This window comes from Pseudomonas sp. ATCC 13867 (genome assembly GCF_000349845.1).
In the GTDB taxonomy this organism is placed as follows: Bacteria; Pseudomonadota; Gammaproteobacteria; order Pseudomonadales; family Pseudomonadaceae; genus Pseudomonas.
Genome location: NC_020829.1, coordinates 4,169,488 through 4,225,610, shown reverse-complemented (window position 1 = coordinate 4,225,610; position 56,123 = coordinate 4,169,488). Strand labels below are relative to the sequence as shown.

Below are 56,123 nucleotides of genomic sequence, written 5' to 3'. Positions count from 1 at the left end.
ACGTCGCGGCGGTCAACCGCGTTGGCGAGGATGGCAAGGGCCACGCGTATTCCGGCGACAGCCAGGTACTGGACTTCCAGGGCGACAGCCTGCTGGCGGCGGGGCATGCCGACGGGGTGTTCCAGGTGGCCCTGCGTGCGGCGGAGCTGGCGGCGTACCGCGAGCGTTTCCCGGCCTATCTGGATGCGGATCGGTTCGATATCCAGCTCTGATATCAGTTCGTCCGCGATGCTCTTAAGAGTCCGATATTCCAGCGACCCAGGATCGATGCGGCTCTTGTAGGAGCGAGCTTGCTCGCGAACCACCCCGCTCAAGAGCCAGAGCGTTCGCGAGCAAGCTCGCTCCTACAGGTCTATTCGGCCTTCAATACGCGCTGGCGGTATCCAGCCGCTGGATCGCCTCGTCGCTCAGCTTCAACTCGACCGCCGCGATCAGGTCCGGCAACTGCTCCAGCTTCGACGCACTGGCGATCGGCGCGGTGATGCTCGGCCGGGCCATCAGCCAGGCCAGCGCGACCTGCGTCGGCGTGGCATTCAGCTCGCCGGCCACTTCTTCCAGCGCGTCGATGATGGCGAAGCCGCGCGCGTTCATGAAGTTCTTCACCTTGTAGCCGCGCACGCTGCTCTTGTTAAGGTCCGCCTCGCTACGGTACTTGCCAGTGAGGAAGCCCGCCGCCAGCGAATAGAAGCTGATGACTCCCAGCCCCAGTTGCTTCACCGTGGGTTCCAGGCTGGTCTCGTAGTTGGCGCGGTCATAGAGGTTGTAGTTGGGCTGCAGGCTCTGGTAGTTCGGCAGCTTCAGGCGGTCGCAGAGCTCGCGGGCCTCGCGCAGGCGCCGGGCGTCGAGGTTGGAGGCGCCGATGACCCGGACCTTGCCGTTCTCCACGGCTTCGGCGAAGGCGCCCATGGTTTCCTCCAGGGAGGTGTGCGGGTCGTCGCAGTGGGCCTGGTAGAGATCGATGTAATCGGTCTGCAGGCGCTTGAGCGAGCGTTCCAGGGCCTGTTCGATGTACACCGCCGACAGACCCTTGTGGCCGTTGCCCATGTCCATGCCGACCTTGGTGGCAATCTGCACCTGGCTGCGCTTGCCAGTCTTTTTCAGCCACCTGCCGATCAGGGTCTCCGACTCGCCGCCGACGTGTCCGGGCACCCAGCGCGAATACACGTCGGCGGTGTCGATGCAGTTGATGCCGGCGTCGACCACCGCATCCAGCAGACGAAACGAGGTGGTTTCGTCCGATGCCCAGCCGAATACGTTGCCACCGAACACCAGGGGCGGGATAGCCAGTCCGGACTGACCCAGTTCGCGACGTTTCATCTGTCAGATCTCCCGGTGCAATGTCGTTGAACCAGCATAGACCCTAGGGCGTGGTTGACAGGCACACGGGAGCTTGCGCACTATCGGGGACCTGATTTCGCACACCGAATCGCCCATGCTTGCCAACCTCGACTCCTCGCTGCCGTTCTTGGGCTTCTACGCCCAGGCTGGCGCATGCGTCGTGGTTGCCAAGAAATCGAAGAAACAGTCGCTCATTTGACCGGGGCGTGCTGTCCCGTCAGATGGGCTGACAGGACACAAGGCGCCAGGTCTTCATTTCTCCCCGCTTGATTCCCGCATCCCCCCTGACGGCGACCAGACGGTCAGCCACAAGGAGTTTTGCATGTCTACGTTTCGAGGAATCTGGGTGGCGCTGGCTACTCCTTTCCGGGCCGGGGAAGTCGATTTCGCCGCGCTGCACACGCTGGTCGCCCGCTTGCTGGAGGATGGCGTCACCGGCTTCGTGGTCTGCGGCACCACCGGGGAAGCGGCTGCGCTGAGCCACGAGGAGCAGCTCGCCGTTCTCGATGCCGTGCTGCAGTGGGTGCCGCCGCAGCAGGTGATCATGGGGCTGGCGGGCAACAATCTGCGCGAGCTGCTGGCCTTCCAGCAACAGATCCAGCGCCGCCCGCTGGCCGGCCTGCTGGTGCCGGCGCCGTACTACATCCGGCCGTCGCAGGCGGGGCTGGAATCGTTTTTCCAGACCGTGGCCGATGCCGCCACTGTGCCGGTCGTGCTTTACGACATTCCCTACCGCACCGGCGTGCGCATCGAGCGCGAGACCCTGCGGCGCATCGTACGCCACCCGCGCATCGCTGCGATCAAGGATTGCGGCGGCGATCTGGAGACCACCCTGGCATTGATCGCCGATGGCGAGGTGGAGGTGCTGACGGGCGAGGACCTGCAGATTTTCAACAACCTGTGCCAGGGCGGCGCCGGAGCGATTTCCGCTTCCGCCCATGTGCGTGCCGATCTCTATGTGCGGATGTTGCATCAGGTTGAGTCGGGCGATCTGGCTGGCGCTCGGGCGACCTTCTACCGCTTGCTGCCCTGGATCCAGGCCGCCTTCGCCGAGCCCAACCCCGCCGCGGTCAAGGCGGCGCTGGCGCTGCAGGGGTTGATCGCCGACGAGTTGCGTGAGCCGATGCAGCCCTGTGCCCCGGCTACCATCGAGCGGCTGCGTGGTGTACTGGCGGCGCTGGCCGATTAGGAGGGGAGGGCTGGCAATGGGTTTTGCTCTATCATGATGGCCTGCCCATTGCCGAGTGCCCGCCATGACCACGACTCCCTATCTGCTGGACCAGCTGGAAACCGCCGACATGCTGTTGATCGACGGCCTGCACGCCTGGCAGTTCGAGTTGAACGAGGCGCTGCTGGACCAGGCCGATGCGGCAGCCCACGCGGACCAGCCCTTCGCCAGCGAGGAGGTGGTGCTGCAGATCGAGTCCATTGATGGCCGCGACCGCCGCCAGTGGCGCTTCAGCTACAACGAGGTGATGGAGGCCCGCTATCAGGCCGCGGATGGAAGCTGGCTGCTCCACGCCGGCGACCAGGAGCATCGCCTGTGCTGCCTGGGCGCGGTGACCGCCAGCGGCGACGACGAGTAAGACGAGAGGGCCCCGGTTGGGGCCTTCGGCGTTTCAGGCCTTGCCCGCGAGAGCTCAGGCGTTCACGCCCAGCAGGTAGGCGACGACCAGGCTCAGGCCGAACAGCGCGGCCAGGACGGCGAGCAGGATGAGCAGGCTGACGCCGAACGCACGCCAGTTCGAGTGGAAGGCGCCGCCCGCTGCGGCGTGGCGGTCTAGTTCCTCCCCGATGTTCTGCTTGGCGTACTGCTGCATGGCGAGGAGCGTGACGATGTTGATCGGCGCAGCGGGGAAGCTGCCCGGCAAAAACCAGGCGATGACGAAGGCCAGTAGCAGGACGCCGATGCCGGTCAGCCAGGTCTTGCGTATCTGCTCGGGGCGGCCGAGACGCTTGAGGTTCTGCGCGATGACCCAGGCGCCGGCCACGGGGGTGCCGAAGAAGGTGGCGATGCCGACGGCGGCGAGACGGTAGAGCGGTTCGCCGGTGGCGACGCCGGGGGCATCCTGGAGGATGGCGGCGGGTGTCTGGAAGGGATTGTCCTGCGGGGCGGTCGACATGTTTTCACTCCGTGAAAACAGCCCCGGACGCGCAAGGCGTCCGGGGCAAAGGGGACAGCGGTACTAGCGGGCTTATGCGGCTTTCGCGTGGCCCAGCGTCACGGCGCGGTTCAGGGCGCTGAACAGCGCACGGAAGCTCGCGGTGGTGATGTTTTCATCGATGCCGATGCCGTGCAGCGAACGACCACCCTCGACGCGCAGTTCGATGTAGGCAGCCGCGCGGGCGTTGGTGCCGGAGCCGATGGCGTGCTCGTTGTAGTCCATGATCTCGACTTCCACCGGCAACGAGGCGACCAGGGCTTCCAGGGTGCCCTTGCCCTTGCCGTGCCAGCGGTGCTGTTCGCCCTTGTGGGTGACGTCGATGTCGATGGCGCAGATGCCGTTCTCTTCCTGCAGGCGGTAGTTCTTCAGGCCGAACGGGGAGACGGCCTGCAGGTACTCGTTCTGCAGCAGGGTGTAGATCTGCTCGGCGGTCATTTCCAGGCCCAGGCGATCGGTCTCGTTCTGCACCACCTGGCTGAACTCGATCTGCATGCGGCGCGGCAGGCTGATGCCGTATTCCTGCTCCAGCAGGAAGGTGATGCCGCCCTTGCCGGACTGGCTGTTCACACGGATCACCGCCTCGTAGCTGCGGCCGATGTCCGCCGGGTCGATCGGCAAGTACGGCACTTCCCACACGGCGTCCGCCTGCTGCTGGGCGAAGCCCTTGCGGATGGCGTCCTGGTGGGAGCCGGAGAAGGCGGTGTGGACCAGGTCGCCGACGTACGGGTGACGCGGGTGCACCGGAATCTGGTTGCACTCTTCCACCACCTTGCGCACGGCGTCGATGTCGGAGAAGTCCAGCTCGGGGTCGATGCCCTGGGTGTACATGTTCAGCGCCATCGTCACCAGGCACAGGTTGCCGGTACGCTCGCCGTTGCCGAACAGGCAGCCTTCGACGCGGTCGGCGCCGGCCATCAGGGCCAGTTCCGAAGCGGCCACGCCAGTGCCACGGTCATTGTGGGTGTGCAGGCTGATGATCACGCTGTCGCGCTTGTCGATGTGACGGCAGAACCACTCGATCTGGTCGGCGTAGTTGTTCGGCGTGGCGCACTCGACGGTGGCGGGCAGGTTCAGGATCAGACGGTTGGCCGGGGTCGGCTGGAACACGTCGATCACCGCGTTGCACACCTCGACGGCGAAGTCGGTCTCGGTGGAAGTGAACACTTCCGGCGAATATTCGAAGCCCCACTGGGTTTCCGGCGCGGCGGCGGCCAGGCGCTTGACGGTGTTGCCGGCGGCAATGGCAATGGCTTTCACACCCGCCTTGTCCTGGTTGAAGACGATCTTGCGGAAGGCCGGTGCGCAGGCGTTGTAGTAGTGGACGATGGCCTTCTTCGCACCCTTCAGGGACTCGAAGGTGCGCTCGATGAGGTCGTCGCGGGCCTGGGTCAGCACCTGGATGGTGACATCATCGGGAATGTGGCCGCCCTCGATCAGCTCGCGAACGAAGTCGAAGTCGGTCTGCGAGGCGGACGGGAAGCCCACTTCGATTTCCTTCAGGCCCACCTGAACCAGGCACTTGAAGAAGCGCATCTTCTTCTCGGCGTCCATCGGCTCGATCAGCGACTGGTTGCCGTCGCGCAGGTCGGTGGACAGCCAGATCGGCGCCTTGTCGATGATCTTGTCCGGCCAGGTGCGGTCGGGCAGGGTGATCTGGGTGAAGGGACGGTATTTCTTCGACGGATCTTTCAACATGCTCATGAGCGGAATCCTTGTTCTTTCTGGCCAGCGGCCTGCGCGAAAAATGAAGACGAGAAGAGGCGAAACCGGGGAAGGGGGCTCAGCCACGCAGTCGCGGGCTGACCAGGCGCAGGCAGGCGTGTTGGCGAAGCAGGATGAGGGTGTGTGCGGTATTCATGAGTGCCAACCTAATGGCCTGAGAAGGCGATGGCAAGCATTCATGGAAAATTGGTAGAAAAACTCTTTTTGTCATTTAAATCGATAATTAATTGCTGGAAATAAATTGTTTTAGCAATTTTTATAGGTAGCCTGCGCTGTGCTTAACTGATTCTGCGTCCACGTGCCGCAGTGGGGGCGGGGAACTCCGTGCGATCATGGCGCACCCGCTTCAGGCGGGGACTTTCCATCCGCAAGGACATTTCGTGACCCGTCGTACCCGACAAGGCATAGGAACCTGGCTGGCGCTGTTCGCCATGCTGATGATCTATGTCGGCCCACTGGTATCCCAGTCGCTGCCGATGGATCACCCTATGCCGATGGGCCATTCCATGCCGATGGAGCATGGAGCCTCCGCGCAGCACGGGGGCATGCAGCACGGCCCGGCCATGACGCACGACATGGCCGGCATGGACGGGATGGCCAGCGCCGACGGCCACCAGGCTTCGGGCCAGCATACCGCTCCGGCATCCCACGGTGAAAAGCCGCTCACCGCCGATGCCTTCATGGAGAAGTGCGGCTACTGCAGCCTGCTGATCCACAGCCCGCCGCTGACACCGCCACCGGTCCTGCTGGATCACGGCTTGCCCACCACCGGCACGCCCGCCGTCCAGTTCTCGATCTCCACCATTCCCGCTTCGCCGGTCTTCCCCGGCGCCCGCTCGCGTGCTCCACCGGCCCTGATCGGCTGATCCCCTGCACAATCCCGACTTCATCGACCGCGGGCGCGAATGAGTGCTTTTGCCTGCGCGCCGTGCGTGTCTGCATGGAACGGGCGTATTCACCGATCATGGAATAAATGCAATGTCCCGCATGCCAATGCTCCGTCGGCCGCGTGCCGGCGGCTTGCGCGCCCTCTGCGCGCTGACCGCCCTGGGCGGTTTCACTGCCGTGCCTGTCCTGGCCGAGGAAGAAGACCACGCCGCCCACGCGGTGGAGCTGGAGCCCAGTGTCATCACCGCCGTGGCACAGAGTTCGCCGCTCACCATCGTTACCGACCCCAAGCAGCCGCGCCAGCCGATCCCGGCCAGCGACGGCGCCGATTACCTCAAGACCATCCCCGGCTTCTCCGCCATCCGCAACGGTGGCACCAACGGCGACCCGGTACTGCGCGGCATGTTCGGCTCGCGCCTGAACATCCTCACCAACGGCACCACCATGCTCGGCGCGTGCCCGGCGCGGATGGATGCGCCCACCTCCTATATCTCCCCGGAAACCTACGACAAACTCACGGTGGTGAAAGGTCCGGAAACCGTGATCTGGGGCCCCGGCGCCTCGGCCGGCACCATTCGCTTCGACCGTGAGCCGGAGCGCTTCGGCGAGCTGGGTTCGCGGATCAACGGCAGCCTGGTGGGCGGCTCCAACGGCCGCTTCGACCGGGTGCTGGACGCCGCCGCCGGCGGGCCCGAAGGTTACCTGCGCTTCACCGGCAACAAATCGCAGTCCGACGATTACGACGACGGCGCCGGCGATACGGTGCCCTCGCGCTGGAACAAGTGGAACGGCGATGTCGCCGTGGGCTGGACCCCGGATGCCGATACCGTTCTCGAGCTCACCGCCGGCAAGGGCGATGGCGAGGCACGCTACGCCGGGCGCGGCATGGACGGCTCGCAGTTCAAGCGCGAGAGCCTCGGCCTGCGCTTCGAGAAGTCCAACATCGGTGGAGTGCTCGATACACTGGAGGCGCAGGTCTACTACAACTACGCCGACCACGTGATGGACAACTACAGCCTGCGCACGCCGTCCGGCACCGGCATGATGGCCGGCCCGATGGCCTCCAACGTCGACCGCCGCACGCTGGGCGGGCGCCTGGCCGCCACCTGGCGCTGGGACGACTTCAAGCTGATCTCCGGCGTCGATGCGCAGACCAACGAACACCGCCAGCGCAAAGGCATGGGCATCAACACCTACGATGACCAGCCGTGGAACAAGGATGCGGTGTTCCACAATTACGGCGCGTTCGGCGAATTGACCTGGTACGCCGCCGAGCGCGACCGCGTCATCGGCGGCGCGCGGCTGGACCGCGCCTCGGCCAAGGATTACCGGCAGACCACCGGCTCGGGCATGATGGTGCGTCCCAACCCGACGGCGGACGACACCCGCGCCGACACCCTGCCCAGTGGCTTCGTGCGCTACGAGCACGACCTGGACGGCACGCCGGCCACCCTGTACGCCGGCCTTGGCCACGTGCAGCGTTTCCCGGACTACTGGGAGCTGTTCTCGCCGAACAAGGGGCCGAGCGGCTCGCTCAACGCCTTCGACAGCATCAAGCCGGAGAAGACCACCCAGTTCGACTTTGGCGTGCAGTACGAGGACGAGAAGCTCAAGGCCTGGGCCTCGGGCTACGTCGGCGTGATCCGTGACTACATCCTGTTCGACTACATGCCCAGCGGCATGATGGGACGCACCTCCCAGGCGCGAAACATCGACGCGCGGATCATGGGTGGCGAGCTGGGGGCGGCTTACGCGCTGACCAGCAACTGGACCGCCGACGGCACCCTGGCCTATGCCTGGGGCAAGAACACCACAGACGACACCGCGCTGCCGCAGATGCCGCCGCTGGAGGCGCGCTTCGGCCTCAGTTACGAGGAAGGCGACTGGAGCGCCGGCGGTCTCTGGCGCGTGGTCGCGCATCAGGGCCGGATCGCCGAGAACCAGGGCAACGTGGTCGGCTATGACTTCGACGAAAGCCCTGGCTTCGCGGTGTTCTCGCTCAACGGCGCGTACAAGCTGAGCAAGAACCTCAAGGTCAGCACCGGCGTCGACAACCTGTTCGACAAGGACTACTCCGAGCACCTGAACCTGGCGGGCAACGCCGGCTTCGGCTACCCGGCCAACGACCCCGAATCGATCCACGAGCCGGGACGTACGTTCTGGACCAAAGTGGACTTCTCGTTCTGAAGCCCGACCGGCCCCCGCCGGTCGGGGGCCTCCTTGCGTGAGGAGACCAACGAATGCAGAAGAAGACATTCGATTTCTACAATCTGGCCTGGCGCTGGCATTTCTATGCCGGGCTGTTCGTCGCGCCGTTCATGATCCTGCTGTCGATCACCGGGATCATCTACCTGTTCAAGCCGCAGCTCGACCCGTTGATGTACGGCGACCTGCTGCAGGTGAAGCCGGGCGAGGTGCGGCTGTCCGCCGACGAGCAACTGATGCACCTGCGTCACCAGAATCCGCAACTACAGGTCAGCCAGTACCTGCCGGCACCGGCCGCTGACCGCAGCGCGCAGTTCGTCGCTCAACTGGACGGGCGCGAGGTGAATGCCTTCGTCGATCCGTACAGCGGCAAGCTGCTCGGTGTGCAGGACGCCAAGTCCAACCTGCAGGCGGCGGCCCGCGCGCTGCACGGCGAGCTGATGATCGGTACCCTGGGTGACCGGTTGATCGAACTGGCCGCCGGCTGGGGCATCGTGCTGGTGGTGTCCGGGCTGTACCTGTGGTGGCCGCGCAAGCGCTCGCTGCGCGTGCTGCTCTGGCCGGACCTGTCGCGCCGTGGCCGTGCGCTGTGGCGCGAGGTGCACGTGGTGGTCGGCTTCTGGGGCTCGCTGCTGATGCTGTTCATGCTGCTCACCGGCATGACCTGGACCGGCTTCTGGGGCAAGACCTTCGCCGACGTGTGGAACCGTTTCCCGGTGGCCATGTGGAACGCGGTGCCCAAGTCCGACCTGGAAGCGCGCACGCTCAACGACGCGCATCGACAGACCATCCCCTGGGCAATGGAGAACACCCCGATGCCGATGTCAGGTGGTGCCCACGCCGAGCACATGGCCCACGGCTCCGGCGGCATGGCGATGCCGCAGATCAGCCTGCAGCAGGTGGTCGATACCGCAGACCAGGCGGGCGTGACACCGGGCTACGCCATTGCACTGCCCAAGGGCGAGGAGGGCGTGTTCACCGTCTCGGTGTTCGCCGACGACTCGCGCAACGACGCCACCCTGCACATCGACCAGTACACCGGCAAGGTCCTCGCCGATGTGCGCTGGAAGGACTATGGACTGGTGGCGAAAAGCGTCGAATCCGGCGTGATGCTGCACGAAGGCAAGATGTTCGGGCTGTTCAACCAACTGCTCATGCTCGCCGTCTGCCTGATGATCCTGCTCAGCGCGGTCAGTGGCCTGTGGATCTGGTGGAAGCGCCGCCCGCAGGGGCGCCTCGGCGTGCCGCCGATGCCCCACGCGCTGCCGGTGTGGAAGGGTGGGGTGGCAATCATGCTCATCCTCGCTATCGCCTTCCCGCTGGTGGGGGCGTCGCTGCTGCTGGTGTGGGTGCTGGACTGGGTCGTGCTGTCGCGCTTCAAACCGCACAGCCCGGCAATGAGTTGAGGGCAGAGCGGTTGGCTGCCCTGACGTCTGCCGCAAGGCAGGCTATGCTGCGGCGCGATCGTTTCGCCTGCGGCCCGAAGTTTCCCCGCCGTATTGGCGGATCTGATCACAAGCACAACTGGAGTCTCGAACATGCGTAAAACCCTGCTCGCTTTCGCTGCCCTGCTGAGCTTCTCCGGCGCGGCCCTGGCCCATGAGTACGAGGCCGGCAACCTGCACATCGACCATCCCTGGTCGCTGCTGCTGCCGGCCAACTCGGTGAACGGCGCGGCCTATTTCATCGTGCAGAACCACGGCAAGGAGGCGGACCGTCTGCTCGGCGCCGCAACCGACCGCGCCGCCAGCGCCGAGGTCCACCAGCACGTGGAGAAGGACGGCATGATGAAGATGCAGAAGGTCGAAGGCGTGGACATCCCCGCCGGCGGCAAGGTGGTCTTCGCCCCCGGCCAGTACCACCTGATGCTGTTCGGCCTGAAGAAGCCGCTGGCCGATGGCGAGCGCTTCCCGCTGACCCTGCACTTCCAGAAGGCAGGCGACGTGAAGGTCGAGGTCGCCGTGCAGAAGGACGCGCCGAAGGGAACGGACATGGGCCACGACATGCACGACATGCACGACATGCACGACATGCAGATGAACTGATGAGCGGCCTGCTCCTGCGCCCGTTGGTCTGGGCGCAAGACGGCGAGTGGCTGCACGGGTTCGATGGCAGCTACTCGAGCGACTCGATCCTGCGGATCGAGTCCGCCGCCGATGGTTTCATCCTGCGCGAGGAACGCCTGTCCGAGGCACAGACCAAGCGCTATCCCTTCGCCGATCTGGAAGACGACGTGGCGGCGGCCGACTGGACCGCCGTCGCTGTCGACGAGGGCGGCGAACGTCTGGGCTTCGCCATCGCCCACTACGAAATCTGGAACCGCCGCGCGGTGCTGGACGACCTGTTCGTCCTCGCCGGCGCCCGCGGACGTGGCGTCGGCAAACTGCTGCTGGACGCCTGCCTGGACTGGGCGCGTGGCACCGAAGCGCGCCACCTGTGGCTGGAAACCCAGAATCTCAACCTGCCTGCGGTGGGCTTCTATCGCTCCCGTGGCTTCGCCCTGAGCGGCCTGTCCACCGACCTCTACGACCCGCAGCAGGTACTGCCGGGGGAGATGGCGCTGTACTTCAGCTATTCGCTGGCCTGAGGGCCGTGTTGATGCGGTGCGTCAGCAGAATCAACGCGAAGCCGATGGCGTAGGCCAGCACATCCAGCCAGTCCGGCGTGCTGCCGAGCAGGATGCGCACAATCCGATTGCCGATCTGCCAATGCAGGGTCGCCGCGAGAAACTGGCCGAGTTCGATCAGCAGTCCGCAACCCAGCGCCACGGCGGCCAGCCAGTGAGTGGGCCTATCGAAGGCTGCGCGCAGCAGGCAGTACAGCCAGATCACCGCCAGTACGTCGCCGCCGAAACCGCGCAGCCAGCCGAGGTTGGCGCCGGCCGTGGCCAGCCAGGCGAGTGCGGCCAGCCCGAGCAGCGCGAAGACCGCGCTGCGCGGATCGAAGCGAACGCGCATCAGGGCTTGAAGACGCCGATGAAGATTGCCGGGTCGACGCGGGCGTCGTTCAGGCTGACGTTCCAGTGCATGTGCGGCCCGGTCGCCCGGCCGGTGGCGCCGACGCGGCCGACCACGCCACCGCGTGGGAGCGCATCGCCGAGTTTCACGTCGATCTTCGACATGTGGCAGAACATGCTGATGAAGCCCTGGCCGTGGTCGACGAACACGGTGTTGCCGTTGAAGAAGTAGTTGCCGATCAGGATCACCTTGCCGGCGGCCGGCGACTTGATCGGGGTGCCGGCGGGCACGGCGAAGTCCAGCCCGGAGTGCGGGTTGCGCTCCTCTCCGTTGAAGAAGCGGCGCAGGCCGAAGGGGCTGGAGAGCGGGCCGTTGACCGGCTTGTCCAGTACCAGATTGCTCGGCGTCCCGGGGCTGAAGCTGCGGTAGGCGGCGGTCTGCTCGGCCAGCTCGCGGTTGATGCGCTTGAGGTCCTCGGGCAGCGGGTTCACCTGGCGGGTGTTCGAAAGTCGGATGCGCTGCTCTTTATAGTGCTTGCTGCCCACGCTGAAGCCTAGGTTGCGGCTGGCGCCGCCCTGTTTCACGACGATCTGCTGGTTGCCGGCCTTGGTGGTCAGCGGGATGCCGACGATGGCGATCCAGTCGCGGCCTTCCTCGCGGATCACCAGTACCGGTTTGCCCTGGTAGGTGGCGGTGGGCACGGCGGCGTCCTGGCCCAGTTGCACCACGGCAACGCCGCCGGGCACCGGCTTGTTCAGCGTGCGGCTGATGAAACCTTCGGCGTGGGCGGTCAGGGTGAAAAGAGTGGCGATGAGCAGGCAGGAGAATCGGAACATTGCGCTATCCGTGGACGTGTCGGCGGACGAAGCGGGCAGTCTACACGGGTCGCTTTGGCGGGCGGGGCGATTTCGTCGAAAGCGGAACGTCTCGGCGGGCAGCTCTTCGTAGGACCGAGGGGGACGCCCCAGTCCTTGCTCGCGAGCCAGCCTCTGCAGCGGGGCTGTTCGCGAGCAAGCTCGCTCCTACAGATTCCGCGTGTTCTTGTGCCGAGGCGTTAGTGGCGCAGGCCTTCGAGCTGCTGGCGCCACAGCTGCTCCAGCGACAGCACCTGCGCCGGCCCATAGATGGCGTGGGGTTTGCCCAGGTGCGCGGCCCACAGCTGGTCGCCGTAGTCGTAATGCCACCACTCGCTGGAGAGGTTGCTGAAGCCTGCCGCCAGCATGGCGTTGAACAGTATCCGGCGGTTGTCGCGCACGCGTTGCTGGGCTTCGTCCGGCTGGGCGATTTCTTCGTAATGGCGGGTATAGGAGCGCGGCGTCGCCTCGTCGAACAGGCTGCCCATGTCCAGCCAGCGGCCGTCGCGGTCGCACAGGGTCAGGTCGATGGCGCCGCCGGTGAGGTGCGGGCTGGGCGACTCGGCGCGGGTGCTGGGCGGCGCGACGAACTCGCGGGTGCGGCGGGTCAGCTCGGCCGGGTCGGTGTTCGGCTCGTGCTGGCGGAGGATGTCGTAGAGCGTGTCGTACAGGTGCTGCTGCACCGCGAAGGGCCGCCAAGCGTCGAGGATCACCAGGCGGATGCCGTCGGGCAGCAGGCTCGCGGCGTGCAGCAGGCGCTCGAAGACTTCCGTGCGCGCATAGCATTCCGGCTGCGCATTGGGCACGCCCAGGCGGTGATAGGCCGGCCACACCGCGAAGCCGGTGGCGATGCCCAGGGCCTGCAGCGGCTGGTCGCATTCGATGATCGGCACGCGGAAGGCTTCGGCCCAGTCCGGATCGGGTTGCGGCAGGATCGGCGCGAGCAGGTCGGTCATCGGCAATCAGTCCAGCAGGGAAAGGGTGACGGGTGCCTGGTGGTTGTCTTCCACCCGCACTTCCAGCTCTCCGTCGCCCAGCTTGGCCTTCAGGCGCTGGCCGTTCCTGGTCTGCGCGGCGCTGCGGATGGCCTGGCCCTTGTCGTCCAGGAGGATGCTGTAGCCGCGGCCGAGGGTCGCCAGCGGGCTGACGATGTGCAGCGTCTGCATCAGGCTGTCCAGGCGCTGGCGCTGTTCGCGCAGGATCGCGTGGGTGGCGCGGGGCAGGCGGGCGCTGAGGTTGTCCAGGCGCTGGCGCAGCAGGGCCAGGTTACGGCCGGGGTGCTGCGCGGCGAGACGGGTGTCCAGCCGCGCGACGCGCTCCTGGCGGATCTGCAGCTGGCGCTCGAAGGCGCGGCGCAGGCGCATGTCCAGGTCGTCCAGGCGCTGGGCCTGCTGGCGCAGGCGCTCGCCGGGGTGGCGCAGGCGCCGGGCGGTGCCTTCCAGACGCAGCCGCTCGCGGGTCAGGCGGTCCTGGATGCGCAGGATCAGCCGGCGGCGCAGGCTGTCCAGGCGCTGCTGCAGGTCGCCGCTGTGGGGCGCCAGCAGTTCGGCGGCGGCCGAAGGCGTGGGCGCACGCACGTCGGCGACGAAATCGCTGATGGACACGTCGGTCTCATGGCCCACGGCGCTGACGATGGGCGTCACGCAGGCGGCGATGGCGCGGGCCACCGGTTCCTCGTTGAAGCACCAGAGGTCTTCCAGCGAACCGCCGCCACGGGCCAGGATCAGCGCGTCGAAGCCCTGCGCATCGGCCAGTTTGAGCGCCCGGACGATCTGCCCGATGGCCTCGCGGCCCTGTACGGCGGTGGGGACCAGGGTCAATTCGACCTGCGGCGCGCGGCGGCGGAACACGCTGATGATGTCGCGGATCACCGCGCCGGTGGGCGAGCTGACGATGCCGATGCGCCTTGGGTGGGCGGGTAGTTCCTGCTTGCGTTCGGCGGCGAACAGACCCTCGGCGGCGAGTTTTTCCTTCAAGGCCTCGAAGGCCAGGCGCAGCGCGCCGTCACCGGCCGGTTCGACGGCATCGGCGATCAATTGATAGTCGCCACGTCCCTCGAACAGCGAAACCTTGCCGCGCACCCGCACGGCGAGTCCGTCGCGCAGGGCCTGGCGCACGCGCAGGGCGTTCTGCCGGAACAGCGCACAGCGCACCTGGGCGTTGCTGTCCTTCAAGGTGAAGTACATATGGCCGGACGCGGGGCGGGCGAGGTTGGATATCTCGCCCTCGACCCACACCTGCGGGAACACGTCCTCCAGCAGGTGGCGGGCGCGCTGGTTGAGCTGGCTGACGGTCAGAACCTCGCGGTCGAGGCCCAGCCGTTGGAAGGGATCATTCTGCATGGCCAAGGATGATAAGCGCGCCTGTGGACCGGGGCCAGCTTGCGAGACCGATTCAGATCGTCTGGTTGCGTTGAGCCATGCCCCCTAGCTGGGATATAATGCCGCGCTTCCATTTTTCCCGATCGGGAGCCCCCGCCATGCTGCGCATCAGCCAAGAAGCCCTCACTTTCGACGACGTCCTCCTGATTCCCGGTTATTCGGAAGTCCTACCCAAGGACGTGAGCCTGAAAACCCGACTGACCCGTGGCATCGAACTGAATATCCCGCTGGTGTCCGCCGCGATGGATACCGTGACCGAATCCCGCCTGGCGATCGCTATGGCGCAGGAAGGCGGCATCGGCATCATCCACAAGAACATGGGCATCGAGCAGCAGGCTGCCGAAGTTCGCAAGGTCAAGAAGCACGAGACTGCCATCGTTCGCGACCCGATCACCGTGACCCCGTCGACCAAGATCATCGAGCTGCTGCAGATTGCCCGAGAGTACGGCTTCTCCGGCTTCCCGGTGGTGGAAGAGGGCGAGCTGGTCGGCATCGTCACCGGTCGCGACCTGCGCGTGAAGCCGAACGTCGGCGACAGCGTTTCCGCGATCATGACCCCGAAGGACAAGTTGGTCACCGCCCGCGAAGGCACCGCCCTGGAAGAGATCAAGGCCGCGCTCTACGAGAACCGCATCGAGAAGATGCTGGTGGTCGACGAGAAATTCCGCCTGACCGGTCTGGTGACCTTCCGTGACATCGAGAAGGCCAAGACCTACCCGCTGGCCTCCAAGGATGACGAAGGCCGCCTGCGCGTCGGCGCGGCCGTCGGCACCGGTGCCGACACCGGCGAGCGTGTTTCCGCCCTGGTCGCCGCCGGCGTTGACGTGGTGGTCGTCGATACCGCCCACGGCCACTCCAAGGGCGTGATCGAGCGCGTGCGCTGGGTGAAGGAAACCTTCCCGCAGGTCCAGGTCATCGGCGGCAACATCGCCACCGGCGAAGCCGCCAAGGCACTGGCCGATGCTGGCGCGGATGCCGTGAAAGTCGGCATCGGCCCGGGCTCCATCTGTACCACCCGTATCGTCGCTGGCGTCGGTGTTCCGCAGATCTCCGCCATCGCCAACGTCGCCGCCGCCCTCGAAGGCACTGGCGTTCCGCTGATCGCCGACGGCGGCATCCGCTTCTCCGGCGACCTGGCCAAGGCCATGGTGGCCGGCGCCTACTGCGTAATGATGGGTTCGATGTTCGCCGGTACCGAAGAGGCTCCGGGCGAGATCGAGCTGTTCCAGGGCCGTTCCTACAAGTCCTACCGTGGCATGGGCTCCCTGGGTGCCATGGCCGGCTCCACCGGTTCCTCCGACCGTTACTTCCAGGACGCCTCCGCTGGCGCCGAGAAGCTGGTGCCCGAAGGTATCGAAGGCCGTGTGCCGTACAAGGGCCAGCTGACCGCCATCGTCCACCAGCTGATGGGTGGCCTGCGCGCCGCGATGGGCTACACCGGCAGCGCCGACATCCAGGATATGCGTACCAAACCGCAGTTCGTGCGTATCACCGGCGCCGGCATGGCCGAGTCCCACGTCCACGATGTGCAGATCACCAAGGAAGCGCCGAACTACCGCGTAGGTTGAGGCTTCTTCGGTAAATGAGTCGGATACGGGGCTGGTTGATACAGCCCCGTGTCGTTTGAGAATTTCGCTACGAGAGATGGCCATGGCCCAAGACATTCACGCTCACCGGATCCTGATCCTCGACTTCGGCTCCCAGTACACCCAGCTGATCGCCCGCCGCGTCCGCGAGATCGGTGTGTACTGCGAGATCCATCCGTTCGACATGAGCGACGAGGACGTTCGTGCCTTCGCCCCGCGCGGCATCATCCTGGCCGGCGGCCCGGAGTCGGTGCACGAAGCCAACAGCCCGCGTGCGCCGCAGGCCGTGTTCGACCTGAAGGTTCCGCTGTTCGGCATCTGCTACGGCATGCAGACCATGGCCGAGCAGATGGGCGGCAAGGTGCTGGGTTCGGAGCTGCGCGAGTTCGGCTACGCCCGCGTCGACGTGGTCGGCAAGGCCCGCCTGCTGGACGGCATCGAAGACCACGTGGACGAGGACGGCGTGTTCGGCCTCGACGTGTGGATGAGCCACGGCGACAAGGTCACCGAGATCCCGGAAGGTTTCCACATCCTCGCCAGCACCCCGAGCTGCCCGATCGCCGCGATGGCCGACGATGCCCGTGGCTACTACGGCGTGCAGTTCCACCCGGAAGTGACCCACACCAAGCAGGGCGGTCGCATCCTCTCGCGCTTCGTGCTGGACATCTGCGGCTGCGAAGCCCTGTGGACCCCGTCCAACATCGTCAACGACGCCATCGCCACTGTACGCGCCCAGGTGGGTTCGTCCAAGGTGCTGCTGGGCCTCTCCGGCGGTGTCGACTCCTCGGTGGTCGCAGCCTTGCTGCACAAGGCCATCGGCGACCAGTTGACCTGCGTCTTCGTCGACAACGGCCTGCTGCGCCTGCACGAAGGTGACCAGGTGATGGCCATGTTCGCCGAGAACATGGGTGTGAAAGTGATCCGCGCCAACGCCGAAGACAAGTTCCTCGGCCGCCTGGCCGGCGTCGCCGACCCGGAGCAGAAGCGCAAGATCATCGGCAAGACCTTCATCGAGGTCTTCGACGAGGAAGCCACCAAGCTGCAGAACGTCAAGTTCCTCGCCCAGGGCACCATCTACCCCGACGTGATCGAGTCGGCCGGCGCCAAGACCGGCAAGGCCCACGTGATCAAGTCGCACCACAACGTCGGCGGCCTGCCCGAAGACATGCAGTTCGAACTGGTCGAGCCGCTGCGCGAACTGTTCAAGGACGAAGTCCGCAAGATCGGCCTGGAGCTGGGCCTGCCCTACGACATGGTCTACCGCCACCCGTTCCCGGGCCCTGGCCTGGGCGTGCGCATCCTCGGCGAAGTGAAGAAGGAATATGCCGACCTGCTGCGTCGTGCCGACCACATCTTCATCGAAGAACTGCGCAACTTCGACTGGTACCACAAGACCAGCCAGGCCTTCGTGGTGTTCCAGCCGGTGAAATCCGTCGGCGTTGTTGGCGATGGCCGCCGTTATGCCTGGGTTGTCGCCCTGCGCGCCGTGGAAACCATCGACTTCATGACCGCTCGCTGGGCGCACCTGCCGTACGAGCTGCTGGAGAAGGTCTCGAACCGCATCATCAACGAGATCGAAGGCATTTCCCGCGTGACCTACGATGTTTCGAGCAAGCCGCCGGCCACCATCGAGTGGGAATGATCGGAGACGTTTAACGTTTCCTTAACGAAGAGGGCGGCAAGCTTGCCGCCTTCTTCGACAGGCGAGGGCGGGATAGCTGTCCTTGACCTGGCGCATGAGAGGCGTTTGCCTCTTCATGCACAGTTGCTTTCTGCTTTCGTTTGAAGCAGCAAAGCAGTGCAGCCGGCCGCGAGAGCCAGGCGCCCGGCGCAAACGCGCCAACCTCCGTGAAAGCCGATGGGGTCGCAAGTCCCTTGTTCTAGGAGTCTGGACCCATGTCGTTTACCCGTAGACAAGTACTCGGCGGCATCGCCGGCCTGGCCGTGCTCGGCCTGGGCGCCGGTGGCGCGCGCCTCTGGCTGGCGCGCCCGCAGGTGGCCGCCGAGCACGATTACGAATTGATCGCCGCGCCGCTCGACCTGGAGCTGGTGCCCGGCCACAAGACCCCCGGCCTTGGCTATGGCGGCCAGGCTCCCGGCGTGGAGATCCGTGCGCGCCAGGGCGACTGGCTGCGGGTGCGCTTCACCAACAAGCTGGACGAGCCGACCACCATCCACTGGCACGGCATCCGCCTGCCCATCGAGATGGACGGCGTGCCCTACATCTCGCAGCCGCCGGTGCAGCCGGGCGAGAGCTTCGTCTACCAGTTCAAGACGCCGGACGCCGGCAGCTACTGGTATCACCCGCACCTGATGAGCAGCGAGCAACTGGGCCGTGGCCTGGTCGGGCCGCTGATCGTCGACGAGCGCGAGCCCACCGGGTTCACCCGCGAGAAAGTCCTCTGCCTGAAGACCTGGCACGTGGACGAGGAAGGCAACTTCACCGCCTTCAGCGTTCCCCGCGAGGCTGCGCGCGAAGGCACCCGCGGGCGCCTGTCGACGATCAACGGCGAACGCACGCCGGTGATCGAACTGCCCGCCGGCGAGATCGTCCGGGTGCGCCTGCTCAATGTCGACAACACTGTCACCTACCGCCTCAACCTGCCGGACGCCGAGGCGAAGATCTACGCCATCGACGGCCATCCGGTGGAGCCGCGCGACTTCGGCAAGGGACCCAAGGACCAGTACTGGATCGGCCCGGGCATGCGCCTGGAGCTGGGCATCCGTGGTCCGGCGGAAGGCACCGAGCTGTCGCTGCGCAACGGCCCGGTGCGTCTGGCGACCATCCGTGGCGTGGCCAATCCCAAGGCGCCCACGGCCAAATGGCCGGCTACGCTGCCGCACAACCCGGTGGCAGAGCCGGACCTGAAGAATGCCGAGACCATCAACTTCAAGTTCGAGTGGGTCGGCGCCATCTCCGACTACTCCAAGGGCCAGTCGGCGCCTTCGCTGTGGCAGATCAACGGCGTGGCCTGGCAGGGCGGCGAGGAGCACAAGCACAACGCGCCGCCGCTGGCCAGGCTCAAGGAAGGCAACAGCTACATCTTCGTGCTGCGCAACATGACCCAGTACCAGCACCCGATCCACCTGCATGGCATGGCCTTCAAGGTGCTGGATTCCGATCGTCGGGAGATCATTCCGTATTTCACCGATACCTACCTGCTGGGCAAGAATGAGACGGCACGCGTGGCGCTGGTGGCGGATAACCCCGGCCTGTGGATGTTCCACTGCCACGTGATCGATCACATGGAGACCGGACTGATGGGAACCATCGCGGTGGGCGAGGCATGGTGCGGCTGACCAACAGCAAGGGGCACCCGACGGTGAAGGGGCTGGCGCCGGTCATCGACCGCAGCCGGGACATCCCCTTCATGCGCGAGGCCCTGGCGCTGGCCGAGCAGGGCGCTGCGCTGGGCGAAGTGCCGGTGGGCGCAGTGCTGGTGCTGGACGGGCAGGTCATCGGTCGCGGCTTCAACCGGCCGATCACTTCCCATGATCCCAGCGCCCATGCCGAGATGGTCGCCATCCGCGAAGCTGCCGCCGCCGCGCAGAACTACCGCCTGCCGGGCAGCACTCTCTACGTCACCCTCGAACCCTGCAGCATGTGTGCTGGCCTGCTGGTGCACTCGCGCATCCAGCGCGTGGTGTTCGGCGCCACCGAGCCGAAGTCCGGCGTGGTGGTCAGCCGTGGCAACTTCTTCGAACAGGACTTCCTCAACCACCGGGTGCTGGTGGAAGGCGGGGTGCTGGGGGAGGAGTGCAGTGGGATGCTGTCGGCGTTCTTCAAGGCGCGGCGCAAGGGCTGAGTTCGGTTCGGCGTCGGCATGGCCCCGATTTGTAGGAGCGAGCCATGCTCGCGATCGCGGGCATGGCCCGCTTCTACAATGGAAATACCGATTTCAATCCGCGCTGGTCCTCAGAGCTTCTGATCCCGCCCATCCTCATCATCGGGCTTGGTCTTGTTCACCCCTGGCAGGTGCAGGCCGCTTTCGGCGAGCTGGCCGCCTTCCATCTGCGGCTGGGTCACCCAGGTGAGAATGTCGTAGTAGCGCCGCACGTTCTGCACGAAGTGCACGGTCTCGCCGCCGCGCGCGTAGCCGTAGCGAGTCTTGCGGTAGTACTGCTTCTGCGCCAGGCGCGGCAGCATCTTCTTTACGTCGAGCCACTTGTTCGGGTTCAGGCCTTCCTGTTCGGCCATCTTTCGCGCGTCTTCCAGGTGGGCGCCGCCGATGTTGTAGGCGGCCAGGGCGAACCAGGTGCGGTCCGGGTCCTTGATGCCCTCGGGCAGTTCGTCCTTGATCTGGGTGTAGTACTTGCTGCCGCCCTGGATGCTCTGCCGGGCGTCGAGGCGGTTGGCCACGCCCATCGCCTGCGCGGTGCGGTTGGTCAACATCATCAGGCCGCGTACGCCGGTCTTGGAGGTGGCGTCGGGCTGCCACATGGATTCCTGGTAGCCGATCGCAGCCAGCAGACGCCAGTCGGCGTCGAGCTTCTGGCCACTCTGGCGGAAATGCGGCTCGTACTTGGGCAGGCGCTGTTGCAGGTGCTGGGCGAAGGTATAGGCGCCGACGTAGCCCAGCACGTCCACATGGCCGTAGTAGCGGTCTTTCAGGCGTTGCAGCAGGCCGTCCTGCTTGGCCTTGTCGAGGAAGGCGTTGACCTTCTCCAGCAGGCTGTTGTCGTCTCCGGCCGGCAGCGCCCAGGCCAGGCCGCGGGAGTCGCCGAGGTCGAAGGCGACGCGGACGTTGGGGAAGTACACCTGGTTCATCGCCAGCTCATTGGAGTCGACCAGCGTGAGGTCGATCTCGCCGACGTCCACCATGCGCAGCAGGTCGACCATCTCGTCGGCGTCGGATTCGCGGTAGGTGATCTTGGGGAAGCGCTTCTTCAGTTCGGCCAACTGGGCAGCATGGCTGCTGCCCTTGAGTACGACGATGCGCTTGTCCTCCAGGTCCTCGGGGCGGGTAGGGCGCTGCGCGCCGTTGCGGTAGACGACCTGGGGCGTGACGTCGAGGTAGGCGTGCGAGTAATGCACCTGCGAGCTGCGGTCGCCGCCCGGGGTCAGGCCCGCGGCGGCGAGGTTGGGACCGCCCTCCCGGCTGAGCTGGCCATAGAGGTCTTCGATATTGTCGGCGGTTTCGATCTGCAGCTTGACCCCCAGGCTGTCGGCGAAGCGCTTGGCCAGCTCGTATTCGAAGCCGGTGTCGCCGTTGCGATCCTGGAAGTAGGTAGCGGGGCTGTTGCGGGTGATCACGCGCAGAACTCCGTCCTTCTGCACACGCTCCAGGGCTGTCGGGACTTTTGCCTCGGTACAGCCGGAAAGCAGCAGAAAGATACAGGTCGCCAAGAACCAGGTGGTGCGGCGCACGCGGGACACAGTCAGGGCAAGCATCGCAGCAGTATACGCAAAGGCCGTGCGGCGCCATATCTCGACAGGTTGACGCTTCTCTGCTAGCTGGAGTGCCGTTCGTCGGCATTTTCGCTGCGGAAGGCCGGGCGAAGCGGGTTGGCTGCGGGTGGCTCGAAGCTGTTCGAAGGTGAACGGCCGAATCGGTGGCGGTGGCAATGAGGAAGGTGCTTGAAAGGTGCCGCCGTCCCGCGCTTTACGGTAGAATGCACGGCCTCTGTGGGCCGGCCCGTCCGGCCCCACACACTTCCCCGTCTCCAGAGGCTGTTCCGACAATGCTGATCCTGCGCGGTGCTCCCGCCCTTTCCGCTTTCCGCCACGGCAAACTGCTCGACCTGCTGACCCAGCATGTGCCCGCCGTCACCGGGCTGTATGCCGAGTTTGCGCACTTCGCCGAGGTCACCGGAGCCCTCAACGCCGAGGAAGAACAGGTCCTGGCGCGCCTGCTCGAGTACGGCCCGAGCGTGCCGGTGCAGGAGCCCAGCGGCCGGCTGTTCCTGGTGGTGCCGCGCTTCGGCACCATCTCCCCGTGGTCGAGCAAGGCGTCGGACATTGCCCGCAACTGCGGCCTGGCCAAGATCGAGCGCATCGAGCGCGGCATCGCCTACTACGTCACCGGCGAGCTGAACGAAGCCGACGCGCAAGCCGTCGCCGCCCGCCTGCATGACCGCATGACCCAGCTGGTACTGGGCCAACTGGAAGAAGCCTCCAGCCTGTTCAGCCACGCCCAGCCCAAGCCGCTGACCGTGGTGGACATCCTCGCCGGCGGCCGCGCCGCGCTGGAGAAGGCCAACCTCGAGCTGGGCCTGGCCCTGGCCGAGGACGAGATCGACTACCTGGTGAAGAGCTTCGTCGAGATGGGCCGCAACCCGCACGACGTCGAGCTGATGATGTTCGCCCAGGCCAACTCCGAACACTGCCGCCACAAGATCTTCAACGCCAGTTGGGACATCGACGGCCAGGCTCAGGACAAGAGCCTGTTCGGCATGATCAAGAACACCTATGAAATGCACCGCGAGGGCGTGCTGTCCGCGTACAAGGACAACGCCGCGGTGATGAAAGGCTACGTCGCCGGCCGCTTCTACCCGAACGCCGAGACCCGCCAGTACGGCGCCAGCGAAGAGCCGGTGCACATCCTGATGAAGGTGGAAACCCACAACCACCCGACCGCCATCGCTCCCTTCCCCGGCGCCTCCACCGGCTCCGGCGGCGAGATCCGCGACGAAGGCGCGACCGGTCGTGGCGCCAAGCCCAAGGCCGGCCTGGTCGGCTTCACCGTCTCCAACCTGAACATCCCCGGTTTCGAGCAGCCCTGGGAAGTGCCCTACGGCAAGCCCGAGCGCATCGTCACCCCGCTGGACATCATGATCGAAGGCCCGCTGGGCGGCGCCGCGTTCAACAACGAATTCGGCCGACCGAACCTGGCCGGCTACTTCCGTACCTTCGAGCAGGCCATCGCCACCCCGCGCGGTGAGGAAGTTCGCGGTTACCACAAGCCGATCATGATCGCCGGCGGTCTGGGCAACATCCGCGAAGACCATGTGCAGAAGGGCGAGATCTCGGTCGGCGCCAAGCTGATCGTGCTCGGCGGCCCGGCCATGCTGATCGGCCTGGGTGGCGGCGCGGCGTCCTCGATGGCCACCGGCGCTTCCGCCGCCGACCTGGACTTCGCCTCGGTACAGCGCGAGAACCCGGAAATGGAACGCCGCTGCCAGGAGGTCATCGACCGCTGCTGGCAGCTGGGCGAGAACAACCCGATCAAGTTCATCCACGACGTGGGCGCGGGCGGTATTTCCAACGCCCTGCCGGAACTGATCAACGACGGCGGCCGTGGCGGCCGCTTCGAACTGCGCGCCGTGCCCAACGACGAGCCGGGCATGAGCCCGCTGGAAATCTGGTGCAACGAGTCGCAGGAACGCTACGTGATGTCGGTCGACGCCGCCGACTTCGAGACCTTCAAGGCCATCTGCGAGCGCGAGCGCTGCCCGTTCGCCGTGGTCGGCGAAGCCACCGAAGAGCTGCAACTGACCGTCGCCGACAGCCACTTCGGCAACAAACCGGTGGACATGCCGCTCGAAGTGCTGCTCGGCAAGCCGCCGCGCATGCACCGTTCGGTTACCCGCGAAGCCGAGCTGGGCGATGACTTCGCCGCCGCCGGCCTCGATCTCACCGAGTCCATCGAGCGCGTGCTGCGTCACCCGGCCGTGGCCAGCAAGAACTTCCTGATCACCATCGGCGACCGCACCATCACCGGCCTGGTTGCCCGCGACCAGATGGTCGGCCCGTGGCAGGTGCCGGTGGCCGATTGCGCCGTCACCGCCACCAGCTTCGACGTCTACACCGGCGAAGCGATGGCGATGGGCGAGCGTACTCCGCTGGCGGTGATCGACGCCCCGGCCTCCGGCCGCATGGCGATCGGCGAGACCATCACCAACCTGGCCGCCGCGAGCATCGACAGGATCTCCGAGATCAAGCTCTCCGCCAACTGGATGGCCGCCGCCGGCCACCCGGGCGAGGACGCGCGCCTGTACGACACCGTCAAGGCTGTCGGCATGGAGCTGTGCCCGGCGCTGGGCATCACCATCCCGGTGGGCAAGGACTCCATGTCCATGAAGACCCGCTGGCAGGAGGGCGACGCCGAGAAGAGCGTCACCTCGCCGATGTCGCTGATCATCTCCGGCTTCGCCCCGGTCAACGACGTGCGCAGGACCCTGACTCCGCAACTGCGCCTGGACAAGGGCGAGACCGACCTGATCGTCATCGACCTCGGCCGTGGCAAGAACCGCATGGGCGGCTCGATCCTCGCCCAGGTCAACGGCCAGATCGGCCGCGCCGCGCCGGACGTCGACGACGCCGAAGACCTCAAGGCCTTCTTCGCCGTGATCCAGGGCCTGAACGCCGACGGCCACCTGCTGGCCTACCACGACCGTTCCGACGGCGGCCTGATGGCCACCGTGGTGGAAATGGCCTTTGCCGGCCACTGCGGCCTCGACCTGCGCCTCGACGCGCTGGCCGACAGCCGTGAAGTCCTGCCCGCCGTCCTGTTCAACGAAGAGCTGGGTGCCGTGATCCAGGTGCGCGAAGGCGCCACTCCGGAAGTGCTGGCCCAGTTCAGCGCCGCCGGCCTGGAAGACTGCGTCGCCGTGATCGGCCAGCCGGTCAACGGCACCGACATCGACCTGGCCTTCAATGGCGAGCGTGTGTTCAGCGCCCAGCGCCGCAACCTGCAGCGCATCTGGAGCGAGACCAGCTATCGCATCCAGCGTATGCGTGACAACGCCGACTGCGCCGACCAGGAATTCGACGGCCTGCTGGAAGAAAGCAATCCCGGCCTGTCGGTGAAGCTGAACTTCGACGTCAACGACGACGTTGCCGCGCCGTACATCAAGAAAGGCGTGCGTCCGCAGATCGCCATCCTGCGCGAGCAGGGCGTCAACGGCCAGGTGGAGATGGCGGCGGCCTTCGACCGCGCCGGTTTCGCCGCCGTCGACGTGCACATGAGCGACATCCTCTCCGGCCGCATCAGCCTGGAGCAGTTCAAGGGCCTGGTGGCCTGCGGCGGCTTCTCCTACGGTGACGTACTGGGCGCCGGCGAAGGCTGGGCCAAGTCGATCCTGTTCAACGCCCGTGCCCGCGATGGCTTCCAGGCCTTCTTCGAGCGCAAGGACAGCTTCGCCCTCGGCGTGTGCAACGGTTGCCAGATGATGTCCAACCTGCACGAACTGATCCCCGGCACCGAGTTCTGGCCGCACTTCGTGCGCAACCGCTCCGAGCAGTTCGAAGCGCGCGTGGCGATGGTCCAGGTGCAGGAGTCGCAGTCGATCTTCCTGCAGGGCATGGCTGGTTCGCGCCTGCCGATCGCCATCGCCCACGGCGAAGGCCATGCGGAGTTCGAGAGCGAGGAAGCGCTGCTGGAAGCCGACCTGTCCGGCTGCGTGTCGCTGCGTTTCGTCGACAACCTGGGCAAGGTTACCGAGAGCTACCCGGCCAACCCGAACGGCTCGCCCCGTGGCATCACCGGCCTGACCAGCCGCGACGGCCGCGTCACCATCATGATGCCGCACCCGGAGCGCGTGTTCCGCGCCGTGCAGAACTCCTGGCGTCCGGACGAGTGGGAAGAGGACGGCGGCTGGATGCGCATGTTCCGCAACGCCCGCGTCTGGGTCGGCTGAGTCCGGTTTCCGGTGAAACCTGAAAAGGGGAAGGCTTCGGCCTTCCCTTTTTCTTTGGGGCGCAGGGCGTACAACCGTTCGGGGTGGTACGCCGTTTCATCCTGGTTGGCCGCTGGCGCCAGGGTTGAGCTCTCGGAGCGCCTTGGGGCCACGGCCAATCGGCGTATAGCGGCGAACGTTATACGCCTACGTAGGAAGAGGAGTGGGCTTTGGCTGATCAGATGCTTCCTGAAGTCCGCTCGGTTGCGCCGGGGCAGGTTCTTCGCCTGTGCCGCTGCGGGCAGTGCGCGAGCCGGCCGGACGCCGCCGAAGGTTGTGCGGATGCGCTGGATATGACGGTGGGGCGCGAGCGGTACCTGTCGCTCTGCCGCTGCGGCCGTTCGGCGAGCCTGCCCCATTGCGATGGCGCCCATGCACCCGAGGCGTCCGGGCTGAAGGCGCGCTGGCAGCGCTTCATGGGGCGCTGATCTCGAAGTCGATCACAGATTTCGTACAAAGTCGCTCGCCGGCGAATGCCCGTGGAACCCGGCGGTCGAACTTTCCCGATGACTCGCGGGTCATAAGAGGCAATGTGCCACTATTTGTGGCAGCATTTGCCAAGCGTGGCGCCATCTGCCACGGCGTTCCCTGTTTCGATCTCCCTGATTCGGAGCGTTCGATGTACAAATTTTGTTTTTACGTTCCGGAGAGCCATCTGGAGCCGGTCAAGAAGGCGGTATTCGCCGTGGGTGCGGGACGCATCGGTGCCTATGACAGCTGCTGCTGGCAGGCATTGGGACAGGGGCAATTCCGACCGTTGCAGGGTAGCAACCCGTTCATCGGCCAGACGGGTACCGTCGAGCAGGTGGCCGAGTGGAAGGTCGAGATGGTGGTGGCCGACGAACTGATCCATGACTCGGTCAAGGCCCTGAAGGCCGCGCATCCATACGAGACGCCGGCCTTCGAGGTTTGGCGGCTGTCGGACATGGTGTTCTGACACCAATGAAAAAGGCGCCCTTGGGCGCCTTTTTCATTGCTGTGTCCAGTCAGGGACGAATTTCGATCAGCGTGCCGTCCTTCACCAGGCTCCAGACCTCGCGCAGGTCGGCGTTGGTCATGGCGATGCAGCCGTTGGTCCAGTCGAGGGTGGAGAAGTACCACTCGGGGTATTCCTCATCCAGCGGGGTGCCGTGGATCATGATCATGCCGCCCGGCGACAGGTTCTTCTCCCGCGCCTTGGCGACGTCGCGCGCGTTGGGGTAGGAGATGTGCATCGAGAGGTTGTACTTTTCGCTGGTCTTGCGCCAGTCGACCCAGTAGAAGCCTTCCGGCGTGCGGTTGTCGCCCTCGGCGAGCTTCGGGCCCTGCGGGCGCTTGCCCAGGGAGACGCGGTAGCTCTTGAGAATCTTGCCGTTGCTCAACAGGTGCAATTTGCGCTCGGACTTGAGCACGAGAATCTTGTCGATATGACCGTCGAGCGTAGGCGTCGCATTGGCGTGCGAGAACGCTGCGAAAGTCAGACAAAGGACGGCGATCAGCCAGCGCATCGAAACGTATTCCCCAGTGATCCTAATGCCTTAGAGGCGGTGTAGAAGTCTTTTAGTTCTTTTTCTGTGCCAGCATTGGTGCGATGGCTTCGTTGCGCACCGGAAAACTCCGCTGGAGCCGATCCGCAAAGTAGCATTCTAAGGTACGGCCCACCGTGGGAAAAGCCAGCTCGCCCCACGGGATGTCGGATTCCTTGAACAGCGCCACCTCCAGGCTCTCTTCGCCGGCGCGAAAGTCCAGGTCCGCCAGTTCGGCGCGGAAGAACATGTACACCTGGCTGATGTGCGGCAGGTCGAAGAGGGTATAGAGCTGCAGGCCTTGAACGCGGGCGCAGGCTTCCTCGAGGGTTTCCCGGGCGGCGGCCTGCTCCAGGGTCTCGCCGTTTTCCATGAAGCCGGCCGGCAGAGTCCAGAAACCCTGGCGCGGCTGGATGGCGCGGCGGCACAGGAGGATGCGGCCTTCCCACACCGGCAGGCAGCCGGCGACGATCCGGGGGTTCTGGTAATGCACGGTATGGCACTGGTCGCAGACGTAGCGCGGGCGGTTGTCTCCGCCGGGGATGCGCAGGCTCACGGGAGCGCCGCACTGACTGCAGAATTTCATGCCGGTTCCTTATTCGAATGTGCATCCATCTTGCGCGCAGCGCCAGGCACGCAGCAAGAGGGCGGGGCTTGGGCAGTTCGGTCTTTCGTGCCATGATCGTTCAATTAAAAGAATCGGCCCTTTTCCGCAGGATGTTCGGCATGCTGGACCAGCTGCGCCAACGCATACAGGCGCACACGCCTCGCGATTTCGAAACGGACCGCAGCTTCCCGGAAGCGGCGGTCCTGCTCCCCATCACTCCCCGTGAAGAGCTCGTGCTCACCCTGCGCGCGACGGGGTTGTCCACCCACAGCGGCGAGGTGGCGTTCCCGGGTGGGCGGCGCGACCCCGAGGACGTCGACCTGATCCATACCGCCCTGCGCGAGGCGGAGGAGGAAATCGCCCTGCCGCCGGGGTTGGTGGAGGTGGTCGGGCCGCTGAGCACATTGCTGTCCCGCCACGGCATCATGGTCAAGCCATTCGTCGGCTTCGTTCCGGATTTCGTCGAGTACCGTCCCAATGACGGCGAGATCGCCGAAGTCTTCACGGTGCCGCTGGAGTTCTTCCGTGGCGACCCGCGGGAAACCACCCATCGCATCGATTATTTCGGCCGCAGCTGGTACGTCCCCAGCTACCTCTACGAGGGGTACAAGATCTGGGGGCTGTCCGCGATCATGCTGGTCGAGCTGGTCAATCTGTTGTACGACGCCCGTATCGACCTGCACCAGCCGCCCGCGCAGTTTATCAAGCTGAGCTGACGCCATTTCCCGTAGCCAAGAGAACAATGAGCGGCCCCCGCCTGAGGAGTACCCCATGAAATACCGCCTGGGCTCGTCCCACGTCGAAACCCATCCGGAAAGCTGGATCGCCCCCACCGCCACGGTGATCGGCAAGGTTCGCCTGGATGCCGGCGCCAGCGTGTGGTTCAACGCCGTGCTGCGCGGCGACAACGAACTGATCCACATCGGCGAGAACAGCAACGTGCAGGATGGCACCGTCATGCACACCGACATGGGCTTCCCGCTGACCCTGGGCAAGGGCGTGACCATCGGCCACAACGCCATGCTGCATGGCTGCCAGGTGGGCGACTACAGCCTCGTCGGCATCAATGCGGTGATCCTCAACGGCGCGAAGATCGGCAAGTACTGCATCATCGGCGCCAACGCGCTGATCCCCGAGGGCAAGGAAATCCCCGACGGCTCGCTGGTGATGGGTTCGCCCGGCAAGGTGGTGCGCGAGCTGACCGAGCCGCAGAAGAAGATCCTCGAAGCCAGCGCCGCCCATTACGTGCACAACGCCCAGCGCTACGCCCGCGAGCTGGCCGAGCAGGACGAATGACCGCCGAGCGTCCCGTGGCCTCGCCTTGCGTGCACGTTTGTGCGCTGGATGACGCCGACATCTGCCTGGGCTGCCAGCGCAGCGCCGACGAAATCACCCGTTGGGGCCTGATGGACAACGCCGAGCGCCGCGAAGTGCTCAGGCGTTGCGATGAACGTGCCCGCCAACAGGGCGTGCTGATCTAGCGCGCCGTCGAATTTTTCATTTCCCGAGGTTCACGCAATGCCCCGTATTGGAACTCCCCTGTCGCCGAGCGCGACCCGCGTACTGCTCTGTGGCTCCGGCGAACTGGGCAAGGAAGTGGCGATCGAACTGCAGCGCCTGGGCTGCGAAGTCATCGCCGTGGACCGCTATGCGAATGCGCCCGCCATGCAGGTTGCGCATCGCAGTCATGTGATCAGCATGCTCGACGGAGTTGCCCTGCGCGCGGTGATCGAGCAGGAGAAGCCGCACTACATCGTGCCGGAGATCGAAGCCATCGCCACCGCGACCCTGGTCGAGCTGGAGAGCGAAGGCTACACCGTCATCCCCACCGCCCGCGCCGCGCAGCTGACCATGAACCGCGAGGGCATCCGGCGCCTGGCAGCTGAAGAGCTGGGCCTGCCGACCTCGCCCTACCACTTCGCCGATACCTACGAAGACTACGCCGCCGGCGTCGCCGCCGTGGGCTATCCGTGCGTGGTGAAACCGATCATGAGTTCCTCCGGCAAGGGCCAGAGCGTGCTGAAGTCCGACGCCGACCTGAAGACCGCCTGGGACTACGCCCAGGAAGGTGGCCGCGCCGGCAAGGGCCGTATCATCGTCGAGGGTTTCATCGACTTCGACTACGAAATCACCCTGCTGACCGTCCGTCACATTGGCGGTACCACCTTCTGCGCACCCATCGGCCACCGCCAGGTGAAGGGCGACTACCACGAGTCCTGGCAGCCCCAGGCGATGAGCCCGAAGGCGCTGGCCGAGTCCGAGCGCGTGGCCAGGGCGGTCACCGAGGCGCTGGGCGGCCGTGGCCTGTTCGGCGTCGAGCTGTTCGTGAAGGGCGATGAGGTGTGGTTCAGCGAGGTCTCGCCGCGTCCGCACGACACCGGCCTGGTCACCCTGATTTCCCAGGACCTCTCCGAGTTCGCCCTGCACGCCCGCGCCATCCTCGGCCTGCCGATCCCGGTGATCCGCCAGCTGGGCGACTCCGCCTCGGCGGTGATCCTGGTGGAAGGCAAGTCGCAGCAGGTGTCCTTCGGCAATCTTGGTGCCGCGCTGAGCGAGCCGGACACCGCCCTGCGCCTGTTCGGCAAGCCCGAAGTGGACGGCCAGCGGCGCATGGGCGTGGCCCTGGCGCGCGATGAGTCGATCGACGCGGCCCGTGCCAAGGCGACTCGCGCGGCCCGGGCGGTCAACGTCGAGCTGTGAGCCGCTGGGCGGGGCTGATGTGGTGGGCGGCGGCGGTGCCGCTGCTGCCGCTGGCCCTGCCCCTGGCCGTGCGTACCCGGCGCACGGCCTTGCGCCTGGCGCCGGCCGCGGGCGTCTGCGAGGGCGTCGCTGGCACTGAGCGAACCGGCGCCCCCTTCCGCTTGCTGTTGCTCGGCGAGTCCACGGTGGCCGGGGTCGGCGCCTCCTGCCTGGATTTCGCCCTGGCGGGACGTCTGGCGGTCGCGCTGTCCGCTCGTCTGGGGCGGCCCGTTGCCTGGCGTGCGGTGGGGGAAAACGGCATCACGGCCGGCGAGGCCTGCGAGCGCCTGCTGCCGGTGACTGCGGATCAGGATTACGACCTGGTGGCGCTGGTCTTCGGCGTCAACGACACCACGCATTTCAGCTCCAGCCAGCGCTGGCGAGGCGCTTTGACGCAACTCATCGAGCATTTCCGCAAGCGTGGTGCGCGGGTCGTGTGCACGGCTGTGCCGCCACTGCAGCACTTCATCGCGCTGCCCTGGTTGTTGCGGCAATTGCTCGGCTGGCGCGCGGCGCTGCTGGATCGCCAGCTCGGCGCCCTGGCGCAGGCCCAGGGCGCGGGGTATTGCGAGGTCAGCCTGGAGATGCAGCCGCAGTTCCTCGCGATCGATGGCTATCACCCGTCGGCGTTGGGCTATCAGATCTGGGGCGAGCATCTGGCCGAATGGCTGGTGCAGCCGTTGTCCACCAAAGCTGCGCCCGGAGCGCACAGCCCTTCGTAGGAGCGAGCTTGCTCGCGAACAGGTGCGGCGACCCGGGCGGGAGAAGCTTCGCGAGCAAGCTCGCTCCTACAGGGGCGGAAGCTCGGTAGAGGGGATGTCTAGGCGTTCCCCTCAGTCCTACAGAAAAGCGTCAGCGGATGTGGTTCAGATCAGCTTCGCGGGTCTCGCGCAGGCACAGCACGGCCAGCAGGCTGAGCGCTGCCGCGACCGAGACATAACCGCCGACCCAGCTCAACCCGCCCATGCCCACCAGCTTCTGCGCGATGTACGGCGCGACCGACGCACCGAGAATGCCGCCCAGGTTGTACGCCGCCGAAGCACCGGTGTAGCGCACGTGAGTGGGGAAGAGCTCCGGCAGCAGCGCACCCATCGGGGCGAAGGTCACGCCCATCAGGAACAGCTCCAGTGAGAGGAAGACCGCCACCTCCACCGACGAGCCGGCGCTCAGCAGTGGCTGCATGGTGAAGCCCGAGGCGATGGCGGCGATGCAGCCGACGATCAGCGCAGGTTTGCGCCCGAAGCGGTCGCTCAGCCATGCGGAAACCGGCGTGGCGGCGGCCATGAACAGCACCGCGATGCACAGCAGGCCGAGGAACTGTTCGCGGCTGTAACCCAGGCTGCTCACGCCGTAGCTCAGCGAGAACACCGTGGAGATATAGAACAGCGCGTAGCACACCACCATTGCCAGGGCGCCGAGCAGGGTCGGCCGCCAGTGTTTGGCGAACAGCTCGGCGATCGGCAGGCTGGAGCGCTCGTGGCGCATCATGGCCTTGGCGAACACCGGGGTTTCCACCAGTTTCAGGCGCACATAGAGGCCGACGATCACCAGCACGGCGCTGAGAATGAACGGAATGCGCCAGCCCCAGGCGCGGAACTGTTCCTCGCTGAGCAGCATGGCCAGGCAGAGGAACAGGCCGTTGGCGGCGAGAAAGCCGATCGACGGGCCCATCTGCGGGAACATGCCGAACCAGGCGCGGCGGCCCTTGGGCGCGTTCTCCGTGGCCAGCAGCGCGGCGCCGCCCCATTCGCCGCCCAGCCCCAGGCCCTGGCCGAAGCGCAGCACGCAGAGGAGGATCGGCGCCCAGGCGCCGATGCTGTCGTAGCCGGGCAGCAGGCCGATCAGGGTGGTGGAGACGCCCATCAGCAGCAGCGAGGCCACCAGGGTCGATTTGCGTCCGATGCGGTCGCCGAAGTGGCCGAACAGCGCCGAGCCCAGCGGGCGAGCGAGGAAGGCGATACCGAAGGTGATGAAGGCGCTCAGCGCCTGGGCGGCGCCGGAGGTCTGCGGGAAGAACACCGGGCCGATCACCAGCGCGGCGGCGGTGGCGTAGACGTAGAAGTCGTAGAACTCGATGGCGGTGCCGATGAAGCTGGCCACCGCGACGCGGGTGGTGGAGTTGGTCTGTTCGGCCGGCTGTGCGGTGTCGAGGGTGGTGCTGGTCATGCGGGTCTATCCCTGGCAGTCATGGCTGGCAGACGACTCTACGGTCGTGTCCGGCGTCATAGGAGGCATCGCCGTGGCGCGAGACGCAAAGCGCGGCCCGGGGTCGGGGCGGGGGAGGCGCGGCTCGCGGCGGGTCGGGGCGAGGCCGGCTGCTTCGCAAGGCAACGACGCGGGGTCGAGGCTCGGCGGGCGTGCGGGTGACTGGCCAGCGGCACGGCGCGGATAGCGACGGTGGCTGGCGGGAGGCTGGGTAAGCCGTCCGGATTATAGGGGCGGGCGGGGCCGCTCAGGCAAGCTCGTCGCGATGCGGCGCGGGTGGTGCGGGAGGCGTAGCAATGCCGGGTTGCCAGACGCGCACGCTCTTCACGCGGTTTTCGCCGGACTGGAGGATCTCCAGGCGGTAGCGACCGATCTTCAGGCACACCGCGCAGTCGGGGATCTGCTCGAGGGCTTCGGTGACCAGGCCGTTGAGGGTCTTGGGGCCGTCGCTGGGCAGTTGCCAGCCCAGGGAGCGGTTGAGGTCGCGCAGGTTGGCCGAGCCGTCGATCACATAGGTGCCGTCGGCCTGCGGATGGATATCGGGGTTGCGCAGGGCGTCCTGGTTGCTGAACTCGCCGACGATCTCTTCGAGGATGTCTTCCAGGGTGATGATGCCGATCACCTCGCCGTACTCGTCGACGACGATGCCGATGCGCCGCTTCTGCTTCTGGAAGTTGATCAGCTGGGTCGACAGCGGCGTGCTCTCGGGCACGAAGTAGGGCTCCAGGCAGGCGGCCTCGAGGCTTTCCTTGGTCAACTGGTTGTGCGTCAGCAGCCGTGCGATCTGCCGCATGTGGACGATGCCTTCGACCTGGTTGATGTCGTTGCGGAACACCGGCAGGCGGGTGTGCGTGGTGTTGCGCAGTTGGCCGATGATGGTTTCCAGCTCGTCGTCCAGGTCGATGCCCTGCACTTCGTTGCGCGGGATCATCAGGTCGTTCACCGTGATCTTTTCCAGGTCGAGGATGCTCAGCAGCATGTCCTGGCGGTTGGCGGTGAGTTTCTCGCTGGATTCGCTGACCACGCTCTTGAGCTCATCGCTGCTCAGTGGCCTGCTGGCGCGCTGGGTCGGGTCGAGGCCGCAGGCGCGCAGCAGCAGGTTGCTCACCCCGGTCATCAGCCACAGCAACGGGCTGAACAGCTTCTGCAGCCACAGCAGTGGCAGGCTGGCGGGGAAGGCGACGCGCTCGGGGCGCAGCGTGGCGTAGGTCTTGGGGGTGATCTCGCCGAAGATCAGCAGCACCAGGGTCAGGACGATGGTGGTCGGCGCGACGGCGGCCTCGCCCCACAGGCGCAGGGCCAGCAGGGTGGCCAGGGCGGAGGCGACGACGTTGACGAAGTTGTTGCCGATCAGGATGGTGCCCAGCAGCCGGTCGGTGCGCAGCAGCAGCCAACTGGTGCGCCGCGCGCCGCGATTGCCCTGCTTGGACAGGTGGCGCAGGCGGTAGCGGTCGAGACTGAGGACGCCGGTCTCGACGCTGGAGAAGAACGCGGAACACAGCAGCAGGAAGACCAGCAGGCCGATCAGATAGCCGGGGTGGATGTCGCCCATGCGTCGGTTTCCTTCGGCGTTTCGCGGCGGTGCGGCACCGCCGCCAGCGTCAGATGTGCAGGATGAATTCCTTGACCAGCTTGCTGCCGAAATAGGCCAGCATCAACAGGCAGAAGCCCGCCAGGGTCCAGCGGATCGCCTTGTGCCCGCGCCAGCCGAGCTGGTGGCGGCCCCACAGCAGCACCGCGAACACCACCCAGGCGAAGCAGGACAGGATGGTCTTGTGTGCCAGGTGCTGGGCGAACAGGTTGTCGACGAACAGCCAGCCGGAGATCAGCGACAGCGAGAGCAGCGACCAGCCGCCCCAGAGGAAGCCGAACAGCAGGCTTTCCATGGTCTGCAGCGGCGGGAAGTTGCGGATCAGGCCCGACGGGTGCTTGTGCTTGAGCTGGTGATCCTGCACCAGTAGCAGCAGCGCCTGGACCACGGCGATGGTCAGCAGGCCGTAGGCCAGGATCGACAGCAGGATGTGCGCGAGGATGCCCGGTTGCTCGTTGATCGGCTCGATGGTGCCGTGGGGCATCAGCACGGCCAGCAGGGTAGTCAGGGCACCGAGCGGATAGAGGAGGATCAGCAGGTTCTCTACCGGGATGCGCAGGCAGGCCAGCAGCGTCAGTGCGGTGACCGCGGCGGAAATCAGGCTGGCGGCGTTGAAGAAGTCCAGCACCAGGCCGCCGGGTGTCAGCAGTTCCTGGCTCAGGCTATAGGCCTGGCAGAGCAGGGCGACCAAGCCCAGCAGGAGCAGCAGCGGTCTCTGCGGTGGGGTGCGGCGGGCCAGGCTCACGCTCTGGTAGACGGTGGTGCCGATATAAAGGACGGCGGCGATCAGGCTGGGCAGCAGAGGTTGCATAAGTCCTTGGAACAGTCCTTGGAAGGGGGACCTGAAAGGCCGTGAGTGTGGCACAGAACGGGCGGGTCTAGAAAGCCGCTGAGAACAGTTCGCTTCTAGGGCGGGCGCGGTCCGTCACAGAGGGATCATCGGCGGTGTTGGCGTTGGCCGCACTTCGCTATAATCGCCGGCTTGCTGACAAGCCAAACCCTGACCCGAGCGGGTCTGATTAGGAACGCGCATGTTCGAAAACCTTACAGATCGCCTCTCGCAAACGCTGCGCCACGTTACCGGCAAGGCCAAGCTGACCGAGGACAACATCAAGGACACGCTCCGCGAAGTGCGGATGGCCCTGCTGGAGGCCGACGTGGCCCTGCCGGTGGTCAAGGACTTCGTCGCCAAGATCAAGGATCGCGCGGTCGGCACCGAGGTTTCCAAGAGCCTGACTCCGGGCCAGGCCTTCGTGAAGATCGTCCAGGCCGAACTGGTCGAGCTGATGGGCGCGGCCAACGAGGACCTCGACCTCGCAGCAGCCCCGCCGGCGGTCATCCTGATGGCCGGCCTGCAGGGCGCGGGCAAGACCACCACCGCCGGCAAGCTGGCGCGCTTCCTTAAAGAGCGCAAGAAGAAGTCCGTGCTGCTGGTGTCCGCCGACGTCTATCGTCCGGCGGCGATCAAGCAGCTGGAAACCCTGGCCAACGACCTGGACGTGACCTTCTTCCCGTCCGACACCAGCCAGAAGCCGGTGGCCATCGCCGAAGCGGCGATCCGCGAAGCCAAGCTGAAGTTCATCGACGTGGTGATCGTCGACACCGCCGGCCGTCTGCACATCGACGCCGACATGATGGACGAGATCAAGCAGGTCCACGCGGCGATCAAGCCGGTGGAAACCCTGTTCGTGGTCGACGCCATGACCGGCCAGGACGCCGCCAACACCGCCAAGGCCTTCAACGACGCGCTGCCGCTGACCGGCGTGGTGCTGACCAAGGTCGACGGCGACGCCCGTGGCGGTGCCGCGCTGTCCGTGCGCGCCATCACCGGCAAGCCGATCAAGTTCCTCGGCATGGGCGAGAAGAGCGAAGCGCTCGACCCGTTCCACCCCGACCGCGTGGCCTCGCGCATCCTCGGCATGGGCGACGTGCTCAGCCTGATCGAGCAGGCCGAGCAGAACATGGACCGCGAGAAGGCCGAGAAGCTCGCGAAGAAGATCAAGAAGGGCAAGGGCTTCGACCTGGAAGACTTCCGCGACCAGTTGCAGCAGATGAAGAACATGGGCGGCCTGGGCAGCCTGATGGACAAGCTGCCGATGCTCGGCGGCGTCAACCTATCGCAGATGGGTAACGCGCAGAACGCTGCGGAGAAGCAGTTCAAGCAGATGGAGGCGATCATCAACTCCATGACCCCCGCCGAGCGCCGTGATCCGGAAGTGATCAGCGGTTCGCGCAAGCGACGCATCGCGATGGGGTCCGGCACCCAGGTGCAGGACGTCGGTCGCCTCATCAAACAGCACAAGCAGATGCAGAAGATGATGAAGAAGGTCACCGCCAAGGGCGGCATGGCCAAGATGATGCGCGGCATGGGCGGCATGTTCCCCGGCGGCATGCCGAAGATGTGACCCCAGACGGCTCGCCGCCCGGCGGGCCGGACGCGCTGCGGCTTGCGGCGCGGGGCTTTAGCTCATAGAATATGCGGCCTTTCGGGCTATGTGCCCGAGGGCTGCATTTCTTTTTTGCAAGCAAACCATAGGAACAACGTACGCATGGTAACCATTCGTCTGGCTCGTGGCGGCTCCAAGAAGCGCCCGTTCTACCACCTGACCGTGACCAACAGCCGCAACGCTCGTGACGGCCGTTTCGTCGAGCGCGTCGGCTTCTTCAACCCCGTTGCAACTGGTGCCGAGGTCAAGGTCTCGATCAACCAGGAGCGTCTGAACTACTGGCTGAGCCAAGGCGCTCAACCGTCTGAGCGTGTTGCTCAGCTGATCAAGGAAGCCGCCAAGGCTGCCTGAGATCGATGAACACGAATACTGCTCCCGCCGAGGAGATGGTTGTTCTCGGCAAGATCGTATCGGTGCACGGTATTCGTGGTGAGGTGAAGGTGTATTCCTTTACCGATCCGTTGGACAACCTGCTGGACTATCGTCGCTGGATGCTCAAGCGTGGCAACGAGGTTCGACAGGCTGAGCTGGTTCAAGGTCGCGTGCAGGGCAATGTCCTGGTCGCGAAGCTGAAGGGACTGGATGATCGCGAGATCGCCCGCACCTTCGCTGAATTCGAAATCCTGGTCCCGCGCAGCGAGCTGCCGGTGCTGGACGATGGCGAGTTCTACTGGAGCCAGTTGGAAGGTCTCAAGGTGATCGACCAGAACGGGCAACTGTTCGGGATTCTCGACCACATGCTGGAGACCGGCGCCAACGATGTGATGGTAGTCAAGCCCTGCGCAGGCAGCCTGGACGACCGTGAACGCCTGCTCCCGTATACGGATCAGTGCGTGCAATCGGTGGACCTGGAAGCCGGCGAGATGCGGGTGGACTGGGACGCGGATTTCTAACCCATGTGGATGAGAGCCCTCAGCCGATGTGGATAGGAGTCATCAGCATCTTTCCGGAGATGTTTCGCGCCATCAGCGACTATGGCATCACGAGTCGCGCGGTCAAGCAGGAGCTGATCCGGCTTCAGTGCTTCAACCCGCGGAGCAACACCGAAGACCGTCACCAGACGGTGGATGACCGGCCTTTCGGCGGTGGTCCCGGCATGGTGATGAAAATCAAGCCGCTCGAAGGCGCACTGGGCGATGCCCGGCAAGCTGCAGGCGGACCGGCGAAGGTGATCTACCTCTCGCCGCAAGGTCGCAAGCTCACGCAAGCGGCCGTGAAAGAACTGGCGAACGAGGAGCGACTGATCCTGATCGCCGGGCGTTACGAAGGCATCGACGAGCGCTTCATTGAAGAGCATGTCGATGAGGAATGGTCGGTTGGCGATTATGTCCTGTCCGGGGGTGAGCTTCCGGCCATGGTGCTGATTGACGCGGTCACGCGATTGTTGCCCGGTGCACTGGGCCACGTGGACTCCGCCGAGGAGGACTCCTTCACGGATGGCCTGCTCGACTGTCCGCACTACACCCGACCCGAGGTGTACGCAGACAAACGTGTTCCTGAGGTGCTGCTCAGCGGCAACCACGAACACATCCGGCGCTGGCGTTTGCAGCAGTCCTTAGGCAGGACCTGGGAACGACGTGCCGATCTTCTGGATTGCCGCTCGCTTTCTGGAGAAGAGAAGAAGCTGCTGGAGGAATACATCCGCCAGCGGAACGATAGTTAACGTATCGATGGCGAGCGCCGAGCGCTTGTCTTAGGAGCACGAAATGACCAACAAGATCATTCAGCAGATCGAAGCTGAACAGATGAGCAAAGAGATTCCGGCGTTCGCCCCCGGCGACACCGTAATCGTCCAGGTTAAAGTGAAGGAAGGCGACCGTCAGCGTCTGCAGGCCTTCGAAGGCGTTGTCATCGGCAAGCGTAACCGCGGCCTGAACAGTGCTTTCACCGTTCGCAAGATCTCCAACGGCGTAGGTGTTGAGCGTACCTTCCAGACCTACAGCCCGCTGGTAGACAGCGTTTCCGTCAAGCGTCGCGGCGACGTGCGCAAGGCCAAGCTGTACTACCTTCGCGAACTGTCCGGCAAGGCAGCGCGCATCAAGGAAAAACTGGTCTAAGACCGGTTCTTTCGAAGAAAAAAGCAGCCTACGGGCTGCTTTTTTCTTGCCCACGATTTGTCCCATCTGCCTTCGTCAGCGCATTAGAAGCACAACACCCGCAACACCGGCAGCCACCCTCATTGCATCAGGTAGCAGTGGCATGAGCCCCCGAGAGCAAGAAATCCTCCGGCGCACGACTTTGGCGGAAACCCGCGTAACCAAGGCGATCTTCCCGCCCACCACCAATCACCACAACACCCTGTTCGGCGGCACCGCGCTGGCCTGGATGGACGAAGTCTCGTTCATCGCCGCGACGCGCTTCTGCCGCCTGCCGCTGGTGACCGTTTCCACCGACCGCATCGACTTCAAGCATCCGATCCCCGCCGGCTCCATCGTCGAGCTGATCGGCCGGGTAGTGAAGGTCGGCAACACCAGCCTCAAGGTCGAGGTGGAGGTGTTCGTCGAGAGCATGTCCGCCGATGGCCGTGAAAAGGCCATCCACGGGCTGTTCAGCTTCGTCGCCATCGATGACGAGAAGCGCCCGCTGCCGGTCCTGCCCGGCTTCGAGGCCTGAAACGCCAGAAGGCGCCCTTGGGCGCCTTCTGGCGTTGCGCAACTTGTAGGAGCGAGCTTGCTCGCGAACGGCCTGACATCGATGCGGCCGGCTGAGTTGTTCGCTCCTGCAAAAAAGGTTCAGCGGCGCAGGCTGATCTTCAGCGAGGCCTGGGACAGGTCGATGTTCTGCAGGCTCAGGCTGCCCATGTTCTGGGTCTTCGGTGCCCCGGCGACGCGGATGTTGTCGAAGCGCACCTCGCCGATGGAGCTGGGCAGGCGCACATTGATCGAGCCGTCGGCATTGAAGGTCGAGGAGGCGTGCTCGGTGTCGTATTGCACGTCACGCAGGGAGGTCTCGGCGTCCAGGCTGTCCACCACCGGCAGTACCAGCCGCGCGAGCTGCTTGACGGTGCCCACGCCGTCGCCGCTTTCCGCGCTGACCAGCAGGCTCTGCAGGGTGTCGTCGAAGCCCTGGGCGCTGACGTTGCTCATCTCGCGGTCACTGAGCGGCTTCAGGCCTTTGAGCGTTTCATGACGGGTGATGCTGACCGGTGCCTGGCGCTGCACATCCGCGCTGGCCAGTTGAAACGGACTGAGCAACGCCGCGACAAGGGTGGCGGCGAGGCGCAGGTTGTTCTGTTTCTTCAGCGCCCGCCCGAGTTGGCGCTCGCTGATCCAGCCCTGCTGGATCAGGGTTTCGCCCAGGCGCAGCCCGTTGTCGAGCTGGAGCTGGATGGCATGTTCCAACTGCTGGAGGGTGATCAGACCCTTGCTGATCAGGATCTGGCCGAGACGGGAGTTCTGTTGACTGGGCATGGCGGCAGGCTTCATTTGTGCAATGATGGCGTGATGCAATCATTGTCTGTCGGACTGATTCTGTCACCCACCTAAAGATAGGCTGACGTGGCCAGTTGTCAGGTCGTTGCCGTGTGTGCCGTTTCGTTTGTACTCGCGGTGTTTTCCGGGGCCTCTTCGATCAGTGCGATCAGTGTCCAGCCGGTGCCCGGCGTCAGCGGCCGGTCGGGGCTGGCGATCTGCAGGCGGCCGTTCGGGTCGCGGGCGAACAGCAGCAACGCGCGGCCGCCGTGTTGGGCCTGGTATTCCGCCCAGCCGAAGTTGTCGCTGAGCAGCGTCGAGCGGACTTCCGCGCCCCGTGCGATCAAGCCCGCCAGTTGCGGGTAGGTGACGGACGTCTGCCCCAGCGGGTGCCCGCGGTGGCGGTCGCTGATGCGGTGCTTCTCGCTGCGGCGGCTGTCCTGGCTGCTGGGCAGGATGAAGCGCTGCCAGGGGCTGAACTCGTGGCGGAAGCTCATGCACATCAGCGCATTCAGCTCGGCGTTGGGCGACAGCGCCAGCAGGTGTCCCAGGCCGATCAGGTCCAGGTGCGCCTCGGCGTGTTGCGAGGCGGGGTTACCGAAGTAGGTCGGCAGGTTTTCCATGCGCGCCGCGCGGGTATTTTCCCAACTGGAGTCGGTGAGCAGTACCTTCACCCCGACGTTCTGCAGGCCGGCGCCGATGGCTCGCGCCACGGGGTTGGCACCGATGATCAGGAAGCCGGTAGGCACCGGTTCGGCGACTTTCAGCAGCCGCGCCAGCGGACGGGCGGTGGCGCTCTGCAGGATCACGGTGCCGATGATCACCAGGAAGGTGAGGGGCACCAGCACCCCGGCCTGGGCGTGGCCTGCCTCGTGCAGGCGAATCGCGAAGATCGCCGAGACCGCCGCGGCGACGATGCCGCGCGGGGCTATCCAGCTCAGCAAGGCACGTTCGCGCCAGTTCAGCGCGGAGCCGGCGGTGGAGATCATCACGCTCAGCGGTCGGGCGACGAACTGGATCAGCGCCAGCACCAGCAACGCCACCGGACCGAGGCCGAGCAGTGCCGCCAGGTCCAGACGCGCGGCGAGCAGCACGAAGAGCCCGGAAATCAGCAGCACGCTGAGGTTTTCCTTGAAGTGCAGGATGGGGCGCACGTCGACGCTCGGCATGTTCGCCAGGCGCAGGCCCATCACGGTCACGGCGAGCAGCCCGGACTCCGACATCACGCTGTTCGACAGCACGAACACACCCAGCACCACCGACAGCGATGCCAGGTTGTGCAGGTAGTCGGGCAGCCAGTGACGGCGCAGGGCGACGCCCAGGGCCTGGCCGCCGGCCAGGCCGAAGGCGATGCCGCAGCCGGCCACGCTGAAGAAGGTCAGCAGGCTGTTCGTCCAGCCCTGCCCGTCGCTGCTGGCGGCGATGAAGGTGTACACCACCACGGCCAGCAGGGCGCCGACCGGATCGATGACGATGCCTTCCCAGCGCAGGATATTGGCGATGGTCGCGTTGGGGCGCACCACCCGCAGCATCGGCACGATCACCGTGGGGCCGGTAACCAGGGTGAGGGTGCCGAACAGCAGGGCCATCTCCCAGGTGAAGTCCAGCAGATAGTGGGTCGCCACGGCGATCACGCCCCAGGTGACGAGCGCGCCGACGGTGACCAGGCGGCGGACGACCGTGCCGATTTCCTTCCACTCGTCCAGGTGCAGGGTCAGGCTGCCTTCGAACAGCACCAGCGCGACCGCCAGCGACACCAGCGGGAACAGCAGCGGGCCGAACAGTTGCTCCGGTGTCAGAAGGTGCAGGACGGGACCCAGCAGGATGCCGCTCAACAGCAGGAACAGGATCGCCGGCAGGCGCAGGCGCCAGGCCAGCCATTGGCTGAAGAGGGCTGCGAGGCCGATGCCAGCGAGGGCGTAGTAGGTACTGTGTTCGTCCATGAGGGCGCTGGAGTCCTTGTGCGGTTGGCGGTGGAGTTGTGGGCGGGGGGTGTGGAAGACTAGTTCCACGCTTCCCCTATCGATATAGCTGACATGATGCCGGTTTCACATTTACTGATCGATCGTTTCCTGGATGCCCTCTGGCTGGAAAAGGGGCTTTCCGACAACACCCGCAGCGCCTACGGCAGCGACCTGGCGCTGTTCAACGGCTGGCTCGACGAGCGCGGGGTGGCGCTGGAGGCGGCGGGGCGCGAGGTGATCCTCGACCACCTGGCCTGGCGTCTGGGGGAGGGCTACAAGGCGCGCTCCACCGCGCGCTTCCTCTCGGGGTTGCGGGGCTTCTACCGCTATTGCCTGCGGGAAGGGCTGATCGACGAGGATCCGACGTTGCTGGTGGAACTGCCACAACTGGGCAAACCCCTGCCCAAATCGCTCTCGGAGGCCGACGTCGAAGCGTTGCTGGCGGCGCCGGAAACCGACGATCCGCTCGGCCTGCGCGACCGCACCATGCTGGAGGTGCTCTACGCCTGTGGGCTGCGGGTCAGCGAGCTGGTCGGGCTGACCCTGGAGCAGGTCAACCTGCGCCAGGGTGTGGTGCGTGTCATGGGCAAGGGCAGCAAGGAACGGCTGGTGCCGCTGGGAGAGGAGGCGATCCGCTGGATCGAGCGCTACGTGCGCGAGGCGCGCGCGGACCTGCTGGGCGGCCGCCCCAGCGACGTGCTGTTTCCCAGCCTGCGCGGCGAACAGATGACCCGGCAGACCTTCTGGCACCGCATCAAGCTGCACGCGAAGGTAGCCGGCATCGGCAAGAGCCTGTCGCCGCACACCCTGCGCCATGCGTTCGCCACTCATCTGCTCAACCACGGTGCGGACCTGCGGGTGGTACAGATGCTGCTGGGGCACAGTGACCTGTCCACCACGCAGATCTACACCCACATCGCCCGGGCGCGCCTGCAGGACCTGCACGCACAGCATCACCCCCGCGGCTGAGCTGACACTGTAGGAGCGAGCTTGCTCGCGAACGCATTTCACCAAATCTTTCCGGGTGGTGCGGTTCGCGAGCAAGCTCGCTCCTACAGAAGAGCCGCCGAAGCTTCCTGCTACAGCCTTTGGCTCGGCCTCACCAGCCCGGTGTGATAGTCTGCGCCGACTGACCTCAGGAGTTTTCCATGCGTTTGTCCCGACTTCTGGCTGGTGCGGCCTTCGGCCTCGTCAGCACCCTTGCCCTGGCCGCCGAGCCGGACCAGGCAATCCGCGCCACCCTGCAATCCCTGCAGCCCGACCTGCCCATCGAAGCCATCGCCAAGAGTCCTCTCGAGGGCATCTATCAGGTGCAGCTCAAGGGCGGCCGCGTGCTCTATGCCAGTGCCGATGGCCAGTTCGTCGTCCAGGGCAACATCTACCAGGTGAAGGACGGCAAGCCGACCAACCTGACCGAGGAAGCCGAAAGCGCGGGCGTGGCCAAGACCATCAACGGCATCCCGACCGCCGACATGGTGGTCTTCCCGGCCAAGGGCGAGACCAAGGCGCACATCACCGTCTTCACCGACACCACCTGCCCGTACTGCCAGAAGCTGCATGCCGAAGTGCCGGAACTGCAGAAGCGCGGCATCGAAGTGCGCTACCTGGCCTTCCCGCGCCAGGGCCCGAACTCGCAGGGTGACCAGCAGCTTCAGGCCGTGTGGTGCTCGAAGGATCGCCAGGCGGCGATGACCGACATGTTCCACGAGAAGGAAGTGAAGGCCGCCAAGTGCGACAACCCGGTGAACAAGCAGCTGGAGCTGGGCCAGATGGTCGGCGTGCAGGGCACCCCGGCAATCATCCTGGCCAATGGCCAGATGCTGCCGGGTTACCAGCCGGCCGGCCAGATCGCCAAGCTGGCCCTGGAGGCCAAGTAAGCCGCGGGCTGCGCTTTGATTGACTAATAAAGAACCGCTTCGTAATGTGCGGTTCCTTTTGACAATGAACCGGGCCCGGGCCTGGTTCGATCCTGGTGCCTGCCCACCGTGCCCGCCTCGTTGCGGGCACGCTGCGTCAGGCACTGTGCTGCTGTAATCATGGGGAGTTTCAGCGTGAATCCGGTGAAAGTGGGAATCTGTGGGTTGGGGACCGTCGGTGGCGGTACCTTCAATGTACTCAAACGCAACGCCGAGGAGATTGCCCGCCGTGCCGGGCGTGGTATCGAGGTTGCGCAGATTGCCGCCCGTCGCCCCAATCCGAAGTGTGAAACCGGCAGTACCCCCATTACTGCCGACATCTTCGACGTGGCGAACAACCCGGAAATCGACGTGGTCATCGAGCTGATCGGTGGCTACACCCTGGCCCACGAACTGGTGCTCAAGGCCATTGAGAACGGCAAGCACGTGGTCACCGCCAACAAGGCGCTGATCGCCGTGCACGGCAACGAGATCTTCGCCAAGGCGCGCGAGAAGGGCGTCATCGTCGCCTTCGAGGCCGCCGTGGCTGGCGGCATCCCGGTGATCAAGGCGATCCGCGAGGGCCTGGCCGGCAACCGCATCAACTGGCTGGCCGGCATCATCAACGGCACCGGCAACTTCATCCTCACCGAGATGCGCGAGAAAGGCCGCGCCTTCGAGGACGTGCTGAAGGAAGCCCAGGCACTGGGCTACGCCGAAGCCGATCCGACCTTCGACGTGGAAGGCATCGACGCCGCGCACAAGCTGACCATCCTGGCGTCCATCGCCTTCGGCATTCCGCTGCAGTTCGACAAGGCCTACACCGAAGGCATCACCCAGCTGACCACCGCCGACGTGAACTACGCCGAGGCCCTGGGCTACCGCATCAAGCACCTGGGCGTCGCCCGCCGTACCGACAAGGGTATCGAGCTGCGCGTACACCCGACCCTGATCCCGGCCGACCGCCTGATCGCCAACGTCAATGGCGTGATGAACGCGGTCATGGTCAACGGCGATGCCGCAGGCTCCACGCTGTTCTACGGCGCGGGTGCCGGCATGGAGCCCACCGCTTCCTCGGTGGTCGCCGACCTGGTGGACGTGGTTCGTGCCATGACCGCCGACCCGGAGAACCGCGTACCGCACCTGGCCTTCCAGCCGGACTCGCTCTCCGACCACCCGATCCTGCCGATCGACGCCTGCGAAAGCGCCTACTACCTGCGCATCCAGGCCAAGGACCACCCGGGCGTACTGGCCCAGGTGGCGACCATCCTCTCCGAGCGCGGCATCAACATCGAATCGATCATGCAGATGGAAGTCGAAGAGCATGATGGCCTGGTGCCGATGATCCTGGTTACCCACCGGGTGCTCGAATCCCGCATCATCGAAGCCATCGCCGCGCTGGAAGCGCTGGATGACGTCGCCGGCAATGTCGTACGCATCCGCGTCGAACAATTGAACTGAATCGAACGCGGCGGCGCCTGTGCGCCGCCGCCAGACCGAAGGTTTCACACCATGCGTTACATCAGTACCCGCGGCCAGGCGCCCGCGCTGAACTTCGAAGACGTCCTGCTCGCCGGCCTGGCCAGCGACGGCGGCCTCTACGTGCCGGAAAACCTGCCGCGCTTCACCGTCGAGGAAATCGCCTCCTGGGCCGGCCTGCCGTACCACGAGCTGGCCTTCCGCGTGATGCGCCCGTTCGTTGCCGGCAGCATCGCCGACGCCGACTTCAAGAAGATCCTCGAAGAGACCTACGGCGTCTTCGCCCACAACGCCGTGGCACCGCTGCGCCAGCTCAACGGCAACGAGTGGGTGCTGGAGCTGTTCCACGGCCCGACCCTGGCCTTCAAGGACTTCGCCCTGCAGCTGCTCGGCCGCCTGCTCGACCACGTGCTGACCAAGCGCGGCGAGCGCGTGGTGATCATGGGCGCCACCTCCGGCGACACCGGCTCGGCCGCCATCGAAGGCTGCAAGGCCTGCGAGAACGTCGACATCTTCATCATGCACCCGCACAACCGTGTGTCCGAGGTGCAGCGCCGGCAGATGACCACCATCCTCGGCGACAACATCCACAACATCGCCATCGAAGGCAACTTCGATGACTGCCAGGAAATGGTCAAGGCCAGCTTCGCCGACCAGGGCTTCCTGAAGGGCACCCGTCTGGTGGCGGTCAACTCGATCAACTGGGCGCGGATCATGGCCCAGATCGTCTACTACTTCCACGCTGCCCTGCAGCTCGGTGCGCCGGCCCGTTCGATTGCCTTCTCGGTGCCGACCGGCAACTTCGGCGACATCTTCGCCGGCTACCTGGCGCGCAACATGGGCCTGCCGGTCAGCCAACTGATCGTCGCGACCAACCGCAACGACATCCTGCACCGCTTCATGTCCGGCAACCGCTACGACAAGGACACCCTGCACGCGTCGCTGTCGCCGTCCATGGACATCATGGTTTCGTCCAACTTCGAGCGCCTGCTGTTCGACCTGCACGGCCGCAACGGCAAGGCCGTCGCCGAGCTGATGGACAACTTCAAGGCCACCGGCAAGCTGGCCGTCGAGGATGACCGCTGGACCGAAGCCCGCCGCCTATTCGATTCGCTGGCCGTGGATGACGAACAGACCTGCGAGACCATCGCCGAGGTCTATGCCGAGTGTGGCGAGCTGCTGGACCCGCACACCGCCATCGGCGTGCGCGCCGCTCGCGAGTGCCGCCGCAGCCTGGCGGTGCCGATGGTCACCCTGGGCACCGCGCATCCGGTGAAGTTCCCGGAAGCGGTGGAGAAGGCCGGCATCGAGGCCGTTCCGGCGCTGCCGGCGCACCTGGCCGACCTGTTCCAGCGCGAAGAGCGTTGCACTGTGCTGCCGAACGAACTGGCCAAGGTCCAGGCCTTCGTCAGCGCCCACGGTAACCGTGGCAAGCCGCTCTGATCCGTGACGGATCGATGAAAAGGCCCGCCTTCATGGCGGGCTTTTTCATGGGCGGCCGTTACCGCTTTATGGACCAACGGTACTAAGCAGGACGAACTTAATCGCCGATAGCGATGTCTTTTCTTCAGGTTTTTCATTTCGCAACAAGGAGATATGACATGGACCGGCTAAGCGTGCTGCTGACCGAGACCTTCGCTCCCTACATCCCCTCCCTGGGCCCGGCGCGCCCTGATGGCGGCCGTATCCTGACCCTGACCAACGACGAGGGCGATGTCGTGTTGCGCCGGGTGATCGACGGCCAGCAACTGGCGGACGAGCATCAGCGCGAGGATGCGGTCCGGTCGGTTCGCCGCGATCTGCTGATCCAGGAAGGGCGGATGGAGGACGATGTCATCGTCGCCCTGCGGCAGCGTGCCCAGGTGCTCAGCTACGGGACGTGAGTTTTCCTGCTCTGCGCAAGTTAAAACGCCGCCCCTGGGGCGGCGTTTGCGTTACTGGCCTGCAGCTACAGGGGCGTGCTTTTGTAGTAGCGGACCTTGGCTGCGATGCTTTGGGGGGCGGCATTCCTGCTCCAACCGAGATGGCGGATAGCGCCCTGCACAGTTACACAGCCCCCTGTTGCCGCATCACCGCAATAGCCGCCGCGTCATACCCCAGCCCGCCCAGCACCTCATCGGTATGCTCGCCCAGCCCCGGCCCGATCCAGTCCGCCGAGCCAGGCGTGTCGGAGAGCTTGGGCACGATGCCCGGCATGCGGAAGGGCTTGCCGTCCGGCAGCTTGGCCGAGAGGAACATCTCGCGGGCGAGGAACTGCGGGTCGGCGAACATATCCTCGGCGGAGTAGATGCGGCTGGCTGGCACTTCGGCTTCGCCCAGTACCTTCAGCACGCTGTCCAGGGGCTCCGAGCGGGCCCAGCGGTCGATCACCCCGTACAGCTCGTCGCGGCGCTGGTCGCGCCCGGCGTTGTCCGCCAGTTGCGGGTCATCCGCCAGGTCGGTGCGGCCGATGGCGAGCATGAAGCGGCGGAAGATCGCGTCGCCGTTGGCGGCGATCTGCACGTGCTTGCCGTCGGCGCTGGTGTGCACGGAGGAGGGCGTGATGCCGGGCATGATGTTGCCGGTGCGCTCGCGGATGAAGCCGAACACATCGAACTCCGGCACCATCGATTCCATCATGGCGAACACCGCTTCATACAGCGCCACGTCCACCACCTGCCCCTGTCCGCCGTTGATCTCGCGGTGGCGCAGCGCCATCAATGCGCCGATCACGCCCCACAGCGCGGCGATGGAGTCGCCGATGGAGATGCCGGTGCGCACTGGCGGGCGGTCCTCGAAGCCGGTGATGTAGCGCAGCCCGCCCATCGACTCACCCACCGCGCCGAAGCCCGGCTGGTCCTTGTAGGGGCCGCTCTGGCCGAAGCCGGAGAGGCGCACCATCACCAGACGGGGATTCAGCGCGTGAATGACGTCCCAGCCCAGGCCGAGTTTTTCCAGCACGCCGGGGCGGAAGTTCTCGATCAGGATATCCGCCTCGGCCAGCAGCTTCTTCAGCACGTCGCGCCCGGCCTCGTGCTTGAGGTTGAGGGTCAGCGAACGCTTGTTGCGGGCCTGCACGAACCACCACAGCGAGGTGCCTTCGTAGAGCTTGCGCCACTTGCGCAGCGGGTCGCCGCCGTCGGGCGATTCGACCTTGATCACCTCGGCGCCGAATTCCGCGCACAGGCGCGAGGCGAAGGGACCGGCGATCAGCGTGCCAAGCTCGATCACTTTGAGGCCGGCGAGGGGTTTGGTTGTGGTGTTCATCGGTCGGTCCGTTCGGCGGGTGGTCGGCGGACTTTACCGCCCACGCGGGCGTTCGAACAGGCCGCCGGGCCGGCCGTCCGCCATCGGTGCTTTGCGCAGGCGGCGGGCGCGCGTAGAGTAGTTGCATTCGAGTGCGTTTCCATCTTCAGCTCGCCTGGTTTCGGGCAGGTACTTCGTCATGTGCTCCTCTTCTTCAAGACAGCCCGATGCTCTTGTGGCGCTCCCCGGCGGATGCGCGCAGGCCGACGGCGAGGGGGCTGCATGACGTTGCATTTGCCGACGCTGATCGTCGTCGACCTTTATGTGCTGACCCTGGTCGGCGTGCTGATGGCGTTCGCCTGGCATAGCGGCCGTCGCGAACAGACCCTCGGCTACATGAGCGCCGCGCTGCTGCTGGGCGCGCTCGGTACCGTCCTCGGCACCCTGCGGGGGATGAACATCGACCTGGTGCCGATCCTGCTGGGCAACATCGTCCTGTACCTCAGTTCGGCGCTGAGCTGGACCGCCCTGCGCGTGTTCGCCGGACGCAAGCCGCACTGGCCGCTGATCGGCGCCGGGGCCGCATTCTGGGCGCTGCTCTGCCTGATCCCGGCGTTCTACGAATCCCTGGCGGCACGGGTTTTCGCCAATACGGCGATCATCCTCGTCTACTGCCTGGCCGGCATCGGCGAACTGTGGCGCAGCCGCCACAAACTGGAGGTGGAGCTGCGTCCGATCCTGGCGCTGATGCTCTTCCATACCGGTACCTACGCGGTGCGCCTGGCGGTCGACCGTGGCATGCCATTCCAGAGCGTGACCAGCAACGGCCAGGGATCGACCTTCTTCACCCTGCTGGTCTTCGAGACCATGCTGTTCGCCATCGGTATCGCCTTCGCCACCCTGGCGATGGTCAGGGAGCGCGCCGAACTGCAGTTCCGCAGCGCCGCCCTGAGCGATCCGCTGACCGGCGTGGGTAACCGCCGCGCCTTCATGGAGACCGGCGAGCGCCTGTTGCGGCTGTGCGCCGAGCGGGGCGAGCAGGCATCGTTGCTGCTCTGCGACCTGGACAACTTCAAGCGTCTCAACGACTCCTACGGCCACCCTGCCGGCGACCGCGTGCTGGTGGAGTTCAGCCGCATCACCGCCTCGCGCATGCGCAAGCAGGACCAGTTCGCCCGCATCGGCGGAGAGGAGTTCGCCTGCCTGCTGGTGGCCGCCGATACCGAGGGTGCCTGCCAGGTGGCCGAGCGGGTGCGCCGGGAGTTCGCCGAGCTGCCGTTCATGGCCGAGGGCCAGCTCAGCGTCAGCATCGGCATCGCCACCACCCGCGAGGCCGGGCATGACCTGCTGCGCCTCTTGTCGCTGGCCGACCAGGCGCTCTATGCCGCCAAGGCCAAGGGCCGCAACCGCATCGAACTGGCCGCGCCGGAGCCGGGAACCGACCGACGCCCGCGTACTTGATCAACCGAGCCGGTGCTTTCGCGGTAGACTTGCCGCCTTCGAAAAATCGCCGGGAACCCTCATGGCCCTGTCCGCCACGCCCTACAAAGCCGATATCAGCCTGACCGACCTCGACCGTGGGGTCTACGAGACCCTGCGCTTCACCGTCGCCCGCCATCCCTCGGAAACCGAGGAGCGCCTGGCGGTGCGCCTGCTCGCCTACGTCATCTGGTACAACGAGCAGCTGGCGTTCGGTCGCGGCCTGTCGGACGTGGAAGAGCCATCGCTCTGGGAAAAGAGCCTAGACGACCGCGTGCTGCACTGGATCGAAGTCGGCCAGCCCGACGCCGACCGCCTGACCTGGTGCTCGCGTCGCTGCGAGAAGCTGACCCTGGTCGCCTACGGCAACCTGCGCGTGTGGACCACCAAGGTGCTCGACAGCGTGCGCCACCTGAAGAACCTCAACGTCGTCGCCATGCCCCAGGAGCCGCTGGAGGAAATCTCCCGCGACCTGCCGCGCTCGATCAACTGGACCGTGATGATCAGCGAAGGGACCATCTTCGTGACCGACGAACGCGGCCAGCATGAACTCCAGGTTGAATGGCTGATGGGCGAACGCTGATCCGGAGCTGCTGCGTGTCGGCCGGGCTGCGTTGGCGACAGGCTCGGGCGTGCTCATTTGCTGCAGCAAACTCCGCCGCCCAAGCCTGCCGCCGCCTTGCCCGGCTCTAGCTCGCAAGCTCCGGGCGAAATTCAGACACGTACAACTGGAACACCCATGCGCATCGAATCCCGCCCGCTCCCGCCAACCCTGCCCGACCTGGGCGACCTGCCACCGCTGCTGACCCGCCTCTACGCCGCCCGTGGCGTGCAGAGCGCCGCCGAGCTGGACAAGGGGTTGGCGCGACTGATTCCCTACCAGCAGCTCAAGGGAGTGGACGCGGCAGTGGAACTGCTGGTCGATGCGCTGGAGAAGGGCCAGCGGATTCTCTACGTCGGCGACTTCGACGCCGACGGCGCCACCGCCAGCAGCGTCGGCGTGCTGGCGCTGCGCATGCTCGGCGCGACCTGGGTCGATTACCTGGTGCCCAACCGCTTCGAGTACGGCTACGGCCTGACCCCGGAAATCGTCGCCGTGGCGCTGGAAAAGCGCCCGGACCTGCTGGTCACCGTGGACAACGGCATTTCCAGCATCGACGGCGTCGCCGCCGCCCGCGCCGCCGGCTTGCGCGTGCTGGTCACCGACCACCACCTGCCGGGACCGGAACTGCCCGCCGCCGACGCCATCGTCAATCCGAACCAGCCCGGCTGTGAATTTCCCAGCAAGGCGATGGCCGGTGTCGGCGTGATCTTCTACGTGATGCTCGCCCTGCGCGCGCGCCTGCGCGAGCGCGGCTGGTTCGCCGCGCGCGGCATCGCCGAGCCGAACCTCGCCGAACTGCTCGACCTGGTGTCCCTGGGCAGTGTCGCCGACGTGGTGCCGCTGGACGCCAACAACCGCATCCTGGTGCACCAGGGCCTGGCGCGCATCCGCGCCGGCCGTGCCCGGCCGGGCCTGCGTGCGTTGCTGGAAGTGGCCGGGCGCGATGGCCGCCGCATCACCTCCACGGACCTGGGCTTCATCCTCGGCCCGCGCCTGAACGCCGCCGGGCGCCTGGACGACATGTCCCTCGGCATCGAACTGCTGCTCTGCGAGGACGAGGCCCTGGCCCGCGACATGGCGGTGCAGCTCGATGCGCTCAACCAGGACCGCAAGGCCATCGAGCAGGGCATGCAGCGCGAGGCGCTGGCCCAGCTCAAGGAACTGCCGGTGGAGGAGATGCCCTTCGGCCTGTGCCTGTTCGACGCCGAATGGCACCAGGGGGTGATCGGCATCCTCGCCTCGCGCCTGAAGGAACGTTACCACCGCCCGACCATCGCCTTCGCCGATGCCGGCGACGGCAGCCTGAAGGGGTCGGCGCGCTCGGTGCCGGGCTTCCACATCCGCGATGCGCTGGACGCCGTGGCCGCCCGCCATCCGGGGCTGATCAGCAAGTTCGGCGGCCATGCGATGGCCGCCGGCCTGTCGCTGCCGCAGGAAAACTTCGGCGCCTTCGCCGCCGCCTTCGACGCCGAGGTGCGCCGCCAACTGGACGAGGACGATCTCACCGGCCGCCTGCTCTCCGACGGCCAGCTCGGCGCCGAGGAGTTCCACCTGGAGCTGGCGCGGGCGATCCGCCAGGCCGGTCCCTGGGGCCAGCATTTCCCCGAACCGCTGTTCCACGGTGTGTTCCAGGTCGTCCAGCAGCGCGTCGTCGGCGAGCGTCACTTGAAGCTGGTGCTCAAGACCGAATGCGGCTCGCTGCAGTTGGATGCCATCGCCTTCAACATCGACCGCGAGGTCTGGCCCAATCCCACCGTGCGCTGGGCGGAAGTGGCCTACAAGCTGGACGTCAACGAGTTCCGTGGCAACGAGACGGTGCAGTTGATGGTGGCGCATATCGCGCCGCGCTAGTCCTCGCCAGTATTTCGTAGGATCGAGCCTTTCGTAGGAGCGAGGGGGACGCCATCGTTATTGCTCGCGAACAGGCTCGCCGGTTGTGCCGTTGCTCGGGCGGGTTCGCGAGCAAGCTCGCTCCTACAGTCGGTCTCGGCAGACAGTAGGGCGAATAACCTGGAACAGGTTATCCGCCGGCTCCCTGCTGGCGGATAACGCTGGCGCGTAGGCCGGTGATTCGGCTACGCAACTACGCGGCTACGGCGCGTAGGCGGCAGGCACGGTGGCGGGTAAACTGGCGCCTAGCCTGCCACCCGCCGATTCAGGAGCTGCCGTGTCACAAGATCATTCCTCCCTGGCCGCCTTCGCGCTGGAAACCCCGGCGCCCCTGTATGCGCGGGTCAAGGAAATCATCCTGCAGCAGATCCGCAACGGCGTGTGGAAGCCCAACTCCAAGCTGCCCTCGGAGAGCGAACTGTTCGCCCTGCTGGGGGTGAGCCGGATGACCATCAACCGTGCGCTGCGCGAGCTGACCATCGAGGGCGTGCTGGTGCGCCTGCAGGGCGTCGGTACCTTCGTCGCCGAGCAGAAGGGCCATGCCGCACTCTTCGAGATCCACAATATCGCCGAGGAGATCACCGCCCGCGGTCACGAGCACCGTTGCGAAGTGGTGCTGCTCGAACCGCTCCCCGAGGGCGCGGATCTGTCCATGCCGTTCGAGCTGGAGAACGTCAGCCGTATCTTCCACTCGGTGGTGGTGCATTACGAGAACGACGTGCCGGTGCAACTGGAGGAACGCTTCGTCAACGCCGAAGTGGCGCCCGAGTATCTGCAGCAGGACTTCACCCGCATCACGCCCTACGCCTACCTGATCCAACTGGCGCCGCTCACCGAGGGCGAGCACGTGGTCGAGGCGATCAATGCCGAGGCTGCGGACTGCAAGCTGCTGCGTATCAAGCGTGGCGATGCCTGTCTGCTGATTCGCCGGCGTACCTGGTCTGCGAAGGGGCAGGTGGGGGCGGCGCGGCTGGTCTATCCGGGGTCGCGTTATCGTCTCGAAGGCCGCTTCGGGCAGTAGCCGTTCCGTCGTCTCTCCGGGGCGGAATGTCCGCTCCGGATGCACCGCTTTGTTACCCTCGCGCACCAGGTTGTTACTTTTTCACCTTTCCTTCTCGCTGGTTCGTTCGCATCCGGCAGGCCGTGAATCTTCCACTCGGACATTTCACGGCGATCTTATCTATTTGAAATAAAAGATCTTATTCCAATTTCCGAACGGCCCCCGCGGAGCACCGGCGCCATCTGGCCTTCACTTTGCATTGTCTTGTATATACAGGTTGATATAAGGCTATATACCTATCAGGTAACAGCAGATGACCAAGACGTTTCTGCATACCCGTTTTCGCCACGCCGGAATGACCTCCGGTGAACCCCTGGTGCCACCACCCGCAAGTGAGGAAGACCCGATGAGCTCCACCGGCCGTTACCGCGATACCGAAATCCGTGCCCCGCGCGGCACCCAACGCAGCGCCAAGAGCTGGCTGACCGAAGCGCCGCTGCGCATGCTGATGAACAACCTCGACCCGGAAGTCGCCGAGAACCCGAAGGAACTGGTGGTGTACGGCGGCATCGGCCGCGCCGCGCGCAACTGGGAGTGCTACGACAAGATCGTCGCGACCCTGAAGGAACTGAATGACGACGAAACCCTGCTGGTGCAGTCCGGCAAGCCGGTCGGCGTGTTCAAGACCCACGCCAACGCCCCGCGCGTGCTGATCGCCAACTCCAACCTGGTGCCGCACTGGGCCAACTGGGAACACTTCAACGAACTGGATGCCAAGGGCCTGGCCATGTACGGCCAGATGACCGCCGGCTCGTGGATCTACATCGGCAGCCAGGGCATCGTCCAGGGCACCTACGAAACCTTCGTCGAAGCCGGCCGCCAGCACTACGACGGCAACCTCAAGGGCCGCTGGGTGCTCACCGCCGGCCTGGGCGGCATGGGCGGCGCCCAGCCGCTGGCCGCGACCCTGGCCGGCGCCTGCTCGCTGAACATCGAGTGCCAGCAGAGCCGCATCGACTTCCGCCTCGCCAGCCGCTACGTCGACGAGCAGGCCAAGGACCTCGACGACGCCCTGGCGCGCATCGCCAAATACACCGCCGAAGGCAAGGCGATCTCCATCGCCCTGCTGGGCAACGCCGCGGAAATCCTCCCGGAACTGCTCAAGCGCGGCGTGCGCCCGGACATGGTCACCGACCAGACCTCCGCCCACGACCCGCTCAACGGCTACCTGCCGGCCGGCTGGACCTGGGAGCAGTACCGCGACCGCGCGCAGACCGAACCGGCCGCCGTGGTGAAGGCCGCCAAGCAGTCCATGGCCGTGCACGTCAAGGCCATGCTGGAGTTCCAGAAGCAGGGTATCCCGACCTTCGACTACGGCAACAACATCCGCCAGATGGCCAAGGAAGAGGGCGTGGACAACGCCTTCGACTTCCCCGGCTTCGTCCCGGCCTACATCCGCCCGCTGTTCTGCCGTGGCGTGGGTCCGTTCCGCTGGGCCGCGCTGTCCGGCGACGCCGAGGACATCTACAGGACCGACGCCAAGGTCAAGGAGCTGATCCCGGACGACGCCCACCTGCACAACTGGCTCGACATGGCCAAGGAGCGCATCAGCTTCCAGGGCCTGCCGGCGCGTATCTGCTGGGTCGGCCTGGGCCAGCGCGCCAAGCTGGGCCTGGCGTTCAACGAGATGGTCCGCAGCGGCGAGCTGAAGGCCCCGATCGTGATCGGCCGCGACCACCTGGACTCCGGCTCGGTGTCCAGCCCGAACCGCGAGACCGAAGCCATGCGCGACGGCTCCGACGCCGTGTCCGACTGGCCGCTGCTCAACGCCCTGCTGAACACCGCCAGCGGCGCCACCTGGGTCTCGCTGCACCACGGCGGCGGGGTGGGCATGGGCTTCTCCCAGCACTCGGGGATGGTGATCGTCTGCGACGGCACCGACGAAGCGGCGGCGCGCATCGCCCGCGTGCTGACCAACGACCCGGGCACCGGCGTGATGCGCCATGCCGACGCCGGCTACCAGATCGCCATCGACTGCGCCAGGGAGCAGGGCCTGAACCTGCCGATGATCACCGGCTGAGGGCCGAACCATGAGCAACGTGACTGAACTGCCGACCCCACAACCGCTGATGGGCGTGCGTGTGCTGGACCTCAGCCGGGTGCTGGCCGGCCCGCACTGCACCGCCATGCTCGCCGATCTCGGCGCCGAGGTGATCAAGTTCGAAGTGCCGGGGCATGGCGACGACAGCCGCCACCTCGGCCCGTTCAAGGACGGCGAGAGCGTCTACTTCGGCCTGATCAACCGCGGCAAGCGCAGCGTCGAACTGGACTTCAAGGCGCCCGACGACCTGCAGCGCTTCTACCGGATG

General features: G+C 65.7%; 54 protein-coding genes (2 of these 54 only partly in view). 37 read left to right on the top strand and 17 right to left on the bottom strand.

The annotated features are described in order from the left end of the window. Positions 1–212 carry the 3' end of an amidohydrolase gene (locus H681_RS18915; protein ID WP_015478489.1) on the top strand. 583 nt of this gene lie to the left of the window's left edge, so only the last 212 of its 795 coding nucleotides appear in the window; its start codon lies off the left edge, out of view; the stop codon is at positions 210–212. A gap of 151 nt (positions 213–363) precedes the next feature. Here the strand turns inward: H681_RS18915 and H681_RS18910 are convergent, their stop codons facing one another. Then, on the bottom strand, positions 364–1,317 hold the full coding sequence (locus tag H681_RS18910; RefSeq protein ID WP_015478488.1) for an aldo/keto reductase: 954 nt from the start codon (positions 1,315–1,317) through the stop codon (positions 364–366). A 343-nt stretch (positions 1,318–1,660) separates the two neighbouring features. Between H681_RS18910 and dapA the strand changes: the two genes are divergently transcribed. Together dapA and H681_RS18900 are read left to right on the top strand one after the other, a co-directional pair. Next, the gene (gene dapA, locus H681_RS18905) at positions 1,661–2,527 is read left to right on the top strand and encodes a 4-hydroxy-tetrahydrodipicolinate synthase (RefSeq protein ID WP_041712144.1); all 867 of its coding nucleotides are present in this window, start codon (positions 1,661–1,663) and stop codon (positions 2,525–2,527) included. A gap of 64 nt (positions 2,528–2,591) precedes the next feature. Further along, positions 2,592–2,924, top strand: coding sequence for a DUF5629 family protein (locus tag H681_RS18900; RefSeq protein ID WP_015478486.1), 333 nt, complete (start codon positions 2,592–2,594; stop codon positions 2,922–2,924). Positions 2,925–2,978: 54 nt separating this feature from the next. On the opposite strand, the gene H681_RS18895 is transcribed toward H681_RS18900, so the two are convergent. Together H681_RS18895 and leuA are read right to left on the bottom strand one after the other, a co-directional pair. Further along, positions 2,979–3,461: a hypothetical protein gene (locus H681_RS18895; protein WP_015478485.1), complete on the bottom strand. Its 483-nt coding sequence runs from the start codon at positions 3,459–3,461 to the stop codon at positions 2,979–2,981. 72 nt (positions 3,462–3,533) lie between these two features. Next, positions 3,534–5,204, bottom strand: a complete 1,671-nt coding sequence (gene leuA, locus H681_RS18890; protein WP_015478484.1) for a 2-isopropylmalate synthase — start codon at positions 5,202–5,204, stop codon at positions 3,534–3,536. Positions 5,205–5,605: 401 nt separating this feature from the next. Between leuA and H681_RS18885 the strand changes: the two genes are divergently transcribed. The 5 genes from H681_RS18885 to H681_RS18865 all read left to right on the top strand — a co-directional run bounded on the left by H681_RS18885 (position 5,606) and on the right by H681_RS18865 (position 10,905). Further along, the gene (locus tag H681_RS18885; RefSeq protein ID WP_041712143.1) at positions 5,606–6,091 is read left to right on the top strand and encodes a DUF2946 family protein; all 486 of its coding nucleotides are present in this window, start codon (positions 5,606–5,608) and stop codon (positions 6,089–6,091) included. Between the two features lie 112 nt (positions 6,092–6,203). Then, complete coding sequence (locus tag H681_RS18880; protein ID WP_015478482.1) at positions 6,204–8,300, top strand: TonB-dependent copper receptor; 2,097 nt, start codon at positions 6,204–6,206, stop codon at positions 8,298–8,300. Positions 8,301–8,353: 53 nt separating this feature from the next. After that, complete coding sequence (locus tag H681_RS18875) at positions 8,354–9,724, top strand: PepSY-associated TM helix domain-containing protein (RefSeq protein WP_015478481.1); 1,371 nt, start codon at positions 8,354–8,356, stop codon at positions 9,722–9,724. A gap of 132 nt (positions 9,725–9,856) precedes the next feature. Then, complete coding sequence (locus H681_RS18870; RefSeq protein ID WP_015478480.1) at positions 9,857–10,363, top strand: copper chaperone PCu(A)C; 507 nt, start codon at positions 9,857–9,859, stop codon at positions 10,361–10,363. After that, a complete protein-coding gene (locus tag H681_RS18865; RefSeq protein WP_015478479.1) occupies positions 10,363–10,905 on the top strand; it encodes a GNAT family N-acetyltransferase in 543 nt (180 codons plus the stop codon). The genes H681_RS18870 and H681_RS18865 overlap by 1 nt, the downstream gene beginning before the upstream one ends. Here the strand turns inward: H681_RS18865 and H681_RS18860 are convergent. The 4 genes from H681_RS18860 to xseA all read right to left on the bottom strand — a co-directional run bounded on the left by H681_RS18860 (position 10,886) and on the right by xseA (position 14,471). Further along, on the bottom strand, positions 10,886–11,275 hold the full coding sequence (locus tag H681_RS18860; protein ID WP_015478478.1) for a ribosomal maturation YjgA family protein: 390 nt from the start codon (positions 11,273–11,275) through the stop codon (positions 10,886–10,888). The two genes, H681_RS18865 and H681_RS18860, sit on opposite strands and share 20 nt — an antisense overlap. Next, positions 11,275–12,111, bottom strand: a complete 837-nt coding sequence (locus H681_RS18855) for a M23 family metallopeptidase (RefSeq protein ID WP_015478477.1) — start codon at positions 12,109–12,111, stop codon at positions 11,275–11,277. Before H681_RS18855 ends, H681_RS18860 begins: the two co-directional genes overlap by 1 nt. A gap of 218 nt (positions 12,112–12,329) precedes the next feature. Beyond that, positions 12,330–13,085, bottom strand: a complete 756-nt coding sequence (locus H681_RS18850; protein WP_015478476.1) for a M15 family metallopeptidase — start codon at positions 13,083–13,085, stop codon at positions 12,330–12,332. Positions 13,086–13,091: 6 nt separating this feature from the next. After that, on the bottom strand, positions 13,092–14,471 hold the full coding sequence (xseA, locus tag H681_RS18845; protein WP_015478475.1) for an exodeoxyribonuclease VII large subunit: 1,380 nt from the start codon (positions 14,469–14,471) through the stop codon (positions 13,092–13,094). A gap of 137 nt (positions 14,472–14,608) precedes the next feature. Between xseA and guaB the strand changes: the two genes are divergently transcribed. The 4 genes from guaB to tadA all read left to right on the top strand — a co-directional run bounded on the left by guaB (position 14,609) and on the right by tadA (position 19,902). Further along, complete coding sequence (gene guaB, locus H681_RS18840) at positions 14,609–16,078, top strand: IMP dehydrogenase (protein ID WP_015478474.1); 1,470 nt, start codon at positions 14,609–14,611, stop codon at positions 16,076–16,078. Between the two features lie 82 nt (positions 16,079–16,160). Next, a complete protein-coding gene (gene guaA, locus H681_RS18835) occupies positions 16,161–17,738 on the top strand; it encodes a glutamine-hydrolyzing GMP synthase (RefSeq protein ID WP_015478473.1) in 1,578 nt (525 codons plus the stop codon). 254 nt (positions 17,739–17,992) lie between these two features. Continuing rightward, a complete protein-coding gene (locus H681_RS18830) occupies positions 17,993–19,396 on the top strand; it encodes a multicopper oxidase family protein (protein ID WP_015478472.1) in 1,404 nt (467 codons plus the stop codon). Further along, positions 19,384–19,902 (top strand): tRNA adenosine(34) deaminase TadA, encoded by a 519-nt coding sequence (gene tadA / locus H681_RS18825; protein ID WP_015478471.1) that lies wholly within the window; start codon positions 19,384–19,386, stop codon positions 19,900–19,902. Before H681_RS18830 ends, tadA begins: the two co-directional genes overlap by 13 nt. 110 nt (positions 19,903–20,012) lie before the next feature. Here tadA and mltF read toward each other — a convergent pair whose 3' ends face one another. Then, positions 20,013–21,488, bottom strand: a complete 1,476-nt coding sequence (gene mltF / locus H681_RS18820; protein ID WP_015478470.1) for a membrane-bound lytic murein transglycosylase MltF — start codon at positions 21,486–21,488, stop codon at positions 20,013–20,015. Between the two features lie 290 nt (positions 21,489–21,778). Here mltF and purL point away from each other — a divergent pair, with 290 nt between their 5' ends. From purL to H681_RS18805, 3 genes are all read left to right on the top strand, one after another. Then, complete coding sequence (gene purL / locus H681_RS18815) at positions 21,779–25,675, top strand: phosphoribosylformylglycinamidine synthase (protein ID WP_015478469.1); 3,897 nt, start codon at positions 21,779–21,781, stop codon at positions 25,673–25,675. 209 nt (positions 25,676–25,884) lie between these two features. Continuing rightward, positions 25,885–26,142: a CDGSH iron-sulfur domain-containing protein gene (locus H681_RS26010; protein ID WP_236620487.1), complete on the top strand. Its 258-nt coding sequence runs from the start codon at positions 25,885–25,887 to the stop codon at positions 26,140–26,142. A 191-nt stretch (positions 26,143–26,333) separates the two neighbouring features. Further along, entirely contained in the window at positions 26,334–26,651 is a 318-nt protein-coding gene (locus H681_RS18805) for a Nif3-like dinuclear metal center hexameric protein (protein ID WP_015478467.1), read from the top strand. Between the two features lie 49 nt (positions 26,652–26,700). Here H681_RS18805 and H681_RS18800 read toward each other — a convergent pair whose 3' ends face one another. Together H681_RS18800 and H681_RS18795 are read right to left on the bottom strand one after the other, a co-directional pair. Then, on the bottom strand, positions 26,701–27,201 hold the full coding sequence (locus H681_RS18800) for a L,D-transpeptidase family protein (RefSeq protein WP_015478466.1): 501 nt from the start codon (positions 27,199–27,201) through the stop codon (positions 26,701–26,703). Between the two features lie 52 nt (positions 27,202–27,253). Beyond that, on the bottom strand, positions 27,254–27,805 hold the full coding sequence (locus tag H681_RS18795) for an NUDIX hydrolase (protein WP_015478465.1): 552 nt from the start codon (positions 27,803–27,805) through the stop codon (positions 27,254–27,256). 140 nt (positions 27,806–27,945) lie between these two features. Here H681_RS18795 and H681_RS18790 point away from each other — a divergent pair, with 140 nt between their 5' ends. From H681_RS18790 to H681_RS18770, 5 genes are read left to right on the top strand one after another with little or no spacing between them, the layout of a single operon-like run. Beyond that, positions 27,946–28,542 (top strand): CoA pyrophosphatase, encoded by a 597-nt coding sequence (locus tag H681_RS18790; RefSeq protein WP_015478464.1) that lies wholly within the window; start codon positions 27,946–27,948, stop codon positions 28,540–28,542. Positions 28,543–28,597: 55 nt separating this feature from the next. Continuing rightward, on the top strand, positions 28,598–29,122 hold the full coding sequence (locus H681_RS18785; RefSeq protein ID WP_015478463.1) for a gamma carbonic anhydrase family protein: 525 nt from the start codon (positions 28,598–28,600) through the stop codon (positions 29,120–29,122). Continuing rightward, the gene (locus H681_RS18780; RefSeq protein ID WP_015478462.1) at positions 29,119–29,307 is read left to right on the top strand and encodes a DUF1289 domain-containing protein; all 189 of its coding nucleotides are present in this window, start codon (positions 29,119–29,121) and stop codon (positions 29,305–29,307) included. The genes H681_RS18785 and H681_RS18780 overlap by 4 nt, the downstream gene beginning before the upstream one ends. 37 nt (positions 29,308–29,344) lie before the next feature. Further along, entirely contained in the window at positions 29,345–30,526 is a 1,182-nt protein-coding gene (gene purT / locus H681_RS18775; protein WP_015478461.1) for a formate-dependent phosphoribosylglycinamide formyltransferase, read from the top strand. After that, entirely contained in the window at positions 30,523–31,287 is a 765-nt protein-coding gene (locus H681_RS18770; protein ID WP_051070447.1) for an SGNH/GDSL hydrolase family protein, read from the top strand. Before purT ends, H681_RS18770 begins: the two co-directional genes overlap by 4 nt. A 130-nt stretch (positions 31,288–31,417) precedes the next feature. On the opposite strand, the gene H681_RS18765 is transcribed toward H681_RS18770, so the two are convergent. The 3 genes from H681_RS18765 to H681_RS18755 form a co-directional block, all read right to left on the bottom strand. Continuing rightward, positions 31,418–32,731: an MFS transporter gene (locus H681_RS18765; RefSeq protein WP_015478459.1), complete on the bottom strand. Its 1,314-nt coding sequence runs from the start codon at positions 32,729–32,731 to the stop codon at positions 31,418–31,420. A 286-nt stretch (positions 32,732–33,017) separates the two neighbouring features. Further along, positions 33,018–34,322 carry an HlyC/CorC family transporter gene (locus H681_RS18760; RefSeq protein WP_015478458.1) on the bottom strand — a complete coding sequence of 435 codons (1,305 nt, stop codon included), beginning with the start codon at positions 34,320–34,322 and terminating at the stop codon, positions 33,018–33,020. 49 nt (positions 34,323–34,371) lie between these two features. Next, positions 34,372–35,172 (bottom strand): cytochrome C assembly family protein, encoded by an 801-nt coding sequence (locus tag H681_RS18755; RefSeq protein WP_015478457.1) that lies wholly within the window; start codon positions 35,170–35,172, stop codon positions 34,372–34,374. A 220-nt stretch (positions 35,173–35,392) separates the two neighbouring features. On the opposite strand from H681_RS18755, the gene ffh reads away from it, so the two are divergent. The 6 genes from ffh (at position 35,393) to H681_RS18725 (ending at position 39,421) form a co-directional block, all read left to right on the top strand. Next, positions 35,393–36,766, top strand: a complete 1,374-nt coding sequence (ffh, locus tag H681_RS18750) for a signal recognition particle protein (RefSeq protein WP_015478456.1) — start codon at positions 35,393–35,395, stop codon at positions 36,764–36,766. 144 nt (positions 36,767–36,910) lie between these two features. Continuing rightward, positions 36,911–37,159 (top strand): 30S ribosomal protein S16, encoded by a 249-nt coding sequence (rpsP, locus tag H681_RS18745; protein ID WP_015478455.1) that lies wholly within the window; start codon positions 36,911–36,913, stop codon positions 37,157–37,159. 5 nt (positions 37,160–37,164) lie between these two features. Beyond that, positions 37,165–37,701, top strand: a complete 537-nt coding sequence (rimM, locus tag H681_RS18740; RefSeq protein WP_015478454.1) for a ribosome maturation factor RimM — start codon at positions 37,165–37,167, stop codon at positions 37,699–37,701. A gap of 26 nt (positions 37,702–37,727) precedes the next feature. After that, positions 37,728–38,471: a tRNA (guanosine(37)-N1)-methyltransferase TrmD gene (gene trmD, locus H681_RS18735; RefSeq protein ID WP_015478453.1), complete on the top strand. Its 744-nt coding sequence runs from the start codon at positions 37,728–37,730 to the stop codon at positions 38,469–38,471. Between the two features lie 43 nt (positions 38,472–38,514). Further along, positions 38,515–38,865: a 50S ribosomal protein L19 gene (gene rplS, locus H681_RS18730; protein ID WP_015478452.1), complete on the top strand. Its 351-nt coding sequence runs from the start codon at positions 38,515–38,517 to the stop codon at positions 38,863–38,865. 142 nt (positions 38,866–39,007) lie between these two features. Beyond that, positions 39,008–39,421 carry an acyl-CoA thioesterase gene (locus H681_RS18725; protein ID WP_015478451.1) on the top strand — a complete coding sequence of 138 codons (414 nt, stop codon included), beginning with the start codon at positions 39,008–39,010 and terminating at the stop codon, positions 39,419–39,421. Between the two features lie 119 nt (positions 39,422–39,540). Here the strand turns inward: H681_RS18725 and H681_RS18720 are convergent, their stop codons facing one another. Both H681_RS18720 and H681_RS18715 read right to left on the bottom strand, forming a co-directional pair. Beyond that, positions 39,541–40,218: a hypothetical protein gene (locus H681_RS18720; protein WP_015478450.1), complete on the bottom strand. Its 678-nt coding sequence runs from the start codon at positions 40,216–40,218 to the stop codon at positions 39,541–39,543. Positions 40,219–40,316: 98 nt separating this feature from the next. Then, the gene (locus H681_RS18715; protein WP_015478449.1) at positions 40,317–42,161 is read right to left on the bottom strand and encodes a cation:proton antiporter; all 1,845 of its coding nucleotides are present in this window, start codon (positions 42,159–42,161) and stop codon (positions 40,317–40,319) included. Between the two features lie 93 nt (positions 42,162–42,254). Between H681_RS18715 and xerD the strand changes: the two genes are divergently transcribed. The 5 genes from xerD (at position 42,255) to H681_RS18690 (ending at position 47,439) form a co-directional block, all read left to right on the top strand. Next, the gene (xerD, locus tag H681_RS18710) at positions 42,255–43,151 is read left to right on the top strand and encodes a site-specific tyrosine recombinase XerD (protein WP_015478448.1); all 897 of its coding nucleotides are present in this window, start codon (positions 42,255–42,257) and stop codon (positions 43,149–43,151) included. 179 nt (positions 43,152–43,330) lie between these two features. After that, positions 43,331–44,059, top strand: a complete 729-nt coding sequence (locus H681_RS18705; protein WP_015478447.1) for a DsbC family protein — start codon at positions 43,331–43,333, stop codon at positions 44,057–44,059. A gap of 174 nt (positions 44,060–44,233) precedes the next feature. Beyond that, positions 44,234–45,538 (top strand): homoserine dehydrogenase, encoded by a 1,305-nt coding sequence (locus tag H681_RS18700; RefSeq protein ID WP_015478446.1) that lies wholly within the window; start codon positions 44,234–44,236, stop codon positions 45,536–45,538. Positions 45,539–45,589: 51 nt separating this feature from the next. Then, positions 45,590–46,999, top strand: coding sequence for a threonine synthase (gene thrC, locus H681_RS18695; RefSeq protein ID WP_015478445.1), 1,410 nt, complete (start codon positions 45,590–45,592; stop codon positions 46,997–46,999). 158 nt (positions 47,000–47,157) lie between these two features. Then, the gene (locus H681_RS18690) at positions 47,158–47,439 is read left to right on the top strand and encodes a DUF3509 domain-containing protein (RefSeq protein WP_015478444.1); all 282 of its coding nucleotides are present in this window, start codon (positions 47,158–47,160) and stop codon (positions 47,437–47,439) included. A gap of 163 nt (positions 47,440–47,602) precedes the next feature. Here H681_RS18690 and H681_RS18685 read toward each other — a convergent pair whose 3' ends face one another. Together H681_RS18685 and H681_RS26450 are read right to left on the bottom strand one after the other, a co-directional pair. Next, positions 47,603–48,802, bottom strand: coding sequence for a CaiB/BaiF CoA transferase family protein (locus H681_RS18685; protein WP_015478443.1), 1,200 nt, complete (start codon positions 48,800–48,802; stop codon positions 47,603–47,605). A gap of 33 nt (positions 48,803–48,835) precedes the next feature. Beyond that, complete coding sequence (locus H681_RS26450; protein ID WP_157883338.1) at positions 48,836–48,982, bottom strand: hypothetical protein; 147 nt, start codon at positions 48,980–48,982, stop codon at positions 48,836–48,838. Positions 48,983–49,063: 81 nt separating this feature from the next. Here H681_RS26450 and H681_RS18680 point away from each other — a divergent pair, with 81 nt between their 5' ends. The 6 genes from H681_RS18680 to H681_RS18655 form a co-directional block, all read left to right on the top strand. After that, positions 49,064–50,242, top strand: a complete 1,179-nt coding sequence (locus tag H681_RS18680; protein WP_015478442.1) for a GGDEF domain-containing protein — start codon at positions 49,064–49,066, stop codon at positions 50,240–50,242. A gap of 61 nt (positions 50,243–50,303) precedes the next feature. Beyond that, positions 50,304–50,843 carry a YaeQ family protein gene (locus tag H681_RS18675; RefSeq protein ID WP_015478441.1) on the top strand — a complete coding sequence of 180 codons (540 nt, stop codon included), beginning with the start codon at positions 50,304–50,306 and terminating at the stop codon, positions 50,841–50,843. A 156-nt stretch (positions 50,844–50,999) separates the two neighbouring features. After that, on the top strand, positions 51,000–52,715 hold the full coding sequence (gene recJ, locus H681_RS18670) for a single-stranded-DNA-specific exonuclease RecJ (protein WP_015478440.1): 1,716 nt from the start codon (positions 51,000–51,002) through the stop codon (positions 52,713–52,715). A 316-nt stretch (positions 52,716–53,031) separates the two neighbouring features. Further along, positions 53,032–53,775: a histidine utilization repressor gene (gene hutC / locus H681_RS18665; protein WP_015478439.1), complete on the top strand. Its 744-nt coding sequence runs from the start codon at positions 53,032–53,034 to the stop codon at positions 53,773–53,775. A 385-nt stretch (positions 53,776–54,160) separates the two neighbouring features. Further along, the gene (gene hutU, locus H681_RS18660; protein ID WP_015478438.1) at positions 54,161–55,834 is read left to right on the top strand and encodes a urocanate hydratase; all 1,674 of its coding nucleotides are present in this window, start codon (positions 54,161–54,163) and stop codon (positions 55,832–55,834) included. Between the two features lie 10 nt (positions 55,835–55,844). Further along, positions 55,845–56,123, top strand: partial view of a CaiB/BaiF CoA transferase family protein gene (locus H681_RS18655; protein ID WP_015478437.1) — the 5' end (the start) only. 894 nt of this gene lie beyond the right edge of the window; the window shows 279 of its 1,173 coding nt (coding positions 1–279); it begins with the start codon at positions 55,845–55,847; the stop codon falls past the right edge of the window.

Bases quoted from the DNA above. Each gene is read 5' to 3' on its own strand.
- H681_RS18910 (WP_015478488.1), bottom strand. From the start codon at position 1,317: ATGAAACGTCGCGAACTGGGTCAGTCCGGACTGGCTATCCCGCCCCTG.
- dapA (WP_041712144.1), top strand. From the start codon at position 1,661: ATGTCTACGTTTCGAGGAATCTGGGTGGCGCTGGCTACTCCTTTCCGG.
- H681_RS18900 (WP_015478486.1), top strand. From the start codon at position 2,592: ATGACCACGACTCCCTATCTGCTGGACCAGCTGGAAACCGCCGACATG.
- H681_RS18895 (WP_015478485.1), bottom strand. From the start codon at position 3,461: ATGTCGACCGCCCCGCAGGACAATCCCTTCCAGACACCCGCCGCCATC.
- leuA (WP_015478484.1), bottom strand. From the start codon at position 5,204: ATGAGCATGTTGAAAGATCCGTCGAAGAAATACCGTCCCTTCACCCAG.
- H681_RS18880 (WP_015478482.1), top strand. From the start codon at position 6,204: ATGTCCCGCATGCCAATGCTCCGTCGGCCGCGTGCCGGCGGCTTGCGC.
- H681_RS18875 (WP_015478481.1), top strand. From the start codon at position 8,354: ATGCAGAAGAAGACATTCGATTTCTACAATCTGGCCTGGCGCTGGCAT.
- H681_RS18870 (WP_015478480.1), top strand. From the start codon at position 9,857: ATGCGTAAAACCCTGCTCGCTTTCGCTGCCCTGCTGAGCTTCTCCGGC.
- H681_RS18865 (WP_015478479.1), top strand. From the start codon at position 10,363: ATGAGCGGCCTGCTCCTGCGCCCGTTGGTCTGGGCGCAAGACGGCGAG.
- H681_RS18860 (WP_015478478.1), bottom strand. From the start codon at position 11,275: ATGCGCGTTCGCTTCGATCCGCGCAGCGCGGTCTTCGCGCTGCTCGGG.
- H681_RS18855 (WP_015478477.1), bottom strand. From the start codon at position 12,111: ATGTTCCGATTCTCCTGCCTGCTCATCGCCACTCTTTTCACCCTGACC.
- H681_RS18850 (WP_015478476.1), bottom strand. From the start codon at position 13,085: ATGACCGACCTGCTCGCGCCGATCCTGCCGCAACCCGATCCGGACTGG.
- xseA (WP_015478475.1), bottom strand. From the start codon at position 14,471: ATGCAGAATGATCCCTTCCAACGGCTGGGCCTCGACCGCGAGGTTCTG.
- guaB (WP_015478474.1), top strand. From the start codon at position 14,609: ATGCTGCGCATCAGCCAAGAAGCCCTCACTTTCGACGACGTCCTCCTG.
- guaA (WP_015478473.1), top strand. From the start codon at position 16,161: ATGGCCCAAGACATTCACGCTCACCGGATCCTGATCCTCGACTTCGGC.
- H681_RS18830 (WP_015478472.1), top strand. From the start codon at position 17,993: ATGTCGTTTACCCGTAGACAAGTACTCGGCGGCATCGCCGGCCTGGCC.
- tadA (WP_015478471.1), top strand. From the start codon at position 19,384: ATGGTGCGGCTGACCAACAGCAAGGGGCACCCGACGGTGAAGGGGCTG.
- mltF (WP_015478470.1), bottom strand. From the start codon at position 21,488: ATGCTTGCCCTGACTGTGTCCCGCGTGCGCCGCACCACCTGGTTCTTG.
- purL (WP_015478469.1), top strand. From the start codon at position 21,779: ATGCTGATCCTGCGCGGTGCTCCCGCCCTTTCCGCTTTCCGCCACGGC.
- H681_RS18805 (WP_015478467.1), top strand. From the start codon at position 26,334: ATGTACAAATTTTGTTTTTACGTTCCGGAGAGCCATCTGGAGCCGGTC.
- H681_RS18800 (WP_015478466.1), bottom strand. From the start codon at position 27,201: ATGCGCTGGCTGATCGCCGTCCTTTGTCTGACTTTCGCAGCGTTCTCG.
- H681_RS18795 (WP_015478465.1), bottom strand. From the start codon at position 27,805: ATGAAATTCTGCAGTCAGTGCGGCGCTCCCGTGAGCCTGCGCATCCCC.
- H681_RS18790 (WP_015478464.1), top strand. From the start codon at position 27,946: ATGCTGGACCAGCTGCGCCAACGCATACAGGCGCACACGCCTCGCGAT.
- H681_RS18785 (WP_015478463.1), top strand. From the start codon at position 28,598: ATGAAATACCGCCTGGGCTCGTCCCACGTCGAAACCCATCCGGAAAGC.
- H681_RS18780 (WP_015478462.1), top strand. From the start codon at position 29,119: ATGACCGCCGAGCGTCCCGTGGCCTCGCCTTGCGTGCACGTTTGTGCG.
- purT (WP_015478461.1), top strand. From the start codon at position 29,345: ATGCCCCGTATTGGAACTCCCCTGTCGCCGAGCGCGACCCGCGTACTG.
- H681_RS18765 (WP_015478459.1), bottom strand. From the start codon at position 32,731: ATGACCAGCACCACCCTCGACACCGCACAGCCGGCCGAACAGACCAAC.
- H681_RS18760 (WP_015478458.1), bottom strand. From the start codon at position 34,322: ATGGGCGACATCCACCCCGGCTATCTGATCGGCCTGCTGGTCTTCCTG.
- H681_RS18755 (WP_015478457.1), bottom strand. From the start codon at position 35,172: ATGCAACCTCTGCTGCCCAGCCTGATCGCCGCCGTCCTTTATATCGGC.
- ffh (WP_015478456.1), top strand. From the start codon at position 35,393: ATGTTCGAAAACCTTACAGATCGCCTCTCGCAAACGCTGCGCCACGTT.
- rpsP (WP_015478455.1), top strand. From the start codon at position 36,911: ATGGTAACCATTCGTCTGGCTCGTGGCGGCTCCAAGAAGCGCCCGTTC.
- rimM (WP_015478454.1), top strand. From the start codon at position 37,165: ATGAACACGAATACTGCTCCCGCCGAGGAGATGGTTGTTCTCGGCAAG.
- trmD (WP_015478453.1), top strand. From the start codon at position 37,728: ATGTGGATAGGAGTCATCAGCATCTTTCCGGAGATGTTTCGCGCCATC.
- rplS (WP_015478452.1), top strand. From the start codon at position 38,515: ATGACCAACAAGATCATTCAGCAGATCGAAGCTGAACAGATGAGCAAA.
- H681_RS18725 (WP_015478451.1), top strand. From the start codon at position 39,008: ATGAGCCCCCGAGAGCAAGAAATCCTCCGGCGCACGACTTTGGCGGAA.
- H681_RS18720 (WP_015478450.1), bottom strand. From the start codon at position 40,218: ATGCCCAGTCAACAGAACTCCCGTCTCGGCCAGATCCTGATCAGCAAG.
- H681_RS18715 (WP_015478449.1), bottom strand. From the start codon at position 42,161: ATGGACGAACACAGTACCTACTACGCCCTCGCTGGCATCGGCCTCGCA.
- xerD (WP_015478448.1), top strand. From the start codon at position 42,255: ATGATGCCGGTTTCACATTTACTGATCGATCGTTTCCTGGATGCCCTC.
- H681_RS18705 (WP_015478447.1), top strand. From the start codon at position 43,331: ATGCGTTTGTCCCGACTTCTGGCTGGTGCGGCCTTCGGCCTCGTCAGC.
- thrC (WP_015478445.1), top strand. From the start codon at position 45,590: ATGCGTTACATCAGTACCCGCGGCCAGGCGCCCGCGCTGAACTTCGAA.
- H681_RS18690 (WP_015478444.1), top strand. From the start codon at position 47,158: ATGGACCGGCTAAGCGTGCTGCTGACCGAGACCTTCGCTCCCTACATC.
- H681_RS18685 (WP_015478443.1), bottom strand. From the start codon at position 48,802: ATGAACACCACAACCAAACCCCTCGCCGGCCTCAAAGTGATCGAGCTT.
- H681_RS26450 (WP_157883338.1), bottom strand. From the start codon at position 48,982: ATGACGAAGTACCTGCCCGAAACCAGGCGAGCTGAAGATGGAAACGCA.
- H681_RS18680 (WP_015478442.1), top strand. From the start codon at position 49,064: ATGACGTTGCATTTGCCGACGCTGATCGTCGTCGACCTTTATGTGCTG.
- H681_RS18675 (WP_015478441.1), top strand. From the start codon at position 50,304: ATGGCCCTGTCCGCCACGCCCTACAAAGCCGATATCAGCCTGACCGAC.
- recJ (WP_015478440.1), top strand. From the start codon at position 51,000: ATGCGCATCGAATCCCGCCCGCTCCCGCCAACCCTGCCCGACCTGGGC.
- hutU (WP_015478438.1), top strand. From the start codon at position 54,161: ATGAGCTCCACCGGCCGTTACCGCGATACCGAAATCCGTGCCCCGCGC.